This is a genomic window from Streptomyces oceani (assembly GCF_001751245.1).
Taxonomy (GTDB): Bacteria; Actinomycetota; Actinomycetes; order Streptomycetales; family Streptomycetaceae; genus Streptomyces; species Streptomyces oceani.
Window position 1 is genome coordinate 36,371 of sequence record NZ_LJGU01000137.1, and the last position, 57,384, is coordinate 93,754.

Annotated in this window: 52 protein-coding genes and 2 pseudogenes (1 of these 54 running past the window's edge); 44 read left to right on the forward strand and 10 right to left on the reverse strand. The window is 70.9% G+C overall.

The window, feature by feature from the left end; all coding sequences use genetic code 11:
• Positions 1-175: 175 nt before the first annotated feature.
• On the reverse strand, positions 176-1,573 hold the full coding sequence (locus tag AN216_RS19625) for a DUF6421 family protein (RefSeq protein ID WP_070198016.1): 1,398 nt from the start codon (positions 1,571-1,573) through the stop codon (positions 176-178).
• Positions 1,574-1,858: 285 nt separating this feature from the next.
• On the opposite strand from AN216_RS19625, the gene AN216_RS19630 reads away from it, so the two are divergent.
• Positions 1,859-2,542, forward strand: a complete 684-nt coding sequence (locus AN216_RS19630; RefSeq protein ID WP_070198017.1) for a glycerophosphodiester phosphodiesterase — start codon at positions 1,859-1,861, stop codon at positions 2,540-2,542.
• On the opposite strand, the gene AN216_RS19635 is transcribed toward AN216_RS19630, so the two are convergent.
• Complete coding sequence (locus tag AN216_RS19635) at positions 2,526-3,092, reverse strand: GNAT family N-acetyltransferase (protein WP_107402044.1); 567 nt, start codon at positions 3,090-3,092, stop codon at positions 2,526-2,528. The genes AN216_RS19630 and AN216_RS19635 overlap by 17 nt on opposite strands.
• 43 nt (positions 3,093-3,135) lie before the next feature.
• On the opposite strand from AN216_RS19635, the gene AN216_RS19640 reads away from it, so the two are divergent.
• From AN216_RS19640 to AN216_RS19685, 10 genes are all read left to right on the forward strand, one after another.
• Positions 3,136-3,528 (forward strand): VOC family protein, encoded by a 393-nt coding sequence (locus AN216_RS19640; RefSeq protein ID WP_070198018.1) that lies wholly within the window; start codon positions 3,136-3,138, stop codon positions 3,526-3,528.
• Between the two features lie 104 nt (positions 3,529-3,632).
• Positions 3,633-4,571 (forward strand): M56 family metallopeptidase, encoded by a 939-nt coding sequence (locus AN216_RS19645; protein ID WP_070198019.1) that lies wholly within the window; start codon positions 3,633-3,635, stop codon positions 4,569-4,571.
• A gap of 33 nt (positions 4,572-4,604) precedes the next feature.
• On the forward strand, positions 4,605-5,333 hold the full coding sequence (locus AN216_RS19650; protein ID WP_070198020.1) for a phosphatase PAP2 family protein: 729 nt from the start codon (positions 4,605-4,607) through the stop codon (positions 5,331-5,333).
• A 66-nt stretch (positions 5,334-5,399) separates the two neighbouring features.
• On the forward strand, positions 5,400-6,095 hold the full coding sequence (locus tag AN216_RS19655) for an HAD family hydrolase (protein ID WP_070198021.1): 696 nt from the start codon (positions 5,400-5,402) through the stop codon (positions 6,093-6,095).
• Between the two features lie 174 nt (positions 6,096-6,269).
• Entirely contained in the window at positions 6,270-6,929 is a 660-nt protein-coding gene (locus AN216_RS19660; protein WP_070198022.1) for a TetR/AcrR family transcriptional regulator, read from the forward strand.
• 154 nt (positions 6,930-7,083) lie between these two features.
• Positions 7,084-8,193 carry a WD40/YVTN/BNR-like repeat-containing protein gene (locus tag AN216_RS19665; protein WP_070198023.1) on the forward strand — a complete coding sequence of 370 codons (1,110 nt, stop codon included), beginning with the start codon at positions 7,084-7,086 and terminating at the stop codon, positions 8,191-8,193.
• Positions 8,194-8,343: 150 nt separating this feature from the next.
• Positions 8,344-9,021: a uracil-DNA glycosylase gene (locus AN216_RS19670; protein WP_070198024.1), complete on the forward strand. Its 678-nt coding sequence runs from the start codon at positions 8,344-8,346 to the stop codon at positions 9,019-9,021.
• Positions 9,018-10,058: an N-acetylglucosamine kinase gene (locus AN216_RS19675; RefSeq protein WP_338059268.1), complete on the forward strand. Its 1,041-nt coding sequence runs from the start codon at positions 9,018-9,020 to the stop codon at positions 10,056-10,058. Before AN216_RS19670 ends, AN216_RS19675 begins: the two co-directional genes overlap by 4 nt.
• Before the next feature lie 106 nt (positions 10,059-10,164).
• Positions 10,165-11,079: a sirohydrochlorin chelatase gene (locus AN216_RS19680; RefSeq protein ID WP_170843174.1), complete on the forward strand. Its 915-nt coding sequence runs from the start codon at positions 10,165-10,167 to the stop codon at positions 11,077-11,079.
• A gap of 212 nt (positions 11,080-11,291) precedes the next feature.
• Complete coding sequence (locus tag AN216_RS19685; RefSeq protein WP_070198027.1) at positions 11,292-11,864, forward strand: dihydrofolate reductase family protein; 573 nt, start codon at positions 11,292-11,294, stop codon at positions 11,862-11,864.
• An 86-nt stretch (positions 11,865-11,950) separates the two neighbouring features.
• Here AN216_RS19685 and AN216_RS19690 read toward each other — a convergent pair whose 3' ends face one another.
• Positions 11,951-12,757 carry a thioesterase family protein gene (locus AN216_RS19690; protein WP_070198028.1) on the reverse strand — a complete coding sequence of 269 codons (807 nt, stop codon included), beginning with the start codon at positions 12,755-12,757 and terminating at the stop codon, positions 11,951-11,953.
• A 144-nt stretch (positions 12,758-12,901) separates the two neighbouring features.
• Positions 12,902-13,945, reverse strand: a complete 1,044-nt coding sequence (locus AN216_RS19695) for a lactonase family protein (protein WP_070198092.1) — start codon at positions 13,943-13,945, stop codon at positions 12,902-12,904.
• A 279-nt stretch (positions 13,946-14,224) separates the two neighbouring features.
• Between AN216_RS19695 and AN216_RS19700 the strand changes: the two genes are divergently transcribed.
• Positions 14,225-14,920 (forward strand): HAD family hydrolase, encoded by a 696-nt coding sequence (locus tag AN216_RS19700; RefSeq protein ID WP_070198093.1) that lies wholly within the window; start codon positions 14,225-14,227, stop codon positions 14,918-14,920.
• 62 nt (positions 14,921-14,982) lie between these two features.
• Here AN216_RS19700 and AN216_RS19705 read toward each other — a convergent pair whose 3' ends face one another.
• From AN216_RS19705 to AN216_RS19715, 3 genes are all read right to left on the reverse strand, one after another.
• Positions 14,983-16,593, reverse strand: coding sequence for a bifunctional phosphatase PAP2/diacylglycerol kinase family protein (locus AN216_RS19705; protein ID WP_070198029.1), 1,611 nt, complete (start codon positions 16,591-16,593; stop codon positions 14,983-14,985).
• A 590-nt stretch (positions 16,594-17,183) separates the two neighbouring features.
• A complete protein-coding gene (locus tag AN216_RS19710; protein ID WP_070198030.1) occupies positions 17,184-19,565 on the reverse strand; it encodes an ABC transporter permease in 2,382 nt (793 codons plus the stop codon).
• Positions 19,565-20,332 (reverse strand): ABC transporter ATP-binding protein, encoded by a 768-nt coding sequence (locus AN216_RS19715; protein WP_070198094.1) that lies wholly within the window; start codon positions 20,330-20,332, stop codon positions 19,565-19,567. Before AN216_RS19715 ends, AN216_RS19710 begins: the two co-directional genes overlap by 1 nt.
• 110 nt (positions 20,333-20,442) lie before the next feature.
• On the opposite strand from AN216_RS19715, the gene AN216_RS19720 reads away from it, so the two are divergent.
• The 21 genes and pseudogenes from AN216_RS19720 (at position 20,443) to AN216_RS19810 (ending at position 42,998) form a co-directional block, all read left to right on the forward strand.
• Positions 20,443-21,663 carry a sensor histidine kinase gene (locus tag AN216_RS19720; protein WP_070198031.1) on the forward strand — a complete coding sequence of 407 codons (1,221 nt, stop codon included), beginning with the start codon at positions 20,443-20,445 and terminating at the stop codon, positions 21,661-21,663.
• On the forward strand, positions 21,648-22,295 hold the full coding sequence (locus tag AN216_RS19725; protein WP_070198032.1) for a response regulator: 648 nt from the start codon (positions 21,648-21,650) through the stop codon (positions 22,293-22,295). The genes AN216_RS19720 and AN216_RS19725 overlap by 16 nt, the downstream gene beginning before the upstream one ends.
• 80 nt (positions 22,296-22,375) lie before the next feature.
• The gene (locus AN216_RS19730) at positions 22,376-22,576 is read left to right on the forward strand and encodes a hypothetical protein (protein ID WP_070198033.1); all 201 of its coding nucleotides are present in this window, start codon (positions 22,376-22,378) and stop codon (positions 22,574-22,576) included.
• A 279-nt stretch (positions 22,577-22,855) separates the two neighbouring features.
• Positions 22,856-24,343, forward strand: a complete 1,488-nt coding sequence (locus AN216_RS29760) for an oxidoreductase (protein ID WP_476755931.1) — start codon at positions 22,856-22,858, stop codon at positions 24,341-24,343.
• Positions 24,250-24,987 carry an NAD(P)/FAD-dependent oxidoreductase gene (locus AN216_RS29765; protein ID WP_212732730.1) on the forward strand — a complete coding sequence of 246 codons (738 nt, stop codon included), beginning with the start codon at positions 24,250-24,252 and terminating at the stop codon, positions 24,985-24,987. Before AN216_RS29760 ends, AN216_RS29765 begins: the two co-directional genes overlap by 94 nt.
• A 296-nt stretch (positions 24,988-25,283) precedes the next feature.
• Positions 25,284-26,378: a class I SAM-dependent methyltransferase gene (locus tag AN216_RS19740; protein ID WP_070198034.1), complete on the forward strand. Its 1,095-nt coding sequence runs from the start codon at positions 25,284-25,286 to the stop codon at positions 26,376-26,378.
• Positions 26,375-26,689: a nitrile hydratase subunit beta gene (locus AN216_RS19745; RefSeq protein ID WP_244502537.1), complete on the forward strand. Its 315-nt coding sequence runs from the start codon at positions 26,375-26,377 to the stop codon at positions 26,687-26,689. The genes AN216_RS19740 and AN216_RS19745 overlap by 4 nt, the downstream gene beginning before the upstream one ends.
• On the forward strand, positions 26,686-27,141 hold the full coding sequence (locus tag AN216_RS19750) for a nuclear transport factor 2 family protein (RefSeq protein ID WP_070198036.1): 456 nt from the start codon (positions 26,686-26,688) through the stop codon (positions 27,139-27,141). The genes AN216_RS19745 and AN216_RS19750 overlap by 4 nt, the downstream gene beginning before the upstream one ends.
• Positions 27,138-28,247 carry an ABC transporter substrate-binding protein gene (locus tag AN216_RS19755; RefSeq protein ID WP_070198037.1) on the forward strand — a complete coding sequence of 370 codons (1,110 nt, stop codon included), beginning with the start codon at positions 27,138-27,140 and terminating at the stop codon, positions 28,245-28,247. Before AN216_RS19750 ends, AN216_RS19755 begins: the two co-directional genes overlap by 4 nt.
• Positions 28,248-28,284: 37 nt before the next feature.
• A complete protein-coding gene (locus tag AN216_RS19760; protein ID WP_070198038.1) occupies positions 28,285-29,115 on the forward strand; it encodes an ABC transporter ATP-binding protein in 831 nt (276 codons plus the stop codon).
• Between the two features lie 10 nt (positions 29,116-29,125).
• Positions 29,126-30,025 carry an ABC transporter permease gene (locus tag AN216_RS19765; protein WP_079166770.1) on the forward strand — a complete coding sequence of 300 codons (900 nt, stop codon included), beginning with the start codon at positions 29,126-29,128 and terminating at the stop codon, positions 30,023-30,025.
• Positions 30,022-30,771 carry an SDR family NAD(P)-dependent oxidoreductase gene (locus AN216_RS19770; RefSeq protein WP_070198039.1) on the forward strand — a complete coding sequence of 250 codons (750 nt, stop codon included), beginning with the start codon at positions 30,022-30,024 and terminating at the stop codon, positions 30,769-30,771. The genes AN216_RS19765 and AN216_RS19770 overlap by 4 nt, the downstream gene beginning before the upstream one ends.
• Before the next feature lie 31 nt (positions 30,772-30,802).
• The gene (locus tag AN216_RS19775) at positions 30,803-32,194 is read left to right on the forward strand and encodes a M20/M25/M40 family metallo-hydrolase (protein WP_070198040.1); all 1,392 of its coding nucleotides are present in this window, start codon (positions 30,803-30,805) and stop codon (positions 32,192-32,194) included.
• A 101-nt stretch (positions 32,195-32,295) separates the two neighbouring features.
• Positions 32,296-32,958, forward strand: a pseudogene (locus AN216_RS31105) (alpha/beta fold hydrolase); the annotation flags it as partial.
• A gap of 174 nt (positions 32,959-33,132) precedes the next feature.
• Positions 33,133-33,540, forward strand: a complete 408-nt coding sequence (locus AN216_RS31110; RefSeq protein ID WP_107402045.1) for an Ohr family peroxiredoxin — start codon at positions 33,133-33,135, stop codon at positions 33,538-33,540.
• A gap of 61 nt (positions 33,541-33,601) precedes the next feature.
• On the forward strand, positions 33,602-34,420 hold the full coding sequence (locus AN216_RS19785; RefSeq protein ID WP_070198041.1) for an IclR family transcriptional regulator: 819 nt from the start codon (positions 33,602-33,604) through the stop codon (positions 34,418-34,420).
• The gene (locus AN216_RS19790; protein ID WP_212732731.1) at positions 34,417-35,694 is read left to right on the forward strand and encodes a CaiB/BaiF CoA transferase family protein; all 1,278 of its coding nucleotides are present in this window, start codon (positions 34,417-34,419) and stop codon (positions 35,692-35,694) included. Before AN216_RS19785 ends, AN216_RS19790 begins: the two co-directional genes overlap by 4 nt.
• 68 nt (positions 35,695-35,762) lie before the next feature.
• Positions 35,763-36,668, forward strand: a complete 906-nt coding sequence (locus tag AN216_RS19795) for a cyclase family protein (protein WP_244502538.1) — start codon at positions 35,763-35,765, stop codon at positions 36,666-36,668.
• Positions 36,661-38,118: an MmgE/PrpD family protein gene (locus AN216_RS19800; RefSeq protein ID WP_070198042.1), complete on the forward strand. Its 1,458-nt coding sequence runs from the start codon at positions 36,661-36,663 to the stop codon at positions 38,116-38,118. The genes AN216_RS19795 and AN216_RS19800 overlap by 8 nt, the downstream gene beginning before the upstream one ends.
• 4 nt (positions 38,119-38,122) lie before the next feature.
• Positions 38,123-39,598 (forward strand): dihydroorotase, encoded by a 1,476-nt coding sequence (locus AN216_RS19805; protein ID WP_070198043.1) that lies wholly within the window; start codon positions 38,123-38,125, stop codon positions 39,596-39,598.
• Positions 39,599-39,935: 337 nt separating this feature from the next.
• Complete coding sequence (locus AN216_RS19810) at positions 39,936-42,998, forward strand: AfsR/SARP family transcriptional regulator (RefSeq protein WP_070198099.1); 3,063 nt, start codon at positions 39,936-39,938, stop codon at positions 42,996-42,998.
• A gap of 74 nt (positions 42,999-43,072) precedes the next feature.
• Here the strand turns inward: AN216_RS19810 and AN216_RS19815 are convergent, their stop codons facing one another.
• From AN216_RS19815 to AN216_RS19825, 3 genes are all read right to left on the reverse strand, one after another.
• Complete coding sequence (locus tag AN216_RS19815; RefSeq protein ID WP_070198044.1) at positions 43,073-43,369, reverse strand: hypothetical protein; 297 nt, start codon at positions 43,367-43,369, stop codon at positions 43,073-43,075.
• A gap of 850 nt (positions 43,370-44,219) precedes the next feature.
• Complete coding sequence (locus AN216_RS19820; RefSeq protein WP_070198045.1) at positions 44,220-45,206, reverse strand: hypothetical protein; 987 nt, start codon at positions 45,204-45,206, stop codon at positions 44,220-44,222.
• A complete protein-coding gene (locus AN216_RS19825; RefSeq protein ID WP_070198046.1) occupies positions 45,203-45,433 on the reverse strand; it encodes a tautomerase family protein in 231 nt (76 codons plus the stop codon). Before AN216_RS19825 ends, AN216_RS19820 begins: the two co-directional genes overlap by 4 nt.
• A gap of 277 nt (positions 45,434-45,710) precedes the next feature.
• Here AN216_RS19825 and epsC point away from each other — a divergent pair, with 277 nt between their 5' ends.
• From epsC to AN216_RS30330, 11 genes and pseudogenes are all read left to right on the forward strand, one after another.
• Positions 45,711-46,418 (forward strand): serine O-acetyltransferase EpsC, encoded by a 708-nt coding sequence (gene epsC / locus AN216_RS19830; protein WP_079166771.1) that lies wholly within the window; start codon positions 45,711-45,713, stop codon positions 46,416-46,418.
• A 44-nt stretch (positions 46,419-46,462) separates the two neighbouring features.
• Positions 46,463-47,446 carry a PLP-dependent cysteine synthase family protein gene (locus AN216_RS19835; protein ID WP_070198047.1) on the forward strand — a complete coding sequence of 328 codons (984 nt, stop codon included), beginning with the start codon at positions 46,463-46,465 and terminating at the stop codon, positions 47,444-47,446.
• Between the two features lie 2 nt (positions 47,447-47,448).
• Positions 47,449-47,997 (forward strand): cupin domain-containing protein, encoded by a 549-nt coding sequence (locus AN216_RS19840; protein ID WP_070198048.1) that lies wholly within the window; start codon positions 47,449-47,451, stop codon positions 47,995-47,997.
• 55 nt (positions 47,998-48,052) lie between these two features.
• Positions 48,053-49,009: a DMT family transporter gene (locus tag AN216_RS19845; RefSeq protein WP_070198049.1), complete on the forward strand. Its 957-nt coding sequence runs from the start codon at positions 48,053-48,055 to the stop codon at positions 49,007-49,009.
• A gap of 313 nt (positions 49,010-49,322) precedes the next feature.
• Entirely contained in the window at positions 49,323-50,150 is an 828-nt protein-coding gene (locus AN216_RS19850) for a cupin domain-containing protein (RefSeq protein WP_070198050.1), read from the forward strand.
• An 8-nt stretch (positions 50,151-50,158) separates the two neighbouring features.
• Positions 50,159-52,018: an asparagine synthase (glutamine-hydrolyzing) gene (asnB, locus tag AN216_RS19855; RefSeq protein WP_070198051.1), complete on the forward strand. Its 1,860-nt coding sequence runs from the start codon at positions 50,159-50,161 to the stop codon at positions 52,016-52,018.
• Complete coding sequence (locus tag AN216_RS19860; RefSeq protein ID WP_070198052.1) at positions 52,015-53,115, forward strand: PrpF domain-containing protein; 1,101 nt, start codon at positions 52,015-52,017, stop codon at positions 53,113-53,115. The genes asnB and AN216_RS19860 overlap by 4 nt, the downstream gene beginning before the upstream one ends.
• Positions 53,094-54,329: an acyl-CoA dehydrogenase family protein gene (locus tag AN216_RS19865; protein WP_070198053.1), complete on the forward strand. Its 1,236-nt coding sequence runs from the start codon at positions 53,094-53,096 to the stop codon at positions 54,327-54,329. The genes AN216_RS19860 and AN216_RS19865 overlap by 22 nt, the downstream gene beginning before the upstream one ends.
• On the forward strand, positions 54,326-55,801 hold the full coding sequence (locus AN216_RS19870) for a dihydroorotase (RefSeq protein ID WP_070198101.1): 1,476 nt from the start codon (positions 54,326-54,328) through the stop codon (positions 55,799-55,801). Before AN216_RS19865 ends, AN216_RS19870 begins: the two co-directional genes overlap by 4 nt.
• Positions 55,798-56,415: a flavin reductase family protein gene (locus tag AN216_RS19875; protein ID WP_070198054.1), complete on the forward strand. Its 618-nt coding sequence runs from the start codon at positions 55,798-55,800 to the stop codon at positions 56,413-56,415. Before AN216_RS19870 ends, AN216_RS19875 begins: the two co-directional genes overlap by 4 nt.
• A 618-nt stretch (positions 56,416-57,033) precedes the next feature.
• Positions 57,034-57,384, forward strand: a pseudogene (locus tag AN216_RS30330) (PD-(D/E)XK nuclease domain-containing protein) (it continues 236 nt past the right edge of the window).

Here is a 57,384-nt window from a genome sequence, read left to right on the forward strand (position 1 = left end):
GGCGACGACGGTGGCCCCGGCCTCTGCGAACCGCACCAGCGCGGCCTGTCCGGCCGGGCCGGCGGCTCCGGCGACGGCGACGACGGCCCCCTCCAGGGCCTTGCCCCCCGCTTCGCCGCTGTCGGTGCTCGTGCTGCTGGTCATGGCCGCCGCCTCCTCGTCCGTCGTCCCGCCGTCACGCGGCTACCGGGGTGGCGGACTCCGCCGTGATCCCCTTGGTCGATGTGATCACATCCCGCAGCTTCTTCGCGAGTGCCTCGTAGAACATGCTGAGCGGAAACTCGTCCGGGAGCACCTCGTCCACCAGCTTCCGCGGCGGGAGGCTCAGGTCCAACGCGTCCGGGCCCTTCGCCCAGGTGGACCCGGGATGCGGGGCCAGATAGCGGGAGACCAGGTCGTACGCCCGGAACCAGTGCACGATCTTCGGCCGGTCGATGCCCTCCCGGTAGAGCGTCTCGATCTCCTCGCGCAGTCGTACGGTCACCTGCCGCGCTCGCTCCCAGTCCACGGTGAGCTTGTTGTCACGCCAGCGCAGGGCGTCGTTCTGGTGCAGGTAGGCGAAGAGCAACTGGCCGCCGAGACCGTCGTAGTTGCGGTTGCGGGGCCCGGTCACCGGGAAGCGGAAGAGCCTGTCGAGCAGCATCGTGTACTGCACGTCCCGGCCCTGCGGGAAGCCGTCGGCCTCGAGCTTGACCCCCTCGTGGAAGGCCGTGAGGTCACAGCGCAGCTCCTCCAGGCCGTACATCCAGAACGGCTGACGCTGCTTGATCATGAACGGGTCGAACGGCAGGTCACCATGGCTGTGCGTGCGGTCGTGCACCATGTCCCACAGGACGAACGCCTGTTGGCAACGCTCCTGGTCGGTGAGCAGGCCGTGTGCCTCGTCCGGGAGTTCGAGGCTCGTGACCCGGCGGGCGGCGTCGACGACGCGGCGGAAGCGGGCCGCCTCCCGATCACAGAAGATCGCGCCCCAGGAGAACCGGGCGGGCGCCTCGCGGACGGCGATGGTCTCCGGGAAGAGCACGGCGGAGTTGGTGTCGTAGCCGGAGGTGAAGTCCTCGAAGGTGATGCCGCAGAACAGCGCGTTGTCGTACCGGGTGCGCTCCAGTTCCGCCAGCCACTCGGGCCAGACCATGCGCACCACGACGGCCTCGAGGTTCCGGTCTGGGTTGCCGTTCTGCGTGTACATCGCGAAGACGACGAGGTGCTCCAGGCCGTCCGCGCGGGTGTGGGCGGGCTGGAAGGCCAGCAGCGAGTCCAGGAAGTCGGGCACCCCGAATCCCTCGGCTGCCCAGCGCCGCAGGTCGCCGACGAGCGCGTGGAGATAGTCCGCGTCATGCGGCAGCAGGGGAGCCAGCTCCTGCACGGCGGACACGACGCGCTCCAGGGTCGTCTCGACGTCGACCTGGCTGGGCGCGCCCTCCGCGTCGAAGTCGATCGAGCCGTCCTTGGACTGCGCCGGACGTATGGCCTCCACGGCTTCCTTGAGCACGGGCCAGGCGGGGTGTTCCACCACGCGCTGGGTGGACGGAGTGCCGCTGTCCGCGCTCACCGGCGAAAGAATTTCCGTCATGACCACCACTCCACAGGAGAAAATGTTGTCAGCTCACGATATCCACCAGACAGGCTCCCCGCAAAGTGCCCCTTCTGAAACTTCTCCTGCGTGAAGCACGATCAGTCGAAAATCTGCCTGCCATCACTCACATCAACGCCATACCGTCCGCGTGGACTCCGTGTTCCCCACCGTCCCCATGTACCCGGTAGTACCGGTAAGCTGCCCCGGCATCCGGCCGGGCCTACCCGACGGAGGCCCGGCCGGACCACGGCCGGCATACGGACGGACTACTGGGAGCACACCGTGTCACTGCTCACCGTCGGACACCGCGGACTCATGGGTGTCGAGCCGGAGAACACCCTGCGCTCCTTCCGGCGGGCCGACCGGGAACCACTCGACGCGATCGAGTTGGACCTGCACCTGAGCAAGGACGGGGCCCTGGTGGTCATGCACGACGCCGAGCTCGACCGCACCACCGACGGCTCCGGCCCGATCAGCGACTTCACCCTTGCCGAACTGCGCGAACTCGACGCCGGCGCCGGCGAGCGCATCCCGACCTTCGAGGAGGTCGTGCGCTCCGTACGGGCTCCGCTACAGGCGGAGATCAAGGATCGCGCGGCGGCGCACGGGCTCGCGCGGGCCATCACGGAGGGCAAGCTGCACGAGCGCGTCACGGTCATCTCCTTCCACGACGACGCGCTGCGCGGAGTACGGGAACAGCTGCCCGCCACGCCGCTGGTGCTGGTCGCCGGGCGCAGTTCCGCGACCGCCCCGGAAAGGGCGGGCGAGCTGGGCGCCCGCATGGTGTCGCTGGAACTGCGCTGGTTGGAAGCGGACACGGTGGAGCGCTGTCACGCCGCCGGCATCAAGGTGATCAGCTGGACGGTGAACACCGAAGAGGACCTCGACCGTGCCCGCGAGCTGCGGCTGGACGGGGTGGTCACCGATCGGCCCGAGATCGTCCGCGCCGTCAGTCAAGCCGTTTGACCAACAGCTCGAAGGCCAGGTCGGGGCGCCGCGGCAGCCCGAAGCGTTCGTCACCGTACGGAAAGGGGCTCAGGCTGCCCGTACGGACATAACCCTGCCGCTCGTACCAGGCGATCAGGTCCTCGCGCTGCACGATCACCGTCATGTGCATCTCTCGGACGGCCCAGTCCCGCACGGCCGTCCGCTCCGCCGTGCCCAGGACGCTTCGGCCCAGTCCCCTGCCCTGCCGGCCGGGCCGTACGGCGAACATCCCGAAGTAGGCGTGCGCGCCTCGGCGTTCCAGCTGGCAACAGGCGACCGGGTCGCTGGACTCCGCCGCGTGCTCCGCGACGAGCATCCGGCTGCCCGGATCCTGGATCACCGCCGTCACGGCTCGCGCGTCGGTGCGCTGGCCCGCCAGCAGATCCGCCTCCGTGGTCCAGCCCGCCCTGCTGGCGTCACCGCGGTACGCGGACTCGATCAGCGCCACCAGCGCGGGCACGTCCGCCTCCCCCGCGATCCGTATCTCCACTCCCGCGTCCGCCCCCGCGTCCATCTGTGCCTCCTCCATGGAGGTGAGGGTACCGAGCCTGGCCGGAGCGTAGGCTCCGGGCATGGTGCACGTACTGAGTAGCCGGGTGTTGCTGCGGCCCTCCGACCCCGAACGGTCCCGCAGGTTCTACGGCGAGACCCTGGAGCTGGCCGTCTACCGCGAGTTCGGCACCGGCCCGGAGCGAGGCACGGTCTACTTCCTCGGGGGCGGCTTTCTGGAGGTCTCCGGTCGCGCGCCGGAGCCTCCCGCGCCCGGGATGCGGTTGTGGCTCCAGGTCGCGGATGTGGCCGCCGCCCACGAGGAGCTGGTGTCCCGTGGCGCGGTGGTGCTCCGTCCGCCGGTGCGGGAGCCCTGGGGGCTGGTGGAGTGCTGGATCGAGGACCCGGACGGGGTGCGTATCTGCCTCGTGGAGGTGCCGGCCGACCATCCGCTCCGGTACCGCGCCGGAGTCTGAGGCGGCTTCCCCGGGGCGCGGTCCTCGTCGGTGCCGGTGAGGGATGCGTCACTTCGAGCTGACCTCCCGTAACGCGGCCCGAACGCGGAGCGTAGTGTGGCTCCATGTTGGTCCCCCTCGCGCTGCTGGCCCTCGGCGCCGTCGCCGCCGCCGTCGCCCCGCGCGTGCTCACCCGCTCCTCGTGGCCGGACCGTGAGCCGGTGCTCGCGCTGTGGGTGTGGCAGTGCGTCGTGGCGAGCGTGCTGCTGTGCTGCGTGCTGGCCATGTCCCTGTCCGCCGCGGCGGCCTGGCAGGCCGTACGGGGCCACGTCTTCGCCCCCGCGCCGGAGGGCGTGATGGAGGCGTACCAGCTGGGCGCGTTGGAGACCTGGGCCGCGCCGCTCGCACTGCTGCTGGCCTGCGGAGGCGCCTGGACCGGCGCGATGCTGCTGCGGGAGATCCGGGACGCGCGACTGCGACGTCGCGCTCGGCGGGCGGAGCTGCGGGATCGTGCTCCCCGGTTGCCGGGCGAGACACCTTCGGACGCGGAACCGCTGGTCGTCCTCGAGGGCGAGCGCCCCGACGCCTGGTGGCTTCCCGGCTCCGCCCCCCAACTGGTCATCACCACCGCGGCGCTGCGCCGGCTGCGCGGCCGGCAGTTGGACGCCGTGCTCGAGCACGAGCAGGGGCACGCCCGTGCCCGGCACGACTGGCTGTTGCACTGCTCGGGGGCGCTCGCCAGTGGCTTCCGGCGCGTGCCCGTCTTCGGCGCCTTCCACGACCAGGTGCACCGGCTTGTCGAACTGGCCGCGGACGATGTCGCCTCGCGCCGCTACGGTCGGGTGACCATCGCTCTGGCCCTCGTCGAACTCAACGAGGAGCGCGGCGTGTTCGGCCCCGGTTCGGCGGCGCGCTCGCTCGTGCCGCAGCGCGTGCATCGGCTGCTGGCCCCCGCCCCCCGACTGCCGATCGGCCGCAGACTGCGCACCGGCGTCGTGGCGTCGTTGGTGCCGGTGGTGCCCCTGGCGGTGGCGTTCGTGCCGGGACTCACGGCCCTCGGTTAGTGCCCTGGGGCGGCCGTACGTGACGATCGGACCATGTCGACACCCACGCCGCCACGGCCCCGTTCCAGCGACCCGTCCGCCGACTCCGCGGCCACGGTCGGTAGCACCCGCGCCGCCCTGCTACTCGCCGCGCTCGGCGCGTGCTTGGTCCTCCTCGTGCAACTGGGTTGGCAGCCGCTGCTCGACCTGGACAGGCGGGTCGCGCGCTCCCTGCACGAGTCGGCGTTGAGCCACCCCGGCTGGACCGGAACCGCTCGGGTACTCACCGACTGGGTCTGGGACACCTGGACCATGCGTGCTGTGCTCGCCGTGACGGTCCTGTGGCTGTGGTGGCGCGCCCAACGGGCGTCCGCGGTACGCCTCCTGGTGCTGGCCGTCTTCGGGACGCTTCTGCAGCAACTGCTCAAGGCGGTGTTGGGCCGGGAGCGCCCGCGGTGGGAGGAGCCGGTCGACTCCGCGAACTTCGCGGCCCTGCCCTCCGGCCACGCCATGACCGCGGCCCTGGCCTGCGGCCTGCTGGTCGGCCTGGTGTACGCGTACGACTCGCGCCGGTGGCTCCGGTGGCTGGTACTGGGGGCAGCGGCCGTCTCCGTCGTGGGAGTCTCCTGGACCCGGGTGTATCTGGGCGTGCACTGGCTCACGGATGTCGTGGTGGGTTCGTTGCTGGGGCTGGCGATCGCTATGTGGCCGGCTCGGGCCGTACTGACCGGGATCGAGACCACACGGCGCCGCACCGGGCCGTCGGCGCGCTCGGACGAGTGACCCGAGGCGTTCGGCCGCGAACGCCGAGGTGGCGGGAAGCGTGCTCGGACCGCGAGGATCGCCCGTATGACGATCAAGGGTGTGCTCTTCGACTTCTCCGGCACGCTACTGCGGGTGGAGGCCACGGCGAGCTGGCTGACGGCAGCCGCGGAAGCACTGGGAGTCGTGCTGTCGGAAGCCGAAGTCGCCGCGTACGCGCGACGGTTGGAGGAGGTGGGCGCGCTGCCCGGGGGCAGCACTCCGCGGGAGGTTCCGCCGCGGCTCCGCTCGGTGTGGGAGCGCCGTGACATCAGTCCGGAGCTGCACCGCAGCGCGTACACACAGCTCACGCGCCAGGTCGAACTGCCCCACCCGGGGCTGCCTGCCGCGCTGTACGAGCGCCACATGCTGCCGGCGGCCTGGCAGCCCTACCCGGACACCCGCGAGGTCCTGCGCTCGCTGTCCGAGCGGGGTGCGCCGGTGGCCGTCGTGAGCAACATCGGCTGGGACCTGCGGCCGGTCTTCCGCGCCCATGGCCTCGACCGTTACGTGGACGCGTACGCCCTGTCCTACGAACACGGCTGTCAGAAGCCGGACGCGGAACTGTTCCGTCTCGTCTGCGCGGCCCTGGACCTTCCGCCGGCGGACGTCCTGATGGTCGGCGACGACCGGCGCAACGACGGCGGGGCCGCGCGTCTGGGTTGCGCCGTGCACCTGGTGGAGCACCTGCCGGTCCCACAGCGAACGAAGGGACTGCTGCCGGTACTCGACCGGGTCGGCTGACCCGCGCCCCCTCGTCCTCGCGGGTAAGCCGCCCGGCGGGCTGGCGGTATCGAGGCGATCCCCCGCGTCGCCCCGATACCGCCCAGCCGAGTCGGGTCCTACGTCCGCAGCGATACGGAACCCGACGGTCCGGTAAGTATACTGGCTCTGAACCAGTCAACGCAGGAGTACAGCATGTCCCCTCGGAGCGCATCGGTCAATGAAGAGTTGCGCCGACGCTCCCGCGAACGGTTGCTCCAAGCAACGGTCGACCTCGTCGGTGAACGGGGCTACGAGGCCACCACCTTGGGTGACATCGCGGACCGCGCGGGCTCAGCGCGCGGCCTGATCTCGTACTACTACCCCGGCAAGCGGCATCTCTTCCAGTCCGCCGTACACCGCCTGATGCAGCTGACCCTGACAGAGGCGCTGGACCGCCGACCGCTCCCGGAAGGGCCCGACGCGGGCCGCCAGATGCTGGCCCGAGCGATCGACGCGATCCTCGGCCTGGGCCGGGACCGTCCGGTGCTGATGCGGGCCCACATGGCCGGCATCCTGCAGCAGGAGGGCTTCGTGCAGTGCGAGGAGCAGCAGCAGTTGGCCGCGCAGCTGCATCGCGCCGTCACGGTGTACGGCTCCTCCGACCCGGACAACGAGTACCCCCTGCTGCGCGCCCTGCTGATGGGAGCCGTGGTCGCGATCCTGCTCCCGGGGGCACCGATGCCCATGGAGCGGCTACGGGCGGAACTCTTCGGGCGTTACGGACTGGACTGGGAGTTCGGCATGCCGCCGGAACGCGAGCCGATCTCCGTCCAGGAGAGCCTGGACGGCACGCGGATGCCGAATCAGCGTTAGCACCGCGACCGCGTGCGGTTGTGGTGGTGGTGCTGTCGTCCCCGGTCACGGGGCGGATCGGCGTTTTCCCGAACCGGATTGTCAGTGGCGCGGGGCAGACTGCGAGGAGCTTCGACGACTCTGACAACGACGTCCGGAAAGGCGGTGCGACAGCATGGCCGAGGTCATCCTCGCGGTAGGCACACGAAAGGGCCTGTTCCTCGCCCGGAGAGCGGTGGACCAGCGGGACTCCACGGGATGGGAGTTCGACGGTCCGCACTTCAACGCGCAGGCGATCTACTCCGTCGGCTTCGTCCCCCGCGCGGGCGCACCGCCCAGGGTGTTGGTGGGCGGGGACAGCGCGCACTGGGGACCTTCGGTCTTCCACTCCGATGACCTGGGTGCCACCTGGATCGAGCCGGAGCAGCCCGCCGTGCGCTTTCCCGCGGACACGGGCGCCTCGTTGGAGCGCGTCTGGCAGCTCGAGCCGGCCGGCGCTTCGCAGCCGGACGTGGTGTACGCCGGCACGGAGCCGGGTGCGCTCTTCCGTTCCACGGACGGCGGGGTGAGCTTCGACTTCGTGCGCGCACTGTGGGAGCACCCCACGCGTGCGGAGTGGGAGCCCGGTGGCGGCGGGCTCGGCCTGCACACGGTGCTGGTCGACCCTCGGGACCCGGGTGCCGTCACGGTCGCCGTCTCCACCGGTGGCGCGTACCACACCACCGACGGCGGGGCGAGCTGGACCCCCTGCAACTCCGGCGTGCAGGCGGCGTTCCTGCCGGAGGAGCAGCGGTTCCCGGAGTACGGCCAGTGCGTGCACAAGGTGGCACGGGACGCCGCGGAGCCGGACCGGCTGTACCTGCAGAACCACTGGGGCGTCTACCGCAGCGACGACAACGCGGCGAGTTGGGTCTCGATCGGTGACAGCCTGCCGTCCGACTTCGGTTTCCCGGTCGTCACCCACCCGCGTAGAGGCGGCGTGGCGTACGTCTTCCCGCTGAACGCCGACTTCGACCGGGTGCCCGCGCGACGCCGGTGCCGGGTGTACCGGACCGAGGACGCGGGCGGCAGTTGGGCGGAGCTGAGCGCCGGTCTCCCTGACACGGCGCACTACGGGCCGGTCCTGCGGGACGCGCTGTGTACGGACGTCGCTGACCCCCTGGGCGTCTACTTCGGCAACCGGAACGGCGAGGTTTTCGCCAGCGCGGACGAGGGGGACAGCTGGCGACAGCTCGCCGGTCACCTACCCGATGTGCTGTGCGTACGGGCGGCGATGGCTGCTTGACCAGCCACCGCCCCGCTGCGACGCGAGGCGTTGGCCGCTCCGCGCGGTGGCGTGGGTCCACTGCCGGCCGCCCCGAGAAGCCCGTACGACGAGCCTCGGACCGGCCGGAAGTGGACCTCGTCGCCAGGAGGGAGGATAGGGTAACCGCTCGTGGCACCACGAGCGTTGAACGAGATCGTCGAGCCGGGATGGGCCAAGGCCCTGGAACCGGTGTCCGAACGGGTCGCCGCGATGGGCGACTTCCTGCGCCGGGAGATCTCCGAGGGACGAACCTACCTACCGGCCGGCTCGCATGTCCTGCGTGCCTTCCAGCAGCCCTTTGACGAGGTTCGGGTACTGATCGTCGGGCAGGACCCGTACCCGACTCCGGGACACGCGGTCGGACTGAGCTTCGCCGTCGCGCCGGACGTCCGACCACTGCCGGGCAGCCTGGAGAACATCTTCCGGGAACTGGCCCAGGACATCGGACTCCCCCACCCGTCGAACGGCGATCTGACCCCCTGGACACGGCAGGGCGTGCTCCTCCTGAACCGGGCGCTGACCACCGCGCCACGGAAGCCGGCGGGGCATCGCGGCAAAGGCTGGGAGGAGGTGACCGAGCAGGCGATCCGCGCGCTCGCGGCGCGTGGCAAGCCGTTGGTGGCGGTGTTGTGGGGGCGTGACGCGCGGCAGCTACGTCCGCTGCTCGGTGGCCTGCCGGCGGTGGAGTCCCCGCACCCCTCTCCGATGTCGGCCGACCGTGGCTTCTTCGGCTCGAAGCCGTTCAGCCGGGTGAACGCCCTCCTGGCCGAGCAGGGAGCCGGGCCGGTGGACTGGCGTCTGCCGTGAGCGCGCCCTGGGTGCTCGGTGTCGATTCGGGCGGTTCCGGTCTCCGGACCGCCCTGGCGGCGGCAGGGGCCTCGGGCACTCCGGAGCCGGTGGGCCGCCGGGTATCGGAGGTTCCCGTACGCACCGGGCCGGCCGGCATCGATCCGGAGCACCTGCTCGAGGTGCTGCTGCCGAGCGCTCGGCTGTTGCTGGAGCGGGCGGGTGGGGGCCGGGTGGCCGCCGTGTGCGTGGGCGCGGCGGGCATGGCGACCCTGGGCGAGGCGCTCCGGGAGCACCTGCCGACAGCCCTGGCCGAGACGCTGGGCGTGCGCAGTCTCGCGCTGGCCGCGGACGGCGTCGCCGCGTATGCCGGGGCGCTCGGCGCGACCCGGGGGGCGATCGTGGCGGCGGGTACCGGGATGATCGCCCTCGGCACCGATCTGCGCGCCTGGCGGCGGGCGGACGGCTGGGGTCACCTCCTCGGCGACTGCGGTGGCGGCGCCTGGATCGGGCGCGCCGGCCTGGAGGCCGCGATGCGCGCGCACGACGGGCGTGCGGGCGGTTCACCCGCGCTGTTGTCCCGGGCGGAGCGGCTGTTCGGGTCCGTGCCGGGCCTGCCGGGGCAGCTGTATCCCCGCACGGACCGGCCGGCGGTGCTCGCCTCGTTCGCGCCGGAGGTCGCCGCCTGCGCCGCGGACGCCTCGTACAGCGCGGAGGGCGTACGAGACCCGGTGCCGGCCGGGATCCTCCGGGACGCCGCGGTGGAGATCGCCCGCAGCGCCGCGGCGGTTTGCCCGCCACCCGGCTCCGGGGACACGGCAGACTTCGGGACGACCGCTTCGGCCTCGATTCCCGAGGTGTCGCTCACCGGCGGGCTCTTTCGTATGGGTCAGCCCCTCCTCGACCCCGTGCACGCGGAACTCGCCGCCCGCCTCCCGCACGCGCGGGTGGTGACGGCGACGGGAGACCCGTTGGACGGCGCGCTGCACATCGCCGCCCAGATGGCGACCGTGGGCTTGGGGTTGCCGAGAGACGCCAGGCTTCTCACCGTGCACTGACGCGTGACCCGCCGTACCCGAACAGTCATCGGACATAAGCTAATAAATCGGACCACCTTCCCCCGGACAACCGGCCACCCGCACCAAGGCATTAACATTCGGGCACATGAGCTCCCCCACTGAGCCGGACAATGGCTTGCCTGTACGAATGCCACGCCCTCGCCGGTCCGGCCGGCACCGCAAACCGGAGCCCGTCACCGCTCCGGAGAACGCGCCTGGCCTGGTGCTGGCGGTGCCCGGCACACCCACCGCCCAGTCACGGAGTCTGGCTGGTGAGGTCCTGAGCATCGCTCGCTCGGAACTCCCCGGCCTGGACGCCCGGATCGGCTACGTGGAAGGCGGCGGAGACGAGTTTCCCGCGCTGGACACCGTGCTCAGCGAACTGAGCGCCGAGCGGAGGTCCACACCCGGTGAGGCCGCCACCGACGAGGCGACCCCCGCCGGCCCAGCTGCCATCGTGGTGCCGCTGCTGGCGGGTCCGGACGCCGCGCAGCTCCGGCAGATCCGACAGGCGGTGTTGAGCAGCGGGGCGGGCGCGGAGTTGACGGACGTGCTCGGCCCGCACCCGTTGCTGGCGGAGGGCGTGCACGTGAAGCTCTCCGAGGCGGGTCTCGCGCGAGCCGACCGCGCCCGGTTGTTCACGGTGGCCACGGCGGCCGATGGCATCATCCTGGCCACCCTCGGCGGGGAGGAGGCGGTGCAGGCCGCGGGTATCACGGGCATGCTGCTGGCCGCTCGGCTCGCTGTCCCGGTCCTGGCGGCCGGGCTGGACGAGGAGGGCGCCGTCGCCCGTACCGCCGAACAACTGCGGGAGTCCGGTTCCCAGCAACTAGCGGTGGCCCCTTGCCTCATCGGCCCGGAGGTGCCACAGGGACTGTTGGAGGCCGCCGCGGAGCAGGCCGCCTGCACGGTGGCGGAACCGTTGGGTGCCTACCCCTCGCTGGGCAAGTTGGTGGCCTCCACCTACGGCGCCAAGCTCGGCCTCCCCCAACAGCAGCAGCCGGGGATGCCGGCGCGCTGAGGCGTACGCTCCTGGGCAGCACCCGTAGGCCGGAGGGCCCGCACGCCCGCCAGCCGGGTGCGCGATCGGTGCGTCGTATCGGGCGTGTGGCGACCGATGAGTTTCTCCGCGAACCGGGGTCAGTCACAGACAAGCGGTGTCGACGCGATCGATGATCGCAAGCACCGACCGGATTCACCGTGACACGGCCACGAGACACCAGGAGACCCTTGATGCGCACCCTGATCAGCACCGCCTTCCTCTCGCTCGACGGTGTCGTGGAGGCCCCGGGCGGCGAACCCGGGTACCGCAACTCGGGTTGGACCGTCAAGGACGTGGAGTTTCTCCCCGAGGCGTACGAGATCAAGGACCGGGAACAGCGGGAAGCCACCGCGATGTTGCTGGGCCGAGTCAGTTACGAGTCGTTCAGCTCGGTGTGGCCGACGTTGGAGGAGTTCGCCGCCTACAACGCGATGCCGAAGTACGTCGTCTCCACGACGCTCGCCGAGCAGGACCTGGTGACGAACTGGTCCTCGACCACGCTCCTCCGCTCGCTGGACGAGGTCGCGGCGCTGAAGGAGACCGAGGGCGGCCCGATCATCGTGCACGGCAGCGCCACCCTCAACCGGAACCTCTCGGACGCCGGCCTGATCGACCGCTACCACCTGCTCGTCTTCCCGCTGCTGCTGGGCGCGGGCAAGCGGCTGTTCAGCGATACGGACAAGGACACCCGGCGGCTGAAGCTGGTCGAGCACGAGGCGTACCCGAACGGCCTGCAGAAGAACGTCCTCGACGTCGTCCACTGACGCCACTCCCGCGGCACTCCGCCGTGCCCGGGCGTGCGGCCCTCCCCGGCCACGGCCTTCGCCGCCCTCCCGCGTACGGGCTTCGCTCAGCCGTGCGCCAGCGGCCGTACGGTGAGAATCTGCTCGGCCTGGCCGACCGGGCCCGTGACGTCGTGGAGCACGGTGCTGGTGAGGCCGTGCCCGGCCGGCCCGAAACTGACCGTGGTGTCCAGACCGGTCCAGCGGCCTTCCGGCTGCCGGTGGAGATGGATCGTGAGGTCCACGTTGGGGAACATCCACCGCGTGGGCGGCTGCTGCACGGCGATGCCGTTCGCCGTGTCCACGAGGCCGACGAAGGACGCGAGCGAGCTGCTCGGTTCGTCGGCGACGAGTTCGAGGTCGCTGCGGACCCAGGCGGCGGCCCGACCGGGCTCGGCTGACGCCTGTCGACGCATCTCGACGGAGGCGATGTAACCGCCCTCCCACACGTCGTTCATCGCCCACGGAGCGAACTCCTCGGGAGGGGCGATTCGCTGGACCGGGGTGTCGGCGACCGCGCCGGTGTCGCCCGCCGCGAGCAGCCAGGCACGAGCGCGGACCACCGGGCGCCCCGCTATGACGACCTGGGCTTCGAGCAGCTCGACGGTGCGGCCGGGCCGTACCGTCCGCACCGCGATCTCGCACTCGTCGAGGGCGATACGGCCCAGGATGTCGTAGCTGATCCGCGCCAGGACCAGGTCGTTGGCGGCGCCGGCGGCTCGGTGTCGGTCGATGGCGTGCACGAGGAGTCCGGCCAGCGGACTGAAGTGCTGGTCCCCGACCTCCCAGGCGCCTCCCGCGTGAGCCGTGGGCTTGTACCGGTGCTCATCGATGCGCTGGTAGTAGCTCTCGGGAAGCGCGGTGGACAAGGACACTTCTCCTCATGCCGGGACGGGGTGACCCGTCGGATGACCGGAGTCCAGCCGGAGGGACGCCGGTCACGATCGTAAAGGGCACGCGCTCGGTCAGGACGGTGACACTGCCCACATGCCTACGGCGGTCACAGGAGGCGCGCGGGATCAGGCGAACACGACGCAGGAGGCCCCGGGCGCCGTGAGCGAGCCGGCGCGTCGCGGCGTACCGGTTCCCGGGTCGACGGCGAACCAGGTCACGTCGCCGGAGCGCTCGTTGGCGGCGTACAGCCAGCGCTGGGTCGGATGCAGGCTGAGGTCCCGTGGCCAGTGGCCACCACAGTCGACGGCCGCGAGCTGCGTCAACTCGTCTCCGGTGGTGTCGGGTTCGAGCACGACGATGCTGTCGTGCCCCCGCACGGCCACCCAGGCGTACCGCCCGTCGGCGGCCACCACCAGCTGCGACGGATAACCACGCGGCTCGGCACCGGCGTCCGACGCGCTCAGCTCCGCGCTCTCGGGCGGTCGCAGGTCCACGTACGAGACCGGCCGCAGCGTCCCGGTGTCGCCGTCCCAGGCGCATACGGTCACCCTCGGCAGCAGTTCCTGGGTGACGTAGACGTGCCGTCCGTCCGGGTGGAACGCCAACTGTCGCGGTCCGCTGCCTGGTTCCAGGGGGACCTCCGCGTGGAGCCGCGGGCGCTCGTCCGGCTCGGCCAGGTCGTATACCCAGATCGAGTCGGTGCCCAGATCGGCGGAGAGCAGCCAGCGTCCGGTGGGGTCCGGCAGCACGGCGTGCGCGTGCGGCCCGCTCTGCCGGTCCGGGTCCGGGCCACTGCCCCGGTGGGGGAGCACCTGGGCCGGTCCCTGGAGCGTGCCGTCCGGTTGGACCCGCACGAGGCTCACGCTGCCGGAGCCGTAGTTCGCGGTCGCCAGGCGCGCGCCCGCGAGCGCGAGGTGGGTGGGCGAGTCACCCGCCACCGGCTCCGGCTCGCCGACCAACGCCGGCCGGTCCGGGTCCGTACGGGAGAAGGCCGCCACGGCTCCCGCCTCCCGCTCTGACACGGCGTACAGCCAGCCGTCCCGCAGCGCGAGGTAGGACGGATCCGGGAGGGTGCCCTCCGTGTGGTGCGTCACGTGCAGTGCGCCGTCCTCCGGGGTGAGCCGGGCCGTGGTGACGCCCCGACCGCCGGCTGAGGTGAACGAGCCGATGTAGGCCCGCTGTTGTGGCGTACGGCCGTCCGCTTCCGGTGCGGGTCGCGCGGGCTCCGCCGACGAGTGGGGGAGGCGCTGCTGGCTGTCGCTCGGCACGGTGTGGGCCCTTCCGCCGACGTCGCTGATCGGGTGGACGTTAGCAGCCGGACCGGGCGGCGTCGCCGGCGCGTGTGCGAGCGGACACCGTGCGTGGTACGAGGCGCGGAACCCGGGATGCCCGGCGGCGGAGCGACGACCGGTGCGACCGGCACGGGAGACGCCTGGCAGCCTGGGGGCATGAGTCTTCCCGCGTCGCCCGCCGTGCTCCTGGACCTGGACGGGACCCTGGTGGACAGTGAGCCGCACTACTTCACGGCCACCCGGCTCCTCCTCGCCGAGCACGGGGTGCCGGACTTCAGCTGGGAGGAACACACCTCCTTCATCGGGATCGGCACCCACGAGACCGTACGCACCCTCCGCGAGAGGTACGGAATCGCCGCCCCCGCGGCCGAACTGCTCGCCCGGAAGAACGCCCACTACCTCCGCCTCGCGGGCGGCTCCAGCGAGGTCTTCCCCGCCATGCGGCGGCTCGTCGAGCTGCTGCACGCCGCCTGTCTGCCGCTCGCCGTCGCCTCCGGCTCCTCCCCCGCGGCCATCGACGCCGCCCTCGCCGGCACGCCGCTGGACGGTCTGCTGCCGCTCCGGGTCTCCGCGGAGGAGGTGGCCCGGGGCAAGCCCGAGCCGGACGTGCTGCTCGCCGCCGCCCGTAGGCTGGACGTCACGCCGGCCGACTGTGTGGTGCTGGAGGACGCGCCGCCGGGGGTGGAGGCGGCCCGGCGGGCCGGGATGCGCTGCCTCGCGGTGCCCTACCTCGCGCACTGGGCGACCGATCCGGCGGTCGCCTCGGCCGGGCTGGTCTTCGCCGGCGGCCAGCGGGAGTTCGACGTGGACCGGGCGTACGCGTGGATACGCGAGCCCGGATCCGTACTCTGAGCCGGGCCCGCGGGAGCGGGACACCGCATGCCAGGGCCACGGCCGCTCCCGGCGTCGGGGGCTCAGCGCCGCAGCGGCCGGTACACGGTGAGCGCCTCGTGCCGTTTGTCCAGGAACAACTCGCGCGGCGCCGCGGCGATCTCGCCGTCGTAGGCCAGCAGCGTGCCCGCCGGTATGTCGCTGATCCGCAGGCGTCGCAAGCGCGTGGCGTGGTGCACGGGTGACCGGTCCACCACGCTGGTGAGCGCGGCGACGAACAGCCTGGTGCGGGCCCATCGTCCGCCGTGCACCACCCGGACGTCGAGCAGACCGTCCGCCAGGTCGTGCCGCCGCACCGGCGCCAGGCCGAAGCCGCGGTAGGCGCAGTTGCCCACGAACAGTTGCCACAGGGGCTGTTGCCTGCCGCCCAGTCCGGCCTCCACCGTACGGTCCGTACGCAGCACCCGCAGGGCGGCGAGGATACCGGCGGGCCAGGCGCCCACGCGGGTGGCCCAGCGCTCCCGGATGCGGACGAGTTCGGGATACGAGCCCAGGCTGAAGGTGTTGACGAAGACGCCGGAGGTACCTTCCTCGTCGGCCGGTTGTGGGCCCGATCCTCGCGGGACGGCGGTGAACCGCGCGAGGTCGACGGCGACCGCGTCTCCGTCAACCACCGCACGGCAGGCGTCCTCTGGGGTGTCGATGCCGAGGTCGTGGGCGAAGTGGTTGCGGGTCCCCCCGGGGAAGACCACGAGGGGAAGCCCGTGCCGCACGGCGATCGGCGCGGCCGTGTTGATCGTGCCGTCGCCACCGACCACGCCGAGTGCCCCGCCGAGCTCGGACGCCCGTACCGCCGCCGCGGGCAACTCGCGGCCCAGCGCGCCCTCCACGGGTTCGCAGCGGACGATCTCGGCCTCCGGCAGTCGAGCGCGCACCGTGGCCAGGGCCGGCGGATCGGTGACACTCGTCCGCGCCGCCGCGCCGGGCGACTCGGTGAGCCGCTGCCCGGAGGTGGGGTTGACCACCAGGACCAGCCCCCGGCCCTCGACGAGCGCCGGGGCGTCGGCCAACGGACGGGCAGGTGGTGGAAGTTGGCCGCGGCTGGGCGCGACGCCGCGTACCGCGAGGGCCGCCCCCACTCCGAGTGCCGCGCCGGCGAGGACATCGCCCGGATAGTGCGCGCCGGTGTACACGCGGGAGAACGCCACGGTCGCGGCGAGCGGGGCGACGAGCGCTCCCCAGCGGGGTGACTCCAGCGCGAGCCCGGTCGCGAACGCCGCGGCCGAGGCGGCGTGCCCGGACGGGAAGGAGGTGGTGACCGGCGGCGGGCTCAGCCGTCGGATCACCGGCACGGCGTCCGTCAACGGGCGGGCACGGCGTACGGCTCCCTTCCCCAGGGTGTTCACCGTGGCGGAGGCGAGAGCGAGCGAGGCCAGCCCGCGTACGGCGGCACGTCGCGCGCTCGGTTCGCCGGTGGCGGCGATGCCCGCCGCGACGGAGAACCACAGCCCGCCACGGTTCGCCGCCCGGCTCAGCGGCGGCAGGACGCGATCCCCCACCGGCCAGCGCCGACCCGCCAGCCGTTCGAACAGCCCGTGGTCCCAGGCGCGCACCCGGCGGGCGTGTGGGACCCACCGCACGGTGCTGGCCCCGTCGGTGACCTGCGGGTAGAGCCGGTCAGCGAGTGGCTTCATGCTTCTCCTCGAGGAGGGCGTCCGACGGTCCGGGCAGCACGCTACCGGGCGAACGGGTTCCCGCCACGGGCTCCCCGCCTCGGACGGGGCATCACGGCGGACGCCGGGCTCGCGTACGGCGCCACGCCCGCGCTGGCCCGCTCGGCGCCGTACCGGTCGCCGAGCGGGCCCCGGGACGGAGCGCCCCGGACGCGCTCCACCACCGTCACGGCCTCCCGTCGCCGTCACGGACGTCGTCCGCGCCGGCGGCACGGACACGGCTCAACTCCGCCGTGCGTGAAGCGATCCGGACGAGGATCGGCCTCCCTCACCCGCCGTCGTAGCCGCCGCCTTCGAACAGGGCAGCGCGTGCCCGCCACCACAGCGGGTCGACCAGGCGGGCGAACCACTGGGCGCGGGCGGGCGTTGCTGGCCGGCCAGGAGCAGGTCGCGCGGGCGCGGTGCCCGGCGTTCTTCCGAGACGCGGCGCGACTGGAGGCCGAGGCCGGCCCACTGGCGGGGTGACCAACCCATCCTGCGAGTGGCTCGCCGTGAGGGAAGGGGGCGCCCCGGGGGTGATGTTCGAGCCGCCCCGTCCCGGGGAGCACCCCTCACCCTGCTTCTCGGCGCATGGTCTTCCAGGTGACGGCCACGGTTGTGGTGACTGCCAACAGGAGGGAGCCGGTGATCGCGGCGGCGACGGTGCCCGTGTCCAGGTGCAGTCCCACGTCGGTCGAGGTGGCCTGGGAAAGGCCGGAAGCCATGCCGGCGAGAGGCGGAAGCGTCACCAGGACCCCCAGTGCGGCGCCGATCGTCACCACGAGCGTCGTCTCGCCGACGGAGAACATCAGCAACTGCCCTACCGTGCCGCCCGCGGACTTCATCACCGCGAAGTCGCGGCGCCTTCCGTGCGCGGTCACGGCCATGCTGTTGGCGACGGCGATGGCGCTGTAGCCGACGGCGATGACGATGAGCATGCCCGCCAGGGCGTCGGTCAGTCTCGCGTCGGTGTTGTAGTCGTCCAGCGCGTACTCCAGAGCGTCGTGGACGGCCGTTCCGGGGACGACCTCGGTCGGCTTGTGCGCCGCCGGGACGAAGATGTCGTCGGTGAGCGCGGCCGGGTCGTGCGTTCGGACGAGCTCTCGGGATACGACGAAGTCGCCGCGGGCCGGGTCGTCGGGCAGCACGTGAGCGATGCGTAGCTTGACGGTCTTTCCGTCGGCCAGCCGCACCGGGGCCTGCTGCCCCTCCTCCAGGCCCAGCTTGTCGGCCATCCGCTCGCCGAGGACCGCCTGGCCCGGCTTGTCCCAGCGCTCGTCGCGTGATCCGAGCACGTCGATGACGGTGGTCCTGTCGTCCGCGCCGGTGACGAAGGCCCGGGTCGGCAGGGCCGCCTTGCCCACCGGGTTGGCGGCGACGACCTCGTCGGTGTTGCCGGGGGTGCCGTCCGACGTCACGATGAGCTGACCCTCCAGCTTCAGCGCCTCGCTCGCCGGATAGGCCACCCGCATCGTCTCCACCATGCCGCTGAGCAGGACAGCGAACCCGACGGCCGCGATAACGGGAGCGGCCAGCGAAGCCGCGCGCCGCGAGTTGGCACCCATCTCGGCCCGCACCAGCAGCGGCCCAGCCGACCCGGACTTCTGAAACGGTGCGCTCAGCAGGCGACCGACGGGCCCGACGAACACCGGGGCGAGCAGCGCGGTCGCCCCGATCAGTGTCATCGTCGCGAAGATCGCCATGTTCATCCTGCTGTCCGCGGCGGCCGTGGCGGTGCCGACGGCCAGGACGCCGCCGAGTCCCAGGACGGTCAGGCCACTGACCCAACGGACCCGGCCCATGATCCTGTTGGCCCGACCGCTCTCCAGCAGGGCCTCCATGGGGGCGACCTTCGCCGCCATCCGGCTCGCCGCGAAGGCGCCCAGGACGCTGACGCCCACGCCGACCGCCGTCGCGGTGAGCAGCGGCCACGCGGCGACGCTCACCTCCATGCCCGGCGGGGTGACGTCCAGGCTGTCGAGGACGCTCCGCAGGAGCGGGGCGCCGGCGACGCCCGCCAGACAGCCCGCCAGCGAGCCGAGCAGTCCGACAACCGCGGCCTCGCCGAGGACCATGTGGCGCACTTGGCGCGGTGCCGCGCCAATGGTCCGCAGCAGCCCGATCTCGCGCCGGCGCAGCCCCGTGGAGAGCACCAGCATGGAGGCGACCACGAACACCGTGGTGAACAGGCCGAGAACGGTCATGGCCGAGATGAGCTGCGTGCCGAGGAACCGCTTGTGCTCGACGTTCTCGGTTTGCAGGACGGAGCGGCCTTCGCCCGAGACGACGGTGCCCGCGTCGTCGACGACCTTCTTGGCCGCGGCCGCGATGTCACCGGCGGAGCCGCCCTCGTCGGCGAGCAGGCCGATGGTGCTGACTCCGGGTTGCTGCTGCGCGGCGAAGGCGTCACTGAAGTAGTAGCCGGGGCCGTCCACGGTGCCGACGACCTTGAACTCCGTACGGCCGGCGGTGATGTTGACGGTCAGCTCGCTCCCCGCGGGCACCCCGAGGGAACGGTCGACCACGACTTCGTCCGCCTTGACCGGTGCACGACCCGAGACGAGGGAGTGGGGGGCGAGTCGCGCGCTCGCGTAGCCGTGCCCGGAGTCGAGGGTGTCCTCGTCCCCGACGGGCTTGTCGCCGCGGAACGCCTGGGCGTAGAAGGAGCGGTCCACCACCGCCGAGGAGACTCCGGGGAGCGCGCTCAGCTTCTCGAGCAGCGGCTCGGCCTCAGCCTGGCTCCAGGGCACCCGGTCACCGGGGACGCCGTCCTCGGTGACGGCCTGTTCGGGCAGGGCGAGTGCGGCGGTGCCGTCGTAGCGGGGCTGAACCTTGGGGCTGGAGGAATCGTAGATGATCAGGGTTGTCGTGATGAGGGCTACACCGGTCATGACGGCGACGAACGCCCCAAGGAAGCCGGCCCAGCGTTCGCGGATGTTCGCAAGGACCAGCATCACGCCTCCAGCCTGGCCATGTGCGCGGCGATGGAGGCGGCGTTCCGGCTCTCGGGCTCCCTTGACAGCCCGATGCGGTCGGCGACGTGGCCGTCCTTGAGGAACACCACGACGTCCGCGACCGCGGCGGCCAGGGGGTCGTGGGTGACCATGAGCGTGGTCTGGCCTTCCCGGTCCACCAGCATCCGCATCATCCGGAGCACCTCGCGCGAGGTGGTGGTGTCGAGCGCGCCCGTGGGCTCGTCGGCGAAGAGCACGTCGGGGCGGGTGACGAGCGCGCGAGCGAGGGCGACGCGCTGCTGTTGGCCGCCGGAGAGCTCGCCGGGGCGGTGCCCGGCGCGTTCGGCGAGGCCCACCGCGGCGAGTGCCGCGGCGACCTGCTCGTGCCCCACCCGCCGCCCGGCGAAGCGTGAGGGCAGCTCCACGTTCTGTGCCGCGGTCAGCGACACGACCAGATTGAACGCCTGGAAGACGAAGCCGATGTGATCACGGCGCAGTTGGGTGCGCTTCTTCTCGTCCAACCGGCCGATGTCGGTACCGGCGAGCGTGATCTGCCCCTCGGACGGCCGGTCCAGGCCGGCAGCGCACTGCAGCAGTGTCGACTTGCCGGAACCGGAGGGCCCCATGATGGCGGTGAAGGTGCCGGGCGGGAAATCGATGGTGACCCCGTCCAGCGCGGTGACGGAGCGATCGCCCGCGCCGTAGACCTTACGGACGGTCGAGAGTTCTACCGCAGCCCGCGCGGAATCGTGCCTGGTGGTCGTCATGGCGTCCATCGCACCGCACACCGTCGGCGTCCACACTGACCCACGGTCTACACCTCAAGTAGAGCCAGCTCTACCCCGTCACCCACCGGTCTCCGGCTAACGTTCCACGCATGCCTTCCACAACTGCTTGGCAGGCGATGGCACAGAGCCCGCTGAGCTTCCTGACCTCCAGCTGGCCCTGGCGTTCGGTGGCCTACCTGGCAAGCGGTGTCCTGGTCGGGGCGGCCGCCGTCCTGGTGCTCGCCACCGGCCTGGTGGTCGGGGTGATCCTGCTGGTGATCCTGGTCGGAGCGGCCCCGCTGGTCGGTGTGGTGCTGTCCTCGACCTCCGTCGCGACCGTCGAGCGCCATCGGCTCCGGCTGGTCGACCACGACCAGTTGCCCAATCCGCACGGAGAGCCGGCCGCGCCGGGGTTCCGGCCCTGGGTGGCCACCCGGCTCAAGGAGCAGGTCACCTGGCGCGAGCTGGCGTTCACCTTGATCTCCGCGGCCGCGCTGTGGTGGCTGGACCTGTTGGTGCTCGCGTTCGCCTTCGGCTTGCCCGTGCTGACTTTCGAGGCGGTGGACCGGCACACCTGGCCCTGGGCGGTCCTCGGGGCGTTCGTACTGCTGGCCTCGCCGTACACCGTGACGTCCTGGGCGGGCGCGAGAGCCGCGCTCGCGCGAACCTTCCTCGCCCCGCGTGGTGAGGAACTGGGCGACGAACTGCGGGAGGTGCGGGCCTCACAGGTACGGATGCTCGACTCCTTCGACGCCGAACGGACACGCATCGAGCGTGATCTGCACGACGGGGCACAGCAACGGCTCGTGTCGCTGGGGATGTCTCTCGGCCTCATGCGCCTGGACGTCCCCGAGGGTTCGCCGCTGACGGAGCGGCTCACCGAGGCGGAGCGTCAGCTCGCCGCGGCCAACAGGGAACTTCGCAGCCTCGTCAGGGGGCTCAACCCGCCGGTCCTCGCGGATCACGGCCTCGTCGCCGCGCTCCACGACTACGCGAGCAGGTTCCCCGTACCGGTCGCGGTGGACCTCGAGCTGCCGGGCAGGCTCTCGAGGCAACTGGAGGCGAACATCTACTACTTGATCAACGAGGCCATGACCAACATCGCGCGTCACAGCGGTGCCACGCACGCCACGGTGCACGGCCGCTACCACTCGGATCTGCTGATCATCGACATCACTGACGACGGTCACGGTGGTGCAGACCAGTCCGCCGGCAGCGGCCTGACCGGGCTCGCGGACCGGCTCAAGGCGCTCGACGGCCGAATGCGGGTGTCGAGCCCGGTGGGAGGACCCACCCTGCTGCACGTGGAGGTCCCGTGCCACTTCGCCTGATCGTCGCGGAGGACGCCGTCCTGCTGCGGGAGGGCCTTGTCGGCCTGCTACAACGGTTCGGCCATGTCACCGTCGCCGCCGTGAGCGATGCCGACGCCCTCGCCGAGGCCGTACGTGAGGATCCTCCGGACCTGGTCGTCACGGACGTACGAATGCCGCCGGCGAACGGCGACGACGGACTGCGCGCCGCCGTACAGCTGCGTCAGGAGATTCCCGGGCTGCCGGTCCTCGTGCTCAGCCAGTACGTCGAACGCTCGTACGCCATGCGGCTGCTCGACTCGTGCGGCGGCACCGGGGTGGGATACCTGCTGAAGGAACGGGTCGGGGCGGTCACCGAGTTCATGGCGGCGGTCGACCGGGTGGCGGTGGGTGGCGCCGTCGTGGACCCCGAGGTGGTCCGTCAGCTGCTACAGCTGCGCCAGGATCCGTTGGAGAGGCTCAGCGTACGGGAGCGGGAGGTCCTGAGTCTGATGGCCGAGGGACGCTCCAACGCCAACCTGGCTGCGGAGCTGTTCATCAGTGAGGCTGCCGTGAACAAGCACATCGGCAATGTCTTCACCAAACTCGATCTGCCGGTGGACACCGACGGGCATCGCCGCGTTCTGGCGGTTCTGGCTTTCCTACGGACGTAGCCGCCACGTGGCGTGGACGTGCAGCGTATGGCGACCCGCGGGCGGGCGCGTGGGTGCCACGAGGGCTCGGCTGCGTAGCGTTGACCACGAACGACGGGCGGAACGCGGGCGGTCGTACGCCGGACGCCGAATCGGCCGTCAGCAGCGACCGCGTGGAGGTCACCAGCAGTCCTGACGTCCTCGCGGGTACGGCACTCGAAGATCTCGGAAGGCCCGTGCCGGACCTCTCCCCCGCCGCCCGGACAGAGTTCGCCACCGTCGCCGCCCAGCGCGGAACCTGACGCGAGTACCCAGAACCGAACCACCGCTCCCCTGGCCCCGCCGCATGCCGCCTCGTCCGCTCCACGCGTGGGGTAGCGGCGGCCAGTGCGATGAGGCCCGTCCTCCCCTGGCCCTCGGTCTCGCGTGGTCGAGGGCCGGCGCTTCGGCACGTCCGACTCCCCCAGCACATCGGTGGTCTGGCGCGCGATGGTCGGCGATATGCCCGTTTTATCTCCACGGGAAGTTTTTCGCACTGGCTTATTGACGTCCCCACGAAGCCGTCCTAGCGTTCCGTTCACATGAACGACGTTCCACTGATTGGTACGTCGACACGGGTTCTGGGTGTGCAGTCGCCGGGAGGCACCGTGAGCAAGTCCGGTATATCAGTAGTAAGTACGCCTTACCGCCTCGGAGGCGTCGAGGTACGCAACCGCGTCTTCGTTCCGGGGCACACCACCAATTTCGGCCACTCCAACGAACCGACCGACCGGCACGTCCACTACCACGCCGAGCGGGCCCGCGGTGGAGCGGGACTGATCATCACCGAGGCGGTACGGGTCCACCCCACCAGCGCCGGGCGGCACATCAGCCTCGGCTGCTTCGACGACGCCTGTGTTCCGGCGTACGCACGCGTCGTGGAGGCGGTACACGCCGAAGGCGCCCGGATGTTCGCCCAGTTGATGCACGCCGGGCGGCAGGCCGCGGGGGACGCGACCCGAACCGCCTCGTGGTCGCCGGGCACCGAGCCGTGGTCGGGTTCCGCCCAGACGCCACACGCGATGAGCGACGACGATCTCGACGTCACCGTGGCCGCGTTCGGCGCGGCCGCGCGACGGATGGCACGGGCCGGCTTCGACGGGCTCGAGGCGCACCTGGGCCACGGCCACCTGATCCAGCAGTTCCTGTCGCCGTACACCAACCAGCGCACCGACGGGTGGGGCGGGTCGCCCGAGCGACGGCTGCGGCTGGCCCGGGAGGTGCTCCAGAGAGTACGGGAGCAGGCTCCCGACCTGCCGCTGGGCATCCGGGTCAGCGCGGACGAGTTTTTGGAGGGCGGGCTACGTCCGTCGGACGTGCTGGAGATCGTCGCCCGGCTGCGCGCCGACTTCCCGCTGGCGTACGTGCACGTCAGCCACTCCGCGTACCACGGCAGTCGTTCGCTGGCGACGCAGATGGCCGACATGAGCTTCGGACACGCGCCGTTCCGCCAGCACGCGGCGCTGTTCAAGAAGGAGCATCCGGACCTGCCGGTGCTCGCGGTCTGTCGGCTGGACAGCCTGGCCGAGGCCGCGGAGCTGCTGCTGGCGGGCGAGGCGGACCTGGTCGGCCTGGCCCGTCCGCACATCGCCGACCCGCACCTGGTGCGCAAGTACCTCGAGGGCCGGGACGAGGAGACGCACTCCTGTCTGGCCTGCAACCAGGGCTGCGTGGGACGGCTCGAGGCGAGCCTGCCGATCTCCTGTGTAGTCAACCCCGAGGTGGGCGCCGAGCGGGAGTGGAACGCCGTACGGTCCGCCCCGCGCCCACCCGGCCGGATGGTGGGGGTGATCGGTGCCGGTCCCGCCGGGCTGGCCGCGGCGCTCGCCGCCCGGCAGGCGGGCCACGAGGTGACGGTACTGGAAGCCGCGGCGGCGGCCGGCCTGCTGTACNAGCCGCGGCGGCGGCCGGCGGCCAGGCGAACGACGCCGCGGCGGTGCCGGGGCGCGAGCGGCTGGCGCTGCTGGTGGCGGAGCAGTCCGGGAAGGCGGTACGGGCGGGCGTCCGGTTCCGGTTCGGCGAGCGGGTGACCGCGGCCGACCTGTTGGCGGGCGGCCGTTGGGACGGGTTCGACACGGTGGTGATCGCCACCGGTTCGCGCCCCGCCCGTCGCGAACTCCCCGACGGTCCGCCGGTGTTCGACGTACGAGAAGCGGCCCTGCTGGCCGCCGCGCCACCGCCGGAACTCCGCGGCACGGTGGTCGTCCGGGACGACCAGGGTGGCTGGGCGGCGGCCTCGCTGGCCGAGCAGCTGGCCCGACAAGGCGCCCAGGTGCACCTGGTGACCCCGGTGGCCGCGCTGTTCCCCCAGATCACCACCTACTCCCGGCTCGGCCTCACCGCCCGCCTGGGCGAACTCGGCTTCCACGCCCGCCTGCTGCGCGAGGTGAGCGGGGCGACCGGGCAGACGGTGCGGCTGCGCGACACCCTGAGCGGCCGACACGAGTCCCTGACCGGTGTCACCGCCGTCGTGGACGCCGGACGGCCGAGCGCCGTGGATGATCTCCACCGCGCTCTGGAACGGGCGAACGGCGCCCCGACCGTCCTGATCGCCGGGGACGCCAACGCTCCCCGAACCCTGCTGGAAGCCGTCTACGAGGGCCGGATGACCGGCACCTTCCACACCGAGAGCACCCACGCGGCCACGCTGCTCCAGGCCGCCGCCCCGCACTGACCCGGGTACGCCCGCCGCACACCGTCCCCACCGCTCGCGGTCACCGCGGGCGATCCGAGACCGCAGCACCCGCCGGCTCCGCCATCCCACGGCACCGGCCCACCCGTCGCCGACCGCCACCGCGCACACCCAGCCCGGTGCCGACGGCTTCAGCAGACATCCCCGCCGGGCACCCGCGCCGGTTCGCGCCGCCGATCCGCCATGACACCGCGTGCCCCGGCACGCCGTACCACCAGGTCCGTACGCGGTACGAGCGGTCCACGCCCGCTCCGCATCCGAAGGTGAGGAAGCATCACATGATCGACATCGAACAGCAGTTGACCCTGGACGAGCGTTCATCCGTGGACTTCATCCTGACCCTGCGCAAGAAGTGGGCCGGCGAGGTCTACCCCGCGCTGGTCGAGGAGTACACCGCGACCGGCGCGCCCGCCGACACGGTCGGCGAGGCGGAGAACCGGCTGCGGGAACTCAGCCTCTACCCGTGGTTCAGCCACCTGGAGCGCGTGCAGCAGAAGATGCTGTGGAAGACGGCCGGCGACGCCGTCTTCCACCGTCGGGAGGTCCTGCTGGCCCAGTTGGAGACCTCCCCGGAGCGGCGGCTGGGCTCGCTGAGCCTGAACCCGGACGTCGAACTCCCCGGCTGGTACACCGACTTCGACATCCACATCCAGCCCGGTGGCTTCCACACCGACGATCTGTCCGCCTACGTCTACGAGTTCGGTGCCCGCATCGTGATGCTGCGGGACAACGACGGCTACAAGTTCCACAAGCTCTTCGCCGAGACCGCGCTGCCCGACCGTGCCTCCACCTCCCGGGTGGTCGACATCGGCTGTGGCTTCGGCAAGAGCACCCGCCCGCTGGCGCTGCGCTACCCGGACGCCGAGGTCATCGGCCTGGACCTGGCCGGCCCCGGGCTGCGACTGGCCCACGCCGAGGCCGAGGCCGAGGAGGTGGCCATCCGCTACGTCCAGGCCGACGGACGGGACACCGAGCTGGAGAGCGGTTCCTGCGACGTGGTCACCGGCACGATGGTGCTGCACGAGATGCCCGCCAAGGCCGTACGGGAGACCATCCGCGAGGCGGCGCGACTACTGCGGCCCGGCGGGTCGCTGCGCTTCCTGGAGTTCCAGCCGACCGGCGAGCCGTTCCGCGACGCCACCATCTTCGAGCACGCCGAGCGGAACAACGAGCCCTTCTTCCACGACCTGTTCGGCGCCGACCTGACGGCCGTGTGTGCCGAGGCCGGACTCACCGACGCCTCCTGGGCCCCCTTCGACGAGCGCCGGGACGGCGTACGCGAGGACGGCTGGGGCGACCGGCGCGAATGGCACTTCCCGTGGGCGGTCCTCTCCGCCGAGAAGCCCGAGAAGCCCGAGAAGACGGAGGCATGATGAGCGACGAGTTCGACTACTTCGACGACCCCCGCATCGGCCGACTGCTGGACCTCGTGCTCCAGCTCAACACCGAGGTCCACGTGGTCAACCAGCGTCTGCGGGCGACGGAGGCGCTGCTCGTACGGCACGGCGTGCTCACCGACGGGGAGCTGGACCACTTCACGCCCAGTGCGCAGGAGCAGCGGGTGCTGGACGACCAGCGCGAGGCCGTGGCCGGCCGGTTGGCGGCCATTCTGGCCGAGTCGGGCCCGGCCGAGCATCCGCTGCGTGAGCAGTGGACCGCCCGCCTCACGGAGCGCGCCGGATGACCGCGGCACCACCGGCGGACCGCGTGGCGCTGGTCGACCGCTACCTCCAGTGTTGCGAGGACCGCGAACTCGACGAGGCCCAGCGGCTGCTGGCGACCGACGCCGTTCTCGTCTTCCCCGGCGGCCGGCGCTACGCCTCCCTCGTCGCGATGGCCCGGGAGGCGGCCGGCGCGTACCGGTGGGTCCGTAAGCACCGCGACCGGTACTTCCAGGCGCCGCTGGCGGACGGGGACACCGCGGTGACCTCGCTCGGCACGCTCTACGGCGAGGACCTCGCGGGCCGTCCCTTCGACGGGGTGCGGTACGTCGACGTCTTCGTCGTCCGCGCCGGCCGCATCAGTGAACAGCACGTCTACAACGACCTCGCCCTCGCTGACCTCGCCCTCGCTGATCTCGCGAGCGCTTCAGGAACCAACGATCCACCCTCCTCCCGAACGAGGTACCGGCCATGAACCGAACTCTCAAACTGAGCACCGCCCTGGTCGCCGTGCTAGGGCTCGCCAGCGTCACGGCCTGCGGTGCGGGCAGCGCCTCCGATTCCGGCAACGGCTCTTCCACGGTGGACTTCGCGATCGCCTCCGCGGTGCTCGGCCCCAAGGAGGAAGTGGCCACCTACGCGGTCGGCAAGGAGCAGGGTTTCCTGAAGGAGGCCAATCTGAAGGTCTCCACCAGCAACGCCGACGGATCGACGGCCGCGCTGCAGGCCCTCGCCTCCGGAAGCGCCGACATCACCGCGGCCGACCTGGGGGCGGTGCTCGCGGCTCGTGAGAAGGGCGTACCGGTGAAGGCCGTCGGCGGGCTCGTGCAGCACTGGCCCTGGAGGGTGGCCGTTCCGCCGGGTAGCGACATCAAGAGCGCGAAGGACCTCAAGGGGAGCAAGATCGGTGTGATCTCCCTGGCGTCCGGTTCAGCGATGTACGCCCGGGCCTACGTCCGTAACGCCGGCCTCGACCCGGAGAAGGACGTGGACCTCCTGCCGGTCGGCGTGGGTGCCCAGGCGGCGAGCTCACTCAAGGACGGCAAGGTCGACGCGCTCGCCCTCTACACCCAGGCGTACACCACGATCGAGAACAACGGCACCGAGTACCGCTACCTCAGTAACCCCGGAATGTTCGACGGCATTCGCTCCATCACCTTCGCGGTGCGCGAGGACGCGGTCGACAAGAAGCGGGACCTTCTGGTGCGTTACCTCCGGGCCTCCTACCAGGCGATGCTCTTCTCCGCCGTGGCCCCGAAGGCGGCGATGCGCGACGGTTACGCCGCCTTCCCCCAGATTCTCGCGGGCAAGAAGGCAGCCGACCGTATCGAGGACGACACGAGGGTCTTCAAGTCCTGGATGGACACCGCTACTCCCAAGGAGGGCAAGCCCGCCGACATCCGGAACTGGGGCGCCATCAGCGACCGGGAGTGGGAGAGGACCGTGGACTACACCAAGGAGTCGGGCCAGATCAAGAACGACGTCACGCGCGAGGACGCCTGGGACGGGAGCCTCCTGAGGGAGGCCAACGACTTCGACGCCAAGGCCGTGATCGCCAAGGCGCGGAACGCCGCCGAGTAGTCCCACCGACCCTTTGACACTCAACAAAGGACCCAGCATGGCCATGAAGACGCTAGGACGCCAGCCTGCCACCGCGGCGCGGCAGGGGGCCGACGAGGACTCCTGGATCGAGGTCGCCGATCTGCGGAAGGTCTATACTCCGCGCCGGTCCGAACCGACCACCGCGCTCCAGGACATCGACTTCCAGGTACGCCGTGGCGAGTTCATCTCCGTCGTTGGTCCCTCCGGCTGTGGCAAGACGACGCTGCTGAAGATTCTGGCCGGGCTCATCCCGTACGGCGAGGGCGCGGTACGGGTCGCGGGCCGCGACGTCGACGGGCCCATGCCGGAGATCGGCATGGTTTTCCAGGAAGCGACGCTACTGCCCTGGCGCACCATCCTGCAGAACGTGATGGTCCCGGTCGAGGTGCAGGGCCTCAGTCGGGACGCGCACCGCGCGCAGGCCCGGAAGCTGCTGGAGATGGTCGGGCTGGACGGTTTCGAGGAGCAGTATCCGTCCCAGCTCAGCGGGGGTATGCAGCAGCGCGCCGGCATCTGCCGGGCGCTGGTGCACGACCCCGCGGTGTTGTTGATGGACGAGCCGTTCGGCGCGCTGGACGCGATGACGCGGGAGTACATGAACGTCGAACTGCTACGGATCTGGCAACAGAGCGGGCAGACCATCGTGCTCGTCACCCACTCGATCCCGGAGGCGGTGTTCCTGTCCGACCGGGTCATCGTGCTCACCCCGCGACCTGGCCGGATCGCCGAGGTCATCGACATCGAGATGGACCGCCCGCGTGAGCTGGGCGCGATGTCATCCGACCAGGCCGGGGTCTACGTCGACCGGATACGCCGGTACTTCAACGCCGCCGGCGTGATGGACTGAGGAGGCCCGCATGACAGTCACCCAGCCGGAGACCTCCGGCGACGTGTCCAAGAACACCGGAAAGACCGGCAGGACCGGCAAGAGCGCCGGAAAGGGGCCAGGGGCTTCCGCAGCGGCCCGCCGTCGGCGCTTCGACCTTCGCGAGCGTCCCGAACTCGTCCTCGTCCCCGGGGTGTTCGTGGTGGTCGTGGTCCTGTGGGAGTTCGCGCTGCGTCCCCTGGGCATCGACGAGTACGTCCTGCCCCGGCCCTCCCAGATCGCCGCGGCGCTCCAGACCCAGCTGAGCGATCCGATGTTCTGGACGCACTTCCAAGTGACCCTGCAGGAGGCGCTCGTCGGCTACGTGATCGGCGTCGCGGCAGCGTTGCTACTGGGCACGGCGATCTCCCAGATACGTCTGGTGGAGCGGACGTTCATGCCGTACATCGTGGCCTTCCAGACCGTGCCGAAGGTGGCGCTGGCCCCGCTGTTCGTCGTCTGGTTCGGCTTCGGCATGACCAGCAAGATCGTCATGGCCGCGGTGATCGCCTTCTTCCCGATGCTGGTCAACGTCGTCGAGGGACTGCGTTCCGCCGACGCCGACCGAATCCAGATGCTGAAGGTGTTCGGCGCCGGACGCTTCCAGGTGTTCCGGATGGTGCGGCTGCCCAGCGCGCTGCCGTTCATCTTCGCCGGACTGGACATCGGGATCGTCTTCGCCGTCCTGGGCGCCGTGGTCGGCGAGTTCATCGGCGCCAAGGAAGGACTTGGTTATCTGCTGCTCCAGACCAACTACAACTTCGACATCGCCGGCATGTTCGCCGTGCTGATCGTGCTGTCGGTGGTGGGGCTGCTCGCCCACATGCTCATCCGCCTGCTGCAACGAAAGATCGCGTTCTGGGCGGAGGAGAACCAGGTGATCGCGTCATGACCGACGACCCGCACCGGTTCGACGGCCGTACCGCACTGGTCACCGGAGCCGCACGCGGCATCGGGGCCCGGGTGGCCGGGCTGCTGGCCGACTGCGGCTGTGCGGTGGCCTGCGCGGACGCGGCCGATCCGGCCGGCTGGGACCTCCCCACCGGCCCGGGCCACACGGCGCACCGAGCGGACGTCACCCGCACCGCCGACTGCGAGCGGCTGATCGACGAGGTGCGCGCGGCCCACGGGCGACTGGATCACTTGGTCCACTGCGCGGCGATCGTACGCCGAGGGCCCGCCGCGACCACCGAGGACGCCGACTTCACCGAGGTCCTGGACGTCAACCTCACCGGTACGTTCCGGGTCACCCGGGCCGCGTACCCGGCGCTCGTCGCGGCGCCGGACGCCTCGGTGGTCACGCTAGGCTCCACCAACGGCAGCGTCGCGGTGGCCGACTCGGTCGGCTACTGCGTCAGCAAGGCCGGGGTGATGCACCTGAGCCGGGTGCTGGCCCTGGAGTGGGCCTCCGCCGGCATCCGGGTCAACTCCGTCGCCCCGACCATCGTGCCCACCTCGATGACCAGCGACGTGCGGGCCGACCCCGCCTACATGGCCGCGAAGCTGGCGTCCATCCCGCTGGGCCGTCCGGTCTCCGAGACCGAGGTGGCCCAGGCAGTGACCTTCCTGCTCTCCCCCGCATCCGCCATGACGACCGGCCAGGTGCTGTTCGTGGACGGCGGAGCCACCATCCACTGACGCCCCGCGTCACCCGAGGAGACGAAGACCGATGAACCAGCCCGACACCACAGCGGCGTTGGAGGCAGTGGACCGGCACTTCGACGAGTTCGTCGAGGAACTCCAGGCCCTCTGCCGCATCCGCAGCCGCCGCCAGGAACCCGACCACATGCGGGAGACCGCCGACTTCCTCGCCGGCTCCCTGCACCGCTGGGGCGGCACCGGCGAGGTCATCCCCTGGACGGACTCCCATCCGTACGTCCTCGGTGAGATCCCCGGTGACCATCCGCGAGGCCGCGCGCTGCTGCACTTCAACCACTACGACGTGGAGGTCGAGCCGACCGGCGATGACGACGCCTGGATCAGCCCGCCCTACGCCGCCGAGATCCACGACGGCCGGCTCTACGCCCGCGGTGTCGCCGACGACAAGGGCGCCCTGCTCTCCCGGGTGCACGCCGCGGCGGCCTGGCGGCTGGCGGGCCAACAGCCGCCGGTCACCACGCGCTACATCATGGAGGGCAAGCAGTGGCTGCACAGCCCCGGACTCGGCTCCTTCGTGACGGCGCACGCCGACCGGCTGGTCGCGGACGCCGCGCTGTGGGAGAACTCCTGGACCGACGACCAGGGGCGTCCGCTGCTCAAGCTGGGCGAGAAGGGCGTGCTCTACCTGCGGCTGACGGCCCGCACCCTGAACCGTGAGGTCACCAGCCAGAACACCGCGCTGCTCCCGGCCGCGACCGCCCGCCTGGCCGCGGCCCTGGCCTGCCTGCAGGAGCCGGACGGCACCGTACGGGTGGACGGGTTCGCCGCGGACGCGCGCGTGCCCACCGCGCGCGAGGAGGAGATGCTGCGGGCACTGCCCTTCCCCGGCGACTACGTACGGGACCGGGCCGGCGTGGGCTCCTTCCTCGGCGGGCTGGACGACGCGGCGGCGGCCGTCGCGATCCGCACCCGGCCCACGCTCACCGTCACCGGCGTCGAGAGCGGGGACAATCGGGACGACGTGACGCTGGGCATCCCCGCCAGCGCCACCGCCAAGCTGGAGGTACGGCTGATCGCCGGCCAGGAGCCGGAGAAGGTCGCCGCCCTGCTGCGCACCCACCTGGACGCGCACGGCTTCGGCGACCTCACGCTGGACACGATGGCGAGCAGCCACCCCCATCTCACGGACCACCGCGACCCGTTCGTCGACCTGGTCGCGGACGCGGCCCGGCGGGCCTACGGCGCCGAGCCGGTGGTCGAGCCGTACACCCAGTGGATAGGGAACCAGGGCGTGCTGACCGGGCTGCCGATCGTCGGTGTCGGCGTCTCCCGAGCCGACGCGGGCATCGACGGGCCGAACGAGCACATCGGCCTGGAGGACTACCGGGACGGCGTCAAGCACGTGATCGAAGTGATGGCCGCGCTGGCCGAGGCCCCCGTACGGGAGGCGGACCGGACATGACCACCGATCTCAGGGGCCGCAGCGACCGCGGGTACCTGCGTCTGCCGTGGGGGCAGGTGCACTACCGGCAGGCCGGCCCCACCGACGCCCCTACGCTGTTGATGCTGCACCAGTCCCCGCTGTCCTCGGCGACCTACGAACCGGTCCTGGCTCCGCTCGCCAAGCGTGGCGTACGGGCGATCGCGGTGGACACTCCAGGCTTCGGGATGTCCGACCCGGCACCCGAGCCGTGGTCGGTGGAGCGGTACGCCGAGGCGGTGTGGCAGATCTCCGACGCGCTCGGGCTGGACCGGGTGCACCTGCTGGGTCAGCACACCGGCGCGGTGTTCGCGCTGGCGGCCACGCTGCGGGACCGGGACCGGGTGCGCGGGCTGGTGTTCCAGGGCATCCCCGTCTACTCGGACGAGGAGCGCGCCGCCAAGGCCGCCTCGTACGCCCCCGGTTACACCGTCGACGGCGAGGGCGGGCACCTGCGGACGATCTGGGACCGGATCAGTTGGCTGTACCCGACCCTGGGCGCCGACTCCGTGAGCAGGCAGGTCGCCGAGTACCTCAGCGTCGGCCCCGACTACGGGGTGGCCTACCGGGCGGTCTTCGACCATCCACTGCGTACCGAGGGGGTCGCGGACGTCCCGATCCTGCTGTGTCACGGGAGCGAGGACGTGCTCAACCGGATGAACGCCGAGGTCCAGCGGGCGTTCCCACACGCCCCGCTGGTGGTGTTGCCGGGGGGCACCGACTTCGTCGCGGAGGAGCAACCCGAGGCGTTCGCCGAGGAGGTGGCGAAGCACGTACGGACCCATGCCGCTCCCGGCGAGGCGGTCCCGGCACCAGCGAACGAGCCCGGCGGGTCGATCAGCGGGTTGGTCGACGGGGCGATCAGCGAATCGGTAGCCAGTTCCGGGCATCTGGCCTCCGACCCACCCGGTTACCGGACGCTGCACACCTCGCGGGTGACGGTACGCGGCGGCCGTACCGGCAGCGCCCGCTCGTCGACCGGTTCGCTGGACCTACCGCTCGTACGTCCCGGCGACCGGTCCGCCGGACAGGCGGGCACCGACCCCGAGGAACTGTTCGCCGCCGGGTACGCCGCCTGCTTCCGCAGCGCGCTGGAGGCGGTCGCTCGGCGGGAGAAGGTGAAGCTGGCCGGGGCCACCGTGACCACCGAGGTGACGCTCGGCGCGGTGGGTGACGCGTACGGCCTGGGCGTGACGTTGAGGGTCGACGCGAAGCTTCCGCCGGGGCGGTTGGCCGAGTTCGTGGAGCGGGCGCACCAGGTCTGTCCGTTCTCCCGGGCCGTACACGGCAACATACGGGTGACCACCCGGGTAGGCGGCGGAGGCTGACACCGGCCCCGCGCCCGCTCCCACCACACGGCCACCCCGGCCCTGACCAACGAGGTCTCTCATGATCACCGCACACCACAACGCTCCCGCCACGCAGACCCGTTCGACCATCGGCCGGGCCATCAACGTGATCGACGCCGTGGCCCGTGCCCCGCACTCCAGCGGAGTGTCGAACATCGCGCGGGAGACCGGGTTGTCCAAGGCGGTCGCCCATCGGATTCTGCGCGAGCTGGTGGCCTGTCAGTTCCTCGGTTTCGACGAGGAGAGCAAGCTCTACCAACTGGGGCCCGGCGCGCGCAGTATCGGACTCGCGGCCGTACGCGAGCTGGACATCCCGGCCGTCGCCCACCGGCACCTGGCGTATCTCACCGAGGTCACCGGCCAAACCAGCACCCTGTCGGTCCGTCAGGGCTGGTCCCGGGTCTACGCCGACCAGGTGCTCTCGCACCACGAGATAAGGATGTCGGTGGCGCTGGGGACCACCCACCCGTTGCACGCCGGTTCGTCCTCCAAGGCGATCCTGGCCGCGATGCCGGACTCGGAGATCGCGGACTACGTCGCCCATCACCGTCTGGACAGCGTCACGGAGGCGACCATCACCTCGGCCTCGGCTTTGTGGGAGGAGATCGCCCGAATCCGCGAACTCGGCCACGCCGCCAGCCTCGGCGAACGTCAGGTGGCGGCGGCCAGTGTCGCCGCGGCCGTGTACGGCGTCACGGGACAGGTGGTCGGTTCGGTGTCGGTGTGCGGCACCAAGGAACTGGTCCAGGGCGACGAACGACAGCAGTTGGGCCGCGCGGTCATCCGCGCCGCCGCGGACGTATCCGCTGATCTGGGCGCGGGCTCGCTCGCACCCGACGGTGAGGAGGAATCGACGTGAACCCGAGTACCGCGCACGAGCCCGGAACTCCCCCCGGGGAGGACCCCGCCGGCGGCGAGCCGCCCACGGACACCGTTCGTGGGCCGCTGCACGGCCTGCGGGTGGTGGACGTCTCCACCATCCTGGCGGGGCCGCTGTGCGCCCAACTGCTCGGCGACTTCGGCGCCGAGGTGATCAAGGTCGAACACCCGGTGGTCGGGGACGGGATGCGGGGTCACGGTCACAGCAAGGACGGCCATCCGCTCTGGTGGAAGGAACTGTCCCGCAACAAGCGGACCCTCGGGCTGAGTCTCTCCGACGCCGAGGGCGCCGAGGTGTTCCGACGCCTGGTCGCCACCGCCGACGTGCTGGTGGAGAACTTCCGTCCCGGCACCCTGGAGCGCTGGGGGCTGGGTCCTCACGAGCTGGCCGTCTCGCATCCCGGGTTGGTGACCGTACGCGTCACCGGCTTCGGCCAGCGGGGTCCGTACGCGGCACGGGCGGGCTTCGGCACCCTGGCGGAAGCGATGAGCGGCTTCGCCCACCTGACGGGTGAGGCGGACGGACCGCCCACGCTCCCGGCCTTCGGCCTGGCCGACAGCGTCTGCGGGATCGCCGCCTCCTCAGCCGCGGTGATGGCGCTCTACGCCCGAGAGCGGGACCCGCGGCGCCGGGGGCAGGTGATCGACATGAGTCTGCTGGAGCCGCTGATGACGGCCGTCGGACCCTCCCCCACCGTCTACCAGCAGTTGGGGCTGGTCGGGCAGCGCAACGGCAACCGTTCCAGCAACAACGCGCCCCGCAACACCTACCGCACCCGCGACGGGCACTGGGTGGCGATCTCCACCAGCGCCCAGGCCATCGCAGAGCGGGTCATGCGACTGGTCGGGCGGCCCGATCTGGTGACCGAGCCGTGGTTCGCCACCGGCGGCGGGCGGGCGGCCCACGCGGACGTGCTGGACGCGCCGGTCGCCGCCTGGATCGGGGCGCGCACCCGTGCGGAGGTGGTGACCGGGTTCACCGACGCCGGCGCCGCCGTCGCACCCATCTACGACGCCCGCGACCTGGTGTCCGACCCCCACGTGCGGCAGACCGAGATGCTCACCGAGGTCCAGGATGAGGATCTGGGCCCGCTGTTGATGCACAACGTGATGTGGCGGATGTCCCGCTCTCCCGGGTCGATCCGGTTCACCGGCCGGGCGTTGGGCGCCGACACCGACGAACTGCTGGTAAAGGAACTCGGGTTGGAGCAGGACGAGGTGACCCGGCTGCGTGACCGCCAGGTCGTCACCTGACCGCCGTCCCGGCCTCCCCACCGGTCCACCCGTGACCAGCCCTTCCCTCGACGAGAACGGACCCGACCGTGCGCACCACCGAAGCATCCGCCGCCCCAGACATCCCGGACACTCCCGTTGACGGTTCCTCCGACCCACTGCTCGATGCGGTTCGGGCGGGTGTGCGGGTGTACGACCTCGGCCGCCGGCTGACGATCGGCATGCCCCAGTCCCCCAACCACCCGGCGTACTGGCACACCCTGCCGCGTCGCCACGGCGACGCGGTACGCGGCGACGGTGGCTCGGCCGCCAACGACATGCTGGTCATGGGGACCCACGTCGGCACCCATATCGACGCCCTCGCCCATGTCTCGCAGGACGGCCGACTGCACGGCGGGGCGGACGCGGTCGAGGCAGGAACCGGCGGCCGGTACGCCGAGTTGGGCGTGCACACCATCGCTCCCATGATGCGGCGCGGCGTGCTGCTGGACGTACCCGCCGTGCTCGGCGAGCACTGCCCGCCCGGATACGAGATCACCCCCGAGGACCTCGACGCCGCCGAACGTGCCCAGGGCACCCCGGTACGGGAGGGGGACGTGGCCCTCATCCGCAGCGGCTGGGGGCGGCACTTCGACGACCCGGACCGCACCGTCTACATGGGCGCCGAGTCCGGGGTCCCCGGGGTCGGCGAGGCCGGGGCCCGGTGGTTGGCCGAGCGGAGGGTGCACGCCGCGGGCTCCGACACCATCGCCTTCGAACGCCTCGCCCCCGGCCAGGGTCACGCGCTGTTGCCCGCCCACCGAGTACTGCTGGTGGAAGCCGGCATCTACCTGGTGGAGACCATGAACCTGGAGGAGGTCGCCGCCGAGCGGGTGCACGAGTGCACCTTCGTGCTGGCCCCGCTCCCGCTGTACGGAGCGACCGGCTCGCCGGTCCGCCCCCTGGCCGTGGTCCCGGACCACCGGGCGTCCGCCACCGGCGGTCACCATGGCTGAACGTACCCTCGCGGACGAGCTGGCCGCCTTCGCCGCCGGCACCGACTTCCCCGACCTCCCGGCCGAGGTCACGGACGACGTCGGCGGTCGCGTCCTGGACGTCCTGGGCCTGTGCGTCGCGGCACGTACGCTCCCCACCAGCCAGGCCGTGCTGGAGTACGTCGCCGAGCAGGGCGGGGCGGCGCAGGCCAGCGCGCTCGGACACGGCCTCCCCCGACTGCCCGCGGCCCAAGCGGCGCTGGCCAACGGCGTACTGGCGCACTCGCTGGACTACGACGACACCCACCTGCCGTCCGTGCTCCACCCCAGCGCCTCGGTCGTCCCCGCCGCCCTCGCCACGGCCGAGCTGGCCGGAGCCGACGGCGCGCAGACCGTACGGGCCGTGGCACTGGGCCTGGAGGTCGCCGTACGGCTCGGCATGGCCGGGTACGACCGGCAGGCCGGCAACTCCACCTTCTTCGAGCACGGCCAGCACGCGACCTCCATCTGCGGCACTCTCGGTGGCGCCGTCGCCGCCGGGGTCTTGCTGGGCCTGGACCAGGAAGGGCTGCGGGACGTACTGGGCATGGCCGCGTCCACCGCCGCCGGGATCATCGAGTCCAACCGGACCGGCGGCACCGTCAAGCGGCTGCACTGCGGCTGGGCGGCCCACTCGGCGGTCACCGTCGCGCAGTTGACGGCCCGCGGCTTCACCGGGCCGCCGACCGTGCTGGAGGGGCGGTTCGGCTTCTTCGAGGCGTTCCTGCACGGGACGTACACGCCCACCGAGATCACCGAGGGTCTGGGAACCCGGTGGGCCGTGCCGGAGATCTTCTACAAGCCCTATCCGGCCAACCACTTCACCCACGCCGCCGTCGACGCCGCGTTGGAGCTACGCGCCCGCGGCCTCGCGCCGGAGCGTGTGGAGAGCGCCGTGCTCGGCGCGCCGGCACCCGTCCTGCGCACCATCGCCGAGCCGATCGAGCAGAAGCGGACCCCGGAGACCGGCTACCAGGCGCAGTTCAGCGGGCCGTACGCGATCGCCGCCGCGTTCTGTGGGCCGGGCAACGGCCTGGGGGTGACCCTCGCCGACTACACCGACGAACTAGCCCGCGATCCGCGCCGCCGGGACCTGATGTCCCGGGTCGAGGTGGTGCCGGACGACCGGGCGACCGAGATCTTCCCCCTGCAGTTCCCCGCCACGCTCACCGTCCGGGACACCGACGGTGAGGTCTGGTACGCGGAGGTGCTCGCGAACCGCGGCGGTCCCGGACGGCCGCTCAGCCCGGCGGAGCTGGGGCTGAAGTTCCGGGACAACACGTCCGGGACGCTGAGCCGGGAAGCGGCCGAGGCGACGCGCGCCGCGGCCGGCCGACTGGCGGAACTCCCGGATCTCCGGCCGCTGCTGGACCCCCTGATCACCGTGCCCGGCCCCCTCCCGGACACCCACTCCCCGTACGAAGGTAGGTAGCCTCATGTCCGAACACGACTACGACCTGCTCGTGAAGAACGCCCGGGTGGTCGATGCCGAGCACGACGAACCACGGAACGCCGACATCGCCGTCCGTGACGGCGTGGTGGCGCGGGTGACGCCGGAACTGCCCGCCGACAGCGCCGCTCGTACGGTGGACGCCGCGGGACGGCTCGCCTTCCCCGGCGTGGTGGACGGGCATCAGCACTGGGGCATCTACCACGAACTCTCCGAGGACGCCGCGGTCGAGAGCCGCGCCTGCGCGCAAGGCGGGGTGACCACCGCGCTGTCCTACATGCGCACCGGGCAGTACTACCTCAACAAGGGCGGACCGTACGGGGAGTTCTTCCCCGAGGTGCTGGCCGCCACCGAGGGTCGCCCGTACGTCGACTACGCCTACCACCTCGCGCCGATGAGCCGGGAACACATCGACGAGATACCGGAGCTGATCGAGCGGCACGGCGTGACGTCCTTCAAAGTCTTCATGTTCTACGGCAGCCACGGGCTGCACGGCCGTTCAGCCGACCAGAACTCCTTCCTGATGACGCCCGAGGGCGAGAGATACGACTACGCGCACTTCGAGTTCGTGATGCGCGGCATCCAGCGAGCGAGGCAACGCTTCCCCGAACTGGCGGACCGGATCTCGCTGTCCCTGCACTGCGAGACCGCCGAGATCATGACCGCCTACACCCAACTGGTGGAGGAGGCCGGCGAGCTGAACGGGCTGGCGGCGTACAGCGCCTCCCGGCCCCCGCACTCCGAGGGGCTGGCCGTCTCGATCGCCGCGTACCTCGCGCACGAGACCGAACTGCCCACCATCAACCTGCTGCATCTCAGCTCCCGCAAGGCTCTCGACGCGGCGGTGCGGATGTCCCGTGCCTTCCCGCACATCGACTTCCGCCGTGAGGTCACGATCGGGCACCTGCTCGCGGACGTCGACACCGCCAACGGGATCGGCGGCAAGGTCAACCCGCCGCTGCGCCCACGCGAGGACGTCGAGGCTTTGTGGGAGTACGTACTGGACGGGACCGTCGACTGGGTGGTCAGCGACCACGCCTGCTGCCGGGAGGAGCTAAAGTTCGGCACACCCGCGGAGGACGTGTTCCTCGCCAAGTCCGGTTTCGGCGGAGCGGAGTACCTGCTGCCGGGGCTGGTCACCGAGGGTCGGCGACGCGGGCTGTCCTGGGGGAGGATCGCCGCGCTCAGCAGCGCCAACCCGGCGCGTCGGTACGGCCTGGAGACCAAGGGCGCCATCGCCGTGGGCAAGGACGCCGACTTCTGTCTGCTGGACCCCGAGCGCACGTGCACCGTCCGAGCCGACGCCTCCGAGTCCGCCCAGGAGTACACGCCGTTCGAGGGCTTCGAGTTGACGGCGCAGGTCACCGACACCTTCCTGCGCGGGCGGCATGTCCTGCAGGACGGCAAGGTCGTCGGCGAACCAGCCGGTGCTTACGTACGGCGTGCGGGACCGCCGAACTGACCGGTTGGCCACCGCCTTCGGACCGTCGGCACCGCCCGGCGGGTCCGGCCAGCCCAGAGGGCTCACCCGGTCCCGCCGACGGGTCGGCACGGCTTTCGGGAACACTGCCCCGTACTCCACGTCCGCATCTCCCTCACCTGCGGCCTTATTTGCTGGCGTCACCTCAAGAGGCCCCACTCGTGGCCGTGTTAGGGACTTGAAGCCATGCGGCGGGTGGCCGTCTTGTCACTCGATGCGAGGCCCTGATGTGATGGCCCGTTGGGAGGCAGGAACGGAGAGCGTCGGCTATTCGTGGGTGGGGCAGCAGCCGCTCCGGGGCCCGCTGGAGGGAAGCAGCATGGACGAAACCACAGAGGCGCGCAGATTGCAGTTCCGAATTCTGGGCTCGTTCGAATGCTGGGATGGGACCGAGCGCATCCGAGTGGGCGGCCCTGTGCATGAAAAGGTTCTCGTCACTCTCCTACTGGAACCTCAACGCGTGATTCCGGTTTTCCGTCTGATGGAAGCCGTCTGGGAGGAGGACGCGCCCGCCACCGCCTCCCACCAGATACGCAAGGCTGTGGCGGAGCTGCGTCAGCGCATTCCCGACGGACGTGATCTGATCGTCACCGAGGGGCCGGGTTACCGGGTGCTGACCACACCTGACCAGGTGGACCTCAGCAGGTTCACGGAGGGATTGGAACAAGCCAGGAACGCCACCGCCGCTGGACAGAGCGCGTACGCCGCCGCGACGCTGCGCGAGGCCCTCGCCTTGTGGCGGGGCCCCCTGCTCGCCGGCAGCGGAGGAACGGTTCTCACCGCCGTCTCCGCCGCCCTGGAGGAACGCCGGCTGACAGCCGTCGAGCAACTCTTCGACCTGCGGCTCGCCGCAGGCGAGAACAGTGAGCTTATCGGCGAGCTAAGAGAGTTCATCGACACACACCCGTTGCGCGAAACGCTGAGGGGCCAGCTCATGCTCGCCCTCTTCCGCTCCGGACGGCAGGCTGACGCGCTGGAGGAGTTCGCCAAGGTCCGCGAGTTCCTGATCGACGAACTCGGCATCGGCCCCGGCGACGCGCTCACCGAGCTGCACAACGCCGTGCTGCGCAACAGCCCGGAGCTCGCCGCCCCGCCGCTGCCCACCGCTGCTCCCTTCACCCCGCAGCACAAGCCCGCCGTCCTCCCCTACGATCTGCGCGACTTCACCGGCCGGGAGGAGGAAGTCCGGGAGCTGCTTGGATTCGTGGAGCAGGCCCCGGGCACCGGGCCACTGATCGTCGCGATCGACGGCATGGGCGGAAGCGGCAAGACCTCCCTCGCCGTGCGCGCCGCACATCAGCTGGCGGAGAACTACCCCGACGCGCAGCTCTACATCGACCTGCGCGGGTTCACACCCAACGGCCTGCCCCTGACTGCGGGCGCGGCAGCCGAGGCCCTCTTACGCATGCTCAGTGTGCCCGGTGACCGCATTCCGGACGACGCGGAAAGCCGCATCGCTCTGTGGCGGCGCACCATGAGCACCCATCGGATGATCTTGCTGCTCGACAACGCCGTGGACGCGTCCCAGGTCAGGCCTCTCCTCACCTCGCCTACCGAAACCCTCGTCCTTGTCACGAGCCGTGCACTGCTCGTGGACCTCGACGCCGCCCACACCGTATCCCTGGATGTCATGCCGCCGAGCGACAGCGCCGCCCTCGTGGAGAGCGTGCTCGGCCGGACTCGCGCGGGGGCCGAGCCGGAGGCCGTCGAACAGTTGGTGGAGCTGTGCGGTCACCTTCCGTTAGCCCTGCGCATAGCGGCCGCCCGGCTGCGCAAGCGGCCCCGCTGGACCGTCCGGTACCTGGTCGACCGGCTCCGTGACGACGTTCATCGGCTGGCCGAGCTCAACTCGGGGGAGCGCAGCGTCGAGGTGACGCTACGACTCTCCTATGAGGGACTGACTGCCGAGACTCGGGAGGCGTTCCGGCTCCTCGGCCAGCATCCGGGAGCCGAGATCGACACGTACGCCGCCGGCGCCCTGCTCGACAAGGGAGTCCGAGAGGCGGAGGAGGTCCTGGAATACCTCCTTGACATGCACCTGCTCCAGCAGCACGAGACCGGTCGGTACGCCTTCCACGACCTCGTCCGCAGCTTCGCGCACAACCTCTCGCGCGGCAGCGCACGCCCCGTATCGGAACCTGACGGCGGGAACGGCTCCGAGGCCGACAGCGGCCAAGAGGCCACACGCGCGGTGGTCCGGCTCCTCGACTTCGCGTTGGCTGCCACCGACGCCGCCTGTGACCTGCTCTTCCCCGGGCGTGTTCGAACAGACCGCCCCGAGCATCGGCCAACGACCGCCGAACTCCCTCCTCTCGACACCGTCGCCCAGGCCCGGGAATGGCTGGAGCGTGAGCAGGACTCGCTGCTGGCCGCCGTGTCGCTTGCGTACCGCTGGGAGATGGACAGTCATGTGGGACTACTGGCCGCCAACGTTGTTTTCCCCCTCGACCTGCGTGGGCGCCTTGAGGAGTTCGGAGAGCTGGGCCGCATCGCGGTCACTGCCTCCCGTCGGCTCGGCGACTCGGCTCTGCTGCGGCTCAGTCTGTCCAATCTCTCGGTGGCCTGCTGGAAGCTCGGGCGCTTCAAGGAGGGCATCGAGATGTCGGAGGAGGCGTTGGCCCTGGCCGTCAGTCTCGACGACCGACGTGGCGAGGCGAAGGACACCGGCGTCCTGGGTCTCCTGCTCAGCACCATGGGACGGTACGAGGAGGCGCTACCACGGTTGCGACAGTCCATCCAGATCAAGCGGCAGTTGGGGGCGGATCGAGCCGAGGCCGAATCCCTGACCAACCTCAGCAGCTTGTACGCCGAATGGGGGCGGTTCCCGGAGGCGGTGGAGGCCGCCACCCGCGCCGTCGCTCTGTCCCGCAGCATCGGTTCCGTCGACAAGGAAGTCGAGGGACTCACCGACCTGGCCGTCGCCATGATGGGTCTTGGCGAGGCCACCGAGGCCGCCGACCTCCTGGCCCGCGCGCGCGAGCTGGCTGTGGACATCGTCTCCCCCGCTGACATGTCCTTCCTCCTCGCCCTGTCAGCCGATGCCGCCGACTGGCTCGGCCAAGACGGCCAGGCCACGGAGTGGGCGGAAGCGGCCCTCAATCTGGACGATCTCAGCGGGGCACCGATGTGCGAGGCCGCCGTCGGCAACATCATCGGCCGACTGCACTCCCGTAACGGCCGGTACTCCACGGCACGCGACCTCCATACGCGGGCCCATGACGCGGCCTCACGCATCGGCTACCGCATCGAGGAGGCGCGCGCGCTGGCCGGCATGGCTCACGTTCTGGAGCACCTCGGAGAACGAGGAGCGGCCATGGCACACCGAGAGACGGCGCTCGAGGCCTTCGACGCCATGGGCATCCCTACGGCCACGACGACTTGACGTCGTCTCAGAGGCCGGGGCGCTGGGAGACCTGCTGTAACCGGGTGCCGAGTCGTTTCCGGGCAGGAAACGTGTCAGACCATCACGCTGGACGAGGCGACCACGTTGGGACCCTCACCACCCAGGACAGGCACCACGTTGGGACCCTCACCACCCAGGACAGGCACCACGTTGGGACCCTCACCACCCAAAACAGGCACCACGTTCGGACCCTCACCGGAGTCCGTTCCGTCCCGGGTGACGGAGTGCCCGGTGACCAGGGTGCCGGGAGAGGCGCCCTGCGTCACGGCCTCCGAGGAGGCAGCGCCTCCTCCGCCCGTGAAAACGGCCGCCGTGAGGATTCCCACCATCGTGAACACCGAGTTCCGCATCGTTTCCCGCCTTCTGAAGTGGTCTTTCGGGGCGTTCCTGCTGACGGGAATGACATTCGCGTGCCCCGCTCCCTGGACGTTCCGTTTCCGCTACCACCCTCACCCGGTAGCCGGGAACGCGACAGGAACCCGTGGTCCGAGCGGGGAAAGCTCCCCGGGAAGGTGATTACGCGATTCTTCAAGGTGCTGGACCGGGAGAGCGGCAGCAGCGTGGGGGCTACTCGGGTGGTTGTGTCCCCTACCACGGCGTACGGGTGTAGCGGAGCTGGGAGGGCCGGCACGACCGGTCAGGTCATCCGAGTTGGCGGAGCGTGACTGGCTGCGTGCGGCCGGGGCGGGAGACGCCGCTGCGCGGGTCGAGGCCCACGGAGGCAGGGCCTGGGGTGTGACCGCGCGATCGGGAACAAGACCGGACCACACGCGTAGCCGTGGCGTCAGAATCGTCTCCTGCCGCAGTCGAGGCGGAGCTGCACCCTCGGTTCCTCGCGGTGACAGAGCACGGGGCGACCGCTGACACGCGGCCCGGCCGCCGGTAGCTACGGACGATCGAGCGTACTGGGGCGCCGACCGGCGTCCTTGGTCAACCGTGAGAGCGATGCCCGTTTCGGTGGAGGACGTCCCTCAGTCGCATCGGGCGCGCCGGGTGGGTACGGAACCTTCACCGTCCGTCAACGGCGCCCGGGACCGCGAACACGTCGCCGGGACCTCAACGGCCGACCGCGCAAGGCGCTCGGCGGGAGAAAACCAGCCGAGCGCCTGCGCAATCTGCTGACGAACCCATGGGCCATCAGGTTTGGCGCGACCGAGAACCACCCTCCTCGTCCGAGGCCCTCCCGGGCCGGACGCGAGGTCAGACCGGCCGGCCGAGCACGGCGGCCGTCCGGACGGCGAGTTCGGCGGGGGTGAGGGCGGTGAGCAGGACGTGCCCGTCCCGCACCTCCTGTACGTTCGCGAAGTCCGTCATCCGCTCGGAGCCTGCGGATGTATCGGGCAGGGGTACGGCGACGGCGTAACCCACTGGTGTTGCCGCCTCCACATGCTTGCCCGACAGAGCACGCACGAGTTCCTGCTCCGCTACGAGCCCCGTGGTCAGTTCGATCAGCCGGGAGGCGGGCCAGCCCGCCTGTCGCGGCAGCGCGTCAACGACGCGCGGTCCCTGCTCCGTGCGCGCAACGCGCGTGAAAGCGTACCCGAACTCGTACCCGACGAGGTCGAGGAGGCCCGTGGCCAGAGCCCTGATCTCCGCCCCTTCCGGCCCTGTGATCGGGGCGGGGAAGGTGTGCAGGGCGACGCCGTCGCCTGCGGCAGCATCGTACCCATCAGCCGGGGCCGAGAAGGAACCGGGGGCGGCCTCGAGCTCCCTCCGCCCAGTGAAGCGGAGTTCCACGATGCCGGTGACCCGGTGCATGCCCTCGGCCGTCAGCGTCTCCACGCCGTATTCGACGTCGTACCGCGGCGGTCCGCCCCCCGGCTCGGCGGACGAAGTCAGCGCCTGCCACTGGGGGCCACTGCGGTTCAACAGGTCCCTGACCTCCGTAGCGTCGGCGAGCAGCCGAGCAGCGGAGGCGGGGTTCGGTGACACCCCCAGTTGCTCGGCTGTCTCCAGTACGGCGGGGTGGGTGCTCGCCTCTCCGCAGGCGATCAGCATGCCCACTCGGTGGGCGCGCACGGTCTCCCTCAGGTGGGAGCGCAGTTCGACGTCCGTGAATCCGGCCGTGTCGGCGATCTGGGCGACGTGGTACCCGGCTTCCGTCGCCGCGGACTCCAGACGAGGTGTGGGGTGGACGAGGAGGAGGCGCCGGGAGTCGGTGATCCCACAGCGGGCGGATTCCGTCATGGCCGCGGTTCCCCTGTGTCCGGGTCGGGCTGGGCGGCGGGGGCGAGCACGTCGGCGAGTACGCCGCCCTTCCCCCAGTGGCCGGGGTCCACATCCCGCACGATGACGGTGACCGCTTCCTTGGGACATCCGGCCACGCGGGACACGCAGGCGGTCACTTCGTCGACCAACTCCTCGCGTTGTCCTCGGTCGTTCCCTTTCCACCAGTCAACGGAAATCACAGGCACGGGAAGCTCCTTCTGTTCGAGGTACGGGAGTCGACGAAAGTGCGACAGCGCGTCGGCGCGGGAGCACCAGTCATCCGACGGGCGGCCGATGGCGCTCAGTCAAGCGTGGTTTCTGCCGTTCCCGGATGCTTCCCGCGACGTTCCCCACTCGTTCCCCACACGTTGCGTCGAAGGCTACGACGGTCCCGTCGGACGGGAACGGTCCGGGATTCCAGCGGGAAGTCCGCCCGGCACGCTCTGTTCCAGTCATGAGGCCCACCCCGCCCCTGGAGCCACGATGAGCCTGCTCAGCCCGACGAGACCGGAACCGAATCCGGCCCCCGGCCCCGCACTGCCCGGCCCGGCCATCACCGACGGCCCGAAGGGAGCCACCCCCGCGTCCCGCACGCCCCGTATTCTCTCCGCGCTGCGCGAGGACCTCGCCGTCGTCGTGGCCCGCGACCCGTCAGTGGGGAGCGGGAGAGAGGCGCTTCTCCACCCCGCCCTCACCGCGTTGTGGGCCCACCGGGTCGCTCACCGCATGCACGGCCGCGGCCTGCGTATCCCCGCCAGGCTGCTGGCCCGGTGGGCGCGCCGGGTGACTGCTGTCGAGATCCACCCCGGGGCCGTTCTGGGCCGCAGGGTCTTCATCGACCACGGCGCCGGAGTCGTGATCGGGGAGACCGCCGTCGTCGGTGACGACGTGACCATGTACCACCAGGTCACGCTCGGCGCGGTCGGGTGGTGGAGCGACAACGAACGTCCCGAGGGCGACCGTCGCCATCCCGTCGTCGGCAGCGGTGTCATCCTCGGCGCCAACGCCACCGTTCTCGGTCCGGTGACCCTCGGGGACCGGGCGGTCATCGGCGCCCAGGCCCTCGTGAACAAGGACGTCCCGGGCGATGCCCGGGTGCTCGCGCCCACCGCCGTGATCAAGGAACCCGGTCACCGGCCGAAGCACATGGAGGACGTCTTCACCGTGATCGCCTCCGCCGGCTCCTGGTGACACCCCGGTCTCCCTACCCGCCCGTTGACTTCACCGATTGCGAGATGACGACCATGACAATCACCGCACCGGCCCCCCTGAACCGCGTCCTTCCCTCCCGTCCGGCCATCGCCTCGCGCATCGAGGACCTGGTCGGCTTCACCCCCTTGCTGGAGCTGCGTCTGCGCGAACTGGCGCCGGGCGCCAGGGTGCTGGCGAAGCTGGAGTCCGCCAACCCGATGTCCTCCAGCAAGGACCGCGCCGCCCTCCACATGCTGCGCGCCGCCGAGGAACGCGGCGCGCTCCAGCCCGGCGGCACCGTCATTGAGGCGACTTCCGGGAACACCGGGATCTCACTGGCCGCGTTCGCCGCCTCCCGCGGCTACCGCTGTGTGATCGTGCTCCCGGACAACGCCACGATCGAACGGGTCAAGCTGCTGCGCGCGTTCGGGGCGGAGATCGTCCAGACGCCGAGCTCGCTCGGTTACTCGGGAGCGATCGCCGAGGCTGAGCGGTTGCACGCGGCCACCCCGGGTTCCTGGTTCCCGTGCCAGCACGAGAACCAGGACAACGTGCGGACTCACTACGAGACGACCGGTCCTGAGATCCACGAAGCCGTATCAGCCGTGGGCCAACGCGTCGCGGCCTTCGTGTGCGGGGTGGGCACCGGCGGCACACTCTCCGGCGTCGCCCGCTGTCTGAAGGAGCACGACCCGGATGTGCGGGTGATAGCCGTCGAGCCCGAGAAGTCCCCGCTCCTGTCCCAGGGGTACGCCGGCCAGCACCGCATCCCCGGCCTCAACGGCGGTTTCGTCGCCGACACGACCGACGTCTCTCTCATCGACGAGGTCCTCGCGGTCTCGGACGAGGACGCCCTTCGAACCGCTCGCCGACTGGCCACCACTCAGGGTCTCTTCTCCGGTGTCTCGTCCGGGGCGGCCGCGTACGCCAGTGAACGAGTCGCCCGCCGGCACGAGTTCGCCGGAGGTGTCGTGGTGACGCTGCTGCCGGACACCGGCGAGCGCTACCTGAGCATGTGGGAGGACTGAGCATGAGCCACGCGATGTTCCGTGCGTACGCGGACGCGGTGAAGGCCGAGATCGGGGTCACCACGACCACCCGCTTCATCGCCCTTGCCGAGACAACCAGCGGGCGCTTCGGCCTCTTTCATCACTCGATGCTGCCGGGCGCCGCTGGAGCGGACCCGCACTACCACTCCCGGATCTCCGAGTCCTTCTACGTGCTGAAGGGCGAAGTGCGTCTGCACGACGGTACCGGCTGGCGCACCGCCCGTGCCGGAGACTTCCTGCACGTGCCGGAGAACGCGGTGCACGGCTTCCGCAACGAGAGCGACGCACTCGCCGAGATGCTGATCCTCTTCACTCCGGCCGAGCACCGCGAGGGCTACTTCGAGGGCCTGGCCGCTCTGCTCGCCGACGGCAACCGCCCGTCCCGTGAGGAGATGGTCGCCCTGATGGAGAAGTACGACCAGTTCGAGGTCGAGGCCCCGGACACGGATCACGACCTCAAGCACAAGCACACGCACGGAGGCGGGTCCGACCACCACCCCGAACCAGACGTCGCGCACCACCGCCACTGACCGGCAAGGCACCACTCGCCCTGCCCGCTTCCCCGACTCTCTCGAGGAGATCACCATGAACATCGCCAACTGGGGCCGTTTCGGTCTGCTCGCCGCCCTGTGGGGCTGCAGCTTCGCCTTCATCAAGATGTCGCTGGAAACCTTCGCGCCCCTGCAACTCGCCTCGGGGCGACTGGTCGTCGGTGCCCTCGTCGTCCTCGGCATCCTCGCCATGAAGCAGCTGACCCTGCCCTCACGCGCGCTCTGGGGACACATCGCCGTCGCCTCCGTCTTCGGCAACGTCATTCCCTTCACCCTCTTCGCCGTCGGCGAGCAGTACACCACCGCGACCATCGCCGGTGTCATCCAGGGCGCTACCCCGCTCATCACGATGGGTGTGGCCGCTCTCGCACTCTCCGATGAGAAGCCGACGAAGCGTAAGGTGGTCGGTCTGGTCGGCGGGTTCCTCGGGCTGATCGTGGTCGTGGGGCCGTGGAACACCGACGGCTTCGGCACGATCGGCGGTCAGCTCGCCTGCGTCGGTGCCGCTGCGAGTTACGCCGTCAGCTTCGTGTACATCCGCCGCTTCATCGGCCCCCACAAGCTGCCGGCTCTCTCCGTGACCGCAGCCCAGCTGGGTGCGGCCTCCGTCATCACGGTGCTGCTCACCACGTTCGTGACCGGCTGGACACTGCACGGAGACCTCACCGCCAAGCCGCTGTTCGCCCTGCTGGCCCTCGGCGCCGCCTCCACCGGTATCGCCTTCGCTCTGCTCAACCGCCTGATCGCGGAAGCCGGTCCGACCACGGCATCCGGCGTGAACTACCTCGTGCCGGTGTTCTCCGTGGCCGTCGGCGTACTGGCTCTGGGCGAACCGCTGTCCTGGAACGTGCCGGTGGGCGGTGTCATCGTCATCGCCGCGCTCGCCCTCGCGGAGGGTCGGATCTCGGCCCCGTCCCAGCCCGCCAAGCCGGCACCAGCGTCACCGGCCCCGCGCGACCGTGACCGTGTGCCGGAGAACTCTCGCTCGTAGCACCGCCGCCGTACACAGGCACGCCTCAACGAGCCGGGGCCGGCGCGGACACCCTTTCCAGGGTCCGCGCCGGCCCCGGCTCGTTCCCGTCTCACGGCCCCGAATGGCCATGTTCACGTGGGGTGTTGCGGCTACGCGACGGGGCGAGCGGGCGAGGAACGGTTCCCGGCCACCTCCTTCGCCCCGGTAGCGATGCGGGAGTGCGACAGGACCGGTCAAGGCGAATCTCGGTGCACAGGACGAAACCAGGCCCCGACCGTCTGGTTCTCCCGGCTTCTTCCCGCCTCCTCCTCGTTCCTAAGGAGCACTTCGCATGACACGCACAGCCACCTCGCAATCGTTCGCCGCTCCCCCTCTCGGGGACGCCCGGATAGTCTCGGCAGACGACTTCGTCTTCGCCCCGCTGCCCGGGGGGCGCACCGCAGTCGCCACCCCGGTCAGCCCCGCCGCGGGCTCCACACACGTCACGCTGCACGTCGTACGGATCGCGTCGGGCGAGTCCTTCAGCCCCGATTCGAGCGTCGAGGAGGAGAACACCGCGGTCGTCTTCGAGGGCCGGGGGTCCGCCACTGTCGGTTCTCGCAGTCACCGCATCGAGCGGGCCCACGCCGTGTACGCCCCCACTGGCCAGGCGCTGAGCCTCACGGCCGACACGGAGGGGCTGACCGTCTACGTCTGGCGCACACCACTCACGGCTGGGCGCCAGCCCGGCACGGACCCCGAGCCCTTCTCCACCCTCTGGGACGAGACCACTCAGTTGCGCGGATTCGGCGGCACCGGCCAGATGGCCCCCGACTCCGACCGCGCCACCATGAACTTCGTCTTCTGGCCCGGCAACGGAAGCAGCCAGCTGTGCCTGCACTGCGGCATCCAGCAGCCGGGCCAGACGTTCAACGTCCACCTGCACCCCGACAGCGACGAGGCGTTCATCGCCTTCGAGGGCGTCGGGCAGATGTACCTGCGCGACCGCTGGATCGATGTCGCCCCGGGGGACGTCCTGTACGCCGCGCCCGGCGTCCTGCACGGGGCCCGTAACCCACACACCGGTCCCGAGGCCCAGCGCTTCGTGACCTGCGGGGGCCCCAGCCCCTACGACCCGGCGCTCTACTCGGCCGCCGGCCTCTCCTCCGAGGTCAGGTGATGTGAGCCATGTGCCGTATCCACGGATCCTTCCACGCCCGTACCACCGATGAGGAGATGCGCCGTGTCGCCGCCCTTCAGCACCATGGCGGCCCGGACGCCCAGTCCTTCGCCCAACGCCCGGGCTGGGCCCTCGGCAACAACCGGCTCTCGATCATGGACCCCGAGGGCGGAGCCCAGCCCTACCGTCTCGGGGACATCACGGTCGTCTTCAACGGCGAGCTCTACAACCACGACCGGCTGCGCGCCGAACTCGTGCGGCGGGGTTTCCACTTCGAGGATCGCTGCGACGGAACGATCCTTCCCGCGCTGTACCTGACCTACGGGGAACGCTTCGCCGAGTACCTCGACGGCATGTTCTCCGTCGCCGTACTGGACGGGCGCCGGGCCCCGCGTCTGGTGATCGCCACTGACGCCTCCGGCATGAAGCCGCTGTACTACCACTGGGAGGAGCGCAGCGGCCGGTTCCACTTCGCCTCGGAGCTGCCCGCTCTCCTCGGCTTCTCCGACGTGCGGCCTTACGAGGACGAACTGGGCCTGCACACGTACCTGTCGGCCAAGACCCCCTTCGGCCACCGGACCATGTTCCAGGGCATCGACGTCCTCCCCCCGGCCGTCACCGCGGTTGTCACCCGCGACGAAGGCCTGCGCCTCACCTCCCGGCGGATGGGACACGAGTCCGCACCACCGGTCGACGAGAAAAGGAGTCTGCCCCGGGCAGGGCAGGAGCTGCGCGGGCTGCTGGCTCGCGAGGTCTCGCGGTTGCTCGTCGCGGACGCGCCGGTCGCCACCATCACCTCCGGCGGGCTCGACTCCAGCCTGGTCACCGCGCTCGCGGCACGTGCCCTACACGACCGAGGCGCGAGCGGGGCTCTGCACACCTTCAACATCGCCTACACGGGCGACTGGCCCGGGGACGAACGGGCCTTCGCCACCGAGGTGTCCCAGCACACCGGGACGGTGCACCACCAGGTGGAGATCGACCCGGCCACCTTCCCCGACCTGATGGGAGATGTCGTACGGCACCTCGGCCAACCCAACGCCGACCCGATCACCCTCAGCACGTTCTCGCTGTTCCGGGCGGTACGCGACGCCGGGTTCAAGGTCGCCCTCACCGGAGACGCCGCCGACGAACTCTTCGGCGGATACGGACGCATGACGCAGGCGCTCGCCGCACCCGCGGGGGCGGACTGGGCCGGCGCCTACCTCGACCACCTGGCCGCGGTGCCACACTCCCTGCGTCAGCAGCTGTACACCGCTGAGTACGCCGCCCACGTGCGCTCCAACGGCACGTCCGCCGTACCGCCCGGGCTCACCGAGACGCTCAGGCACGGAACGGGCAGCCGGCTCCAGCGAATCACCCGGATCGAACAGCGCTACCGGCTGCCCGCCTACCACCTCCGCCGAGTCGATCACCTGTCGATGGCCAGCTCGGTGGAGACCAGGCTTCCGTTCTGCCAGCCCAGCGTGGTGCGCTTCGCGGCGACGCTGCCCGACCAACACCGCACCGTTCCCGGTGTCGGAGTCAAGCGCGCGCTGTACCAGGCGGCCGACGGGCTGCTGCCGAGCAGTGTCCTGAATCGGCCCAAACAGCCGTTCACCCTGCCGATCACGGCGATGCTGGCCCCAGGCCAACGGCTGTGGGCGATGGCCCGCGACGTCCTGTCCCCCCAGGCCCTGCGTGCCGACGGAAGGCTGCGGCATGAGGTGGTGAACGCTCTGTTCGCCGAGCAGGAGGCCAGACCCTCCGACGGCAGCTCGCTGGCTCTGTGGGCCTTGATGTCGCACCAGATGTGGCGCGGTGAGTTCTTCGGCCCGTCCACCGGTGCGAACGCGCGCTCGCGTGAACCGGCGGTGGTGGCCGTATGAACGTCTCCCTGGCCAAGGCGCACGGAGCGCCCTGCCCCACCGCAGTGCTCGACGGCCGCGACTTCCCCCAGTCCGATCCCCAGTTGCTGAACGCCCTTGCCGACCTGCGGGGCGAACTGGCCGGTCAGGGCTCGGGGCACGTGCTCAAGAACGCCATCGTGCGGCCTTCCCGACACCCGCTGTTCGATCTGGACTATCGATTCGTTCAGTCCCTTCCAGAGAGCCACGACAGCTTCGACCTGCGCGGTTCCTGCGGCCACTCGATCCTGGCCGCCGTCGAGGCAGCCGCCCGCACCGGCATGATCCAGCCGCTGGTACCGGGCTGCCGAGTCCGGGTCAACGTACTCAACAACGGTGACAACGTGGTGTGCGAGACGGAGGAGACATCCGACGGCGGCACCCGGTTCACGGCGCATTTCCTGTGTTCGCCGCCCTTGAGGCTGCCGGAACTCCTGATGACCGGCGAGCAGGTGACTCAAGTCCCCTTCGAGGGCCGGTACGTGCCCGTCTCCCTGGTGTCGATGGGCAACTCGTACGCCTTCGTCGACGCGTCGCATTTCGGCGTCGACGGACCTGACTCCCTCTTCGGAGACGACCCCGGGCTGTTCGACGCCATGACTCGGCTGCGGATCGCCGTCTGCGAGTCGCAGGGTTGGGACACCTTCGGGGCCTTCCCGAAGATCGCGGCGCTGCTCCCACAGGAGGGCGGCGGTCTGTTCGTACGGGCCGTGTCCGTGCCGTCCTGGCATCCCACGGTCGCACTGACCGGCGCCATCTGCCTGGGCACCGCCGCCGGTATCGCGGGCACCGTGCCCTGGTCCCTGGCGGGGCAGGCGGCCCAGGATCCCGACGCGCTGCTGCGGGTCAGCACCCCCGGCGGCTGCGTTCGGGTGGCCGCTCGCTCCACGCACGGCCCGGACGGGCAGCGCAGGCTCGCCTGGGTGTCAGTAGCCGAGAAGCAGGTCGAGTACCGGGGGCTGCTGCCCTGTCCCCAGCTCGTGGGTTCCAAGCCCTCTTCCGTCGCCTCACGCATCTCCCCACTCACCCCGTCCAACTCCGTATCCGAGGAGGCCCCGTGGGTTCCGCTGACAGCCTGACCGCCGTGCGCGACAGCGCCGGGCCGCGGGCGATGTCCGACACATTCGCCGAAGATCCGTTTCCGGCCGGTGCCCGCCAGGCCGGGCGCTCCGCCCCCGCTCTCCCGACCCCCGAAACACTGGAACGTCTGGCTGCCTGCGCCGAGGCGGCCGACCTCGCCGGAGAACCGGACCGTGCGGCGGTCGAGGTGCTCCGAAGGAGCGGCCTGCTGGCACTGGCCGTGCCGAAGTCCCACGGCGGAGCCGGCGCCGACGCGGTGGTTCTCAACACCTGTGTCGAACAGGTCGCTTCTGTGAACGCCTCGGCGGCGATCATGCTCTTCCAGCACTGCGCGGTGACCAGCCGGATCGTCGAGAACGGCACGTTCGCCCAGCACCGCGAGGTGCTGCCCAAGCTGGCCGACGGCCGGTGGTTGGCGGCTTCGGCCTGGTCAGAGAGCGCGGCGGGCGCCGACAAGAAGAACCTCGGGACCCTGGCGCACCGCACGCCCGACGGGGCTTGGCTCTTGGACGGTGCCAAGTCCTTCACCACCAGTGCGGGCCTCGCGGACGTCTATCTCGTCCTGGCGCAGTCGCAGGAGGAGTCCCCGGACTCGGGGCCCGGCTCTTCTCGGGACACCGGGTACGGGGCGGCCGGACAGACGTTCTTCCTTATTCCGGGCGATCACCCGGGCCTGGTGCCCGACACCTCGATGCGACTGGCCGGGATGCGCGGCTCGGCCACCGGCTTCGTGTCCGTGCGGGAGTGCCGCGTACCGGATTCCGCGCGCCTCGGTGCCCCGGGTGTCGCGGCGTCCATCATCGCCCGGGTCCGTAACAGCGGTGCCTCGCTCGGCGCCGTCGCCGTGGGCATCGCCCAGGCCGCTCTCGACGCGGCCCACGCGCACGCGGAGCGCCGTGGGCTCTACGCCCACCAAGCCGTCCGGCACCGACTGGTCAACCTGGCCACTCAGGTCGAGTCCGCACGCGCGGTGGTGGAGCGGGCAGGTCGCCGTACCTCGGCCGACCCCGGGATGACCACGCTCTTCTCCAAGCTGGCCGCCTCCGCGGCAGCGGAACGGGTGGTAGCGGACGTGGCCCGATTCCTGGGATCGGCCGGCTACGTCGAGACACATCCGATCAACCGGTTCGGGCGCGACGCCCGTGCCGTCGCACTGATGGGACCGACCGACGACCTCTGCAAGGAACTGGTGAGTCTGCCGTGGAACCGATGAAGACCTCTCCCGCCTCCCCGACGTCCCCTGCTTCCCCTCAGCCGTCCGCCGAGGTCGACCTGGTGGTGGAAGGAGGCCGGCTGGTCACCCCGGGAGGCGTCCGCGACGGCAGCGTCGTCGTCCGGGACGGTCGCGTGGCGGCGATCGTCACCCCGGGCGGGCCGCTACCCTCCGGGCCGCGCCTCAACGCCGAGGGCAGGTACGTCCTGCCAGGGCTCATCGACTCCCACGTGCACTTCCGCACTCCTGGCCTGGAGCACAAGGAGACTTGGGAGAACGGCAGTCGGGCCGCCCTCGCCGGGGGCGTCACAACGGTTATGGACATGCCGAATACGCGGCCTCCGTCGCTCGACACGGCGGCCCTGCGAGCGAAAGCGGCCCTGATCGCGGGCCGCTCCCATGTGGACCACCGGTTCCACATGGGAGCCGATCCCGATCACCCGGAGGTACTCACCGACCTCGATCCGGCGGTGGCGACCTCCGCGAAGGCGTTCATGGCGGGTCACCACACCGCACCGGTGGTCTTCCGTGAGGCGTGGCAACTGGAGGCGGCCTTCGCCGCCGCGGCGCGCGGTGGGGTACGCCTCGTGCTGCACTCCGAGGACCAGCACGTCTTCGACCTGCTCGACTCCCACGGCGGTGACCCCGAGTCGTACGACGCCTACGAGCCACACCGGCCGCGCTCCGGGGCGATCGTCGCCGTCGCGAAGGTCGTCCATCTGGTCCGGACCCACGGCACCAAGGTCCACGTCCTGCACGTGTCGTCGGCCGAGGAGACGGATCTGCTGGTGGCCGCCGCGGCCGAGGGGCTCCCCATCACCTTCGAGGTCACCGGGCACCATCTCGCGTTCACCGACCACGACACCGCCCTGCGCGGTCCCCGCACTCGGCTCTCCCCGGCAATCCGCGCTCCGCGCGACCGTGAGCGGCTCTGGCGGGCCGTGCTCAACGGCGAGGCATCCACCATCGGCAGTGATCACGCCCCGCACACCGTCGAGGAGAAGAACCGCCCTCCGGCCGAGGCACCCCCGGGACTGCCCGGGGTCCAGGAGTTGGCCATCTCCGTGTGGACGGGCCTGCTCGCTCGGGGCGTTGACACCGATACCGCGGCAAGCCATCTCGCGCGGCTGATGGGGACGGGTCCCGCGGACTTGTTCGATCTGACCGGAAAGGGCCGGCTGACGGTCGGCGCGGACGCCGATCTCTCCCTCCTCGACCCGTCCGCCCGTTGGCAGCTGTCGGCGGCGCACGTCGAATCACTGTGCGGCTGGTCGGCCTACGAAGGATGGATGTTCACCGGACGATTCACCACGGTGGTGACCGGTGGACGAGTGGCCTGGGATCTGGAGCGCGGAACGCTGGGCGAGCCTCACGGCCGTTGGCTGGCAGGGCGCGACACGTCCGAACCGGCGCCGCCCGGGGCGCAGTCTCCGGCAGCGCCCGCCCGAGAGCTGGAAGGGGCCATCCGATGAGTGTCACAGACCTGCCGACCGAACCCGCCACGACCTCGTCCACCCGGCTCGAACCCGGGACACCGAACAGCACAGGACCCGAGGGGCCCGGCATGCCGGGCTCGGTGATGTCCCGCGACATCTCCGCCGACCAGTTCCGTGCCGCGATGGCCTCTCTGGCAGCCCCTGTCACGGTGGTGACCTGCTACGACTCGGCGGGAACCCCTCGGGGGCTGACAGCGAGCGCGGTCTCCTCCTTGTCCCTGGACCCTCCGCTGCTGCTGGTCTGCCTGGACCGGGGGTCTCGCACCCACGACGTGCTCACCTCGGCGGAGACTTTCACTCTCCATCTGCTCAGCCCGGAGAACGAGGAGTTGGCGAAGAAGTTCGCCGGCCCCACCGACCAACGGTTCGGGAACGTCCCGCTGGCATCCGGGCCTAGCTCCCGACACGCGCCGCAACTGGCCGACTGTGCACTGCGGTTGACCTGCGCACGGCACGATGTCATTGAGGCGGGGGACCACACGATCCTGGTGGGGCGAGTTGCGGCGTCCGACTGCCTGGGCCGGCCGGCAGGAGGTCTGGTCTGGCACCACAGGGGTTTCGCCCACGCGAGGCCGGTGGAGGTCCGCTGACCGGGCGAGCCCGGACCACCCCGCAGTCTGCCCGGCCGGTCACCACCGGCTGGGCAGACTGCGTTCGCCTACCTCGCTCGTGTCACTCACACCTTGGCGGATGCGACCGTGTTCTCCCGGTCCGAGCCCACGTCGCCGACGAAGGGGACCCTGGATCTGGAACGCCTTGATCGCACACGCCGTGGACATCCCTCGCCACGGGCAGTCCGTAGTTCCTGATGACCGTGAGACGACATACGCCCTGATACCCCGCCAGGAATGCGGAACCGGGGCTTCTTCCCGCGCTTTCCTCGCGGTTGACGGAAGCTCAAGAGCGACCGTAGGTAACCTGACGTCATGACACCTCCACCCACTGCGGGCTCACTCGCCTCACTGCTCGGGGAGCTGAGGAACCTGGAGGAGCTCGGCCGCCAGGCACAAGGGTGCGACGAGGAACTCGCCGTATCGGCAGCCTGCGAACTGCGTGAACGCTACCCCCGGTGGTATGCAACAGCCCTCGCCGCAATGCCTGTGACCTTCCACAAGGAATTCAAGCGTGAGTACGAAGGACACTACCCCTACCAGAAGATCAAGCACTTCTTGAACGGGCCACGTGACAAATGGGCCCTCTATCTGAAGATGCCGAAGCCACTGCGGAGCCATGGCCCGTGGCAATACCCCCTTGAACAGAGCTTCCTCGGCCCGCTGGGCGAGCAGCGACGGTTGCTTCTGCTCGCGCTCCCTCAAGAGGACGGTGGCGGGAAAGCGCTGCCCACGCTCTCACTCCTCGCCGGCCTGACCGAACGCCTTCCCAACGCTCTGGCAGTGTTGGGGCGGGAGCAGCACGGGCGCGTCGGCCTCCCAGTCAACGACGAGTACGACCTGCAGCGGATCCTGCATGCTCTGCTGGTGCTGCACTTCGAGGACGTTCGCCCGGAGGAGTCCACCCCGAGCAGGGCAGGGGGCGCCTACCGCATCGACTTCTCTTGC

Bases quoted from the DNA above. Each gene is read 5' to 3' on its own strand.
- AN216_RS19625 (WP_070198016.1), bottom strand. From the start codon at position 1,573: ATGACGGAAATTCTTTCGCCGGTGAGCGCGGACAGCGGCACTCCGTCC.
- AN216_RS19635 (WP_107402044.1), bottom strand. From the start codon at position 3,092: ATGGAGGAGGCACAGATGGACGCGGGGGCGGACGCGGGAGTGGAGATA.
- AN216_RS19640 (WP_070198018.1), top strand. From the start codon at position 3,136: ATGGTGCACGTACTGAGTAGCCGGGTGTTGCTGCGGCCCTCCGACCCC.
- AN216_RS19645 (WP_070198019.1), top strand. From the start codon at position 3,633: ATGTTGGTCCCCCTCGCGCTGCTGGCCCTCGGCGCCGTCGCCGCCGCC.
- AN216_RS19650 (WP_070198020.1), top strand. From the start codon at position 4,605: ATGTCGACACCCACGCCGCCACGGCCCCGTTCCAGCGACCCGTCCGCC.
- AN216_RS19655 (WP_070198021.1), top strand. From the start codon at position 5,400: ATGACGATCAAGGGTGTGCTCTTCGACTTCTCCGGCACGCTACTGCGG.
- AN216_RS19660 (WP_070198022.1), top strand. From the start codon at position 6,270: ATGTCCCCTCGGAGCGCATCGGTCAATGAAGAGTTGCGCCGACGCTCC.
- AN216_RS19665 (WP_070198023.1), top strand. From the start codon at position 7,084: ATGGCCGAGGTCATCCTCGCGGTAGGCACACGAAAGGGCCTGTTCCTC.
- AN216_RS19680 (WP_170843174.1), top strand. From the start codon at position 10,165: ATGAGCTCCCCCACTGAGCCGGACAATGGCTTGCCTGTACGAATGCCA.
- AN216_RS19685 (WP_070198027.1), top strand. From the start codon at position 11,292: ATGCGCACCCTGATCAGCACCGCCTTCCTCTCGCTCGACGGTGTCGTG.
- AN216_RS19700 (WP_070198093.1), top strand. From the start codon at position 14,225: ATGAGTCTTCCCGCGTCGCCCGCCGTGCTCCTGGACCTGGACGGGACC.
- AN216_RS19705 (WP_070198029.1), bottom strand. From the start codon at position 16,593: ATGAAGCCACTCGCTGACCGGCTCTACCCGCAGGTCACCGACGGGGCC.
- AN216_RS19710 (WP_070198030.1), bottom strand. From the start codon at position 19,565: ATGCTGGTCCTTGCGAACATCCGCGAACGCTGGGCCGGCTTCCTTGGG.
- AN216_RS19715 (WP_070198094.1), bottom strand. From the start codon at position 20,332: ATGACGACCACCAGGCACGATTCCGCGCGGGCTGCGGTAGAACTCTCG.
- AN216_RS19720 (WP_070198031.1), top strand. From the start codon at position 20,443: ATGCCTTCCACAACTGCTTGGCAGGCGATGGCACAGAGCCCGCTGAGC.
- AN216_RS19740 (WP_070198034.1), top strand. From the start codon at position 25,284: ATGATCGACATCGAACAGCAGTTGACCCTGGACGAGCGTTCATCCGTG.
- AN216_RS19745 (WP_244502537.1), top strand. From the start codon at position 26,375: ATGATGAGCGACGAGTTCGACTACTTCGACGACCCCCGCATCGGCCGA.
- AN216_RS19750 (WP_070198036.1), top strand. From the start codon at position 26,686: ATGACCGCGGCACCACCGGCGGACCGCGTGGCGCTGGTCGACCGCTAC.
- AN216_RS19755 (WP_070198037.1), top strand. From the start codon at position 27,138: ATGAACCGAACTCTCAAACTGAGCACCGCCCTGGTCGCCGTGCTAGGG.
- AN216_RS19760 (WP_070198038.1), top strand. From the start codon at position 28,285: ATGGCCATGAAGACGCTAGGACGCCAGCCTGCCACCGCGGCGCGGCAG.
- AN216_RS19765 (WP_079166770.1), top strand. From the start codon at position 29,126: ATGACAGTCACCCAGCCGGAGACCTCCGGCGACGTGTCCAAGAACACC.
- AN216_RS19770 (WP_070198039.1), top strand. From the start codon at position 30,022: ATGACCGACGACCCGCACCGGTTCGACGGCCGTACCGCACTGGTCACC.
- AN216_RS19775 (WP_070198040.1), top strand. From the start codon at position 30,803: ATGAACCAGCCCGACACCACAGCGGCGTTGGAGGCAGTGGACCGGCAC.
- AN216_RS19785 (WP_070198041.1), top strand. From the start codon at position 33,602: ATGATCACCGCACACCACAACGCTCCCGCCACGCAGACCCGTTCGACC.
- AN216_RS19800 (WP_070198042.1), top strand. From the start codon at position 36,661: ATGGCTGAACGTACCCTCGCGGACGAGCTGGCCGCCTTCGCCGCCGGC.
- AN216_RS19805 (WP_070198043.1), top strand. From the start codon at position 38,123: ATGTCCGAACACGACTACGACCTGCTCGTGAAGAACGCCCGGGTGGTC.
- AN216_RS19810 (WP_070198099.1), top strand. From the start codon at position 39,936: ATGGACGAAACCACAGAGGCGCGCAGATTGCAGTTCCGAATTCTGGGC.
- AN216_RS19815 (WP_070198044.1), bottom strand. From the start codon at position 43,369: ATGCGGAACTCGGTGTTCACGATGGTGGGAATCCTCACGGCGGCCGTT.
- AN216_RS19820 (WP_070198045.1), bottom strand. From the start codon at position 45,206: ATGACGGAATCCGCCCGCTGTGGGATCACCGACTCCCGGCGCCTCCTC.
- epsC (WP_079166771.1), top strand. From the start codon at position 45,711: ATGAGCCTGCTCAGCCCGACGAGACCGGAACCGAATCCGGCCCCCGGC.
- AN216_RS19835 (WP_070198047.1), top strand. From the start codon at position 46,463: ATGACGACCATGACAATCACCGCACCGGCCCCCCTGAACCGCGTCCTT.
- AN216_RS19840 (WP_070198048.1), top strand. From the start codon at position 47,449: ATGAGCCACGCGATGTTCCGTGCGTACGCGGACGCGGTGAAGGCCGAG.
- AN216_RS19845 (WP_070198049.1), top strand. From the start codon at position 48,053: ATGAACATCGCCAACTGGGGCCGTTTCGGTCTGCTCGCCGCCCTGTGG.
- AN216_RS19850 (WP_070198050.1), top strand. From the start codon at position 49,323: ATGACACGCACAGCCACCTCGCAATCGTTCGCCGCTCCCCCTCTCGGG.
- asnB (WP_070198051.1), top strand. From the start codon at position 50,159: ATGTGCCGTATCCACGGATCCTTCCACGCCCGTACCACCGATGAGGAG.
- AN216_RS19860 (WP_070198052.1), top strand. From the start codon at position 52,015: ATGAACGTCTCCCTGGCCAAGGCGCACGGAGCGCCCTGCCCCACCGCA.
- AN216_RS19870 (WP_070198101.1), top strand. From the start codon at position 54,326: ATGAAGACCTCTCCCGCCTCCCCGACGTCCCCTGCTTCCCCTCAGCCG.
- AN216_RS19875 (WP_070198054.1), top strand. From the start codon at position 55,798: ATGAGTGTCACAGACCTGCCGACCGAACCCGCCACGACCTCGTCCACC.